The sequence below is a fragment of the Agrobacterium sp. S7/73 genome, assembly GCF_019355535.1.
In the GTDB taxonomy this organism is placed as follows: domain Bacteria; phylum Pseudomonadota; class Alphaproteobacteria; order Rhizobiales; family Rhizobiaceae; genus Agrobacterium; species Agrobacterium tumefaciens.
Genome location: NZ_CP072136.1, coordinates 2,015,112 through 2,069,291, shown reverse-complemented (window position 1 = coordinate 2,069,291; position 54,180 = coordinate 2,015,112). Strand labels below are relative to the sequence as shown.

At 61.0% G+C, this 54,180-nt stretch carries 62 protein-coding genes (2 of these 62 running past the window's edge); 46 read left to right on the top strand and 16 right to left on the bottom strand.

The annotated features are described in order from the left end of the window. From J5276_RS10250 to J5276_RS10230, 5 genes are all read left to right on the top strand, one after another. Positions 1–271, top strand: partial view of a cation:proton antiporter gene (locus tag J5276_RS10250; protein ID WP_112155248.1) — the 3' portion only. 116 nt of this gene lie to the left of the window's left edge; the window shows 271 of its 387 coding nt (coding positions 117–387); its start codon lies off the left edge, out of view; it ends in the stop codon at positions 269–271. Next, positions 268–600 (top strand): monovalent cation/H(+) antiporter subunit G, encoded by a 333-nt coding sequence (gene mnhG / locus J5276_RS10245; protein WP_112155249.1) that lies wholly within the window; start codon positions 268–270, stop codon positions 598–600. Before J5276_RS10250 ends, mnhG begins: the two co-directional genes overlap by 4 nt. A 431-nt stretch (positions 601–1,031) precedes the next feature. Continuing rightward, positions 1,032–1,460, top strand: coding sequence for a MucR family transcriptional regulator Ros (gene ros, locus J5276_RS10240; protein ID WP_003512037.1), 429 nt, complete (start codon positions 1,032–1,034; stop codon positions 1,458–1,460). Positions 1,461–1,850: 390 nt separating this feature from the next. Then, positions 1,851–2,273, top strand: a complete 423-nt coding sequence (locus tag J5276_RS10235; protein WP_065688118.1) for a helix-turn-helix domain-containing protein — start codon at positions 1,851–1,853, stop codon at positions 2,271–2,273. Beyond that, the gene (locus J5276_RS10230; protein ID WP_112155250.1) at positions 2,266–3,123 is read left to right on the top strand and encodes a DUF6456 domain-containing protein; all 858 of its coding nucleotides are present in this window, start codon (positions 2,266–2,268) and stop codon (positions 3,121–3,123) included. Before J5276_RS10235 ends, J5276_RS10230 begins: the two co-directional genes overlap by 8 nt. Before the next feature lie 4 nt (positions 3,124–3,127). Here the strand turns inward: J5276_RS10230 and J5276_RS10225 are convergent, their stop codons facing one another. Together J5276_RS10225 and J5276_RS10220 are read right to left on the bottom strand one after the other, a co-directional pair. Beyond that, entirely contained in the window at positions 3,128–3,544 is a 417-nt protein-coding gene (locus J5276_RS10225) for a SufE family protein (RefSeq protein ID WP_025592801.1), read from the bottom strand. A gap of 195 nt (positions 3,545–3,739) precedes the next feature. After that, a complete protein-coding gene (locus tag J5276_RS10220) occupies positions 3,740–4,165 on the bottom strand; it encodes a DUF5330 domain-containing protein (RefSeq protein ID WP_025592804.1) in 426 nt (141 codons plus the stop codon). 485 nt (positions 4,166–4,650) lie between these two features. Between J5276_RS10220 and J5276_RS10215 the strand changes: the two genes are divergently transcribed. The 3 genes from J5276_RS10215 to J5276_RS10205 all read left to right on the top strand — a co-directional run bounded on the left by J5276_RS10215 (position 4,651) and on the right by J5276_RS10205 (position 7,541). Beyond that, positions 4,651–6,180, top strand: coding sequence for a HAMP domain-containing sensor histidine kinase (locus J5276_RS10215; RefSeq protein WP_003512044.1), 1,530 nt, complete (start codon positions 4,651–4,653; stop codon positions 6,178–6,180). After that, the gene (locus J5276_RS10210; protein ID WP_162632932.1) at positions 6,152–7,075 is read left to right on the top strand and encodes a peptidoglycan-binding domain-containing protein; all 924 of its coding nucleotides are present in this window, start codon (positions 6,152–6,154) and stop codon (positions 7,073–7,075) included. Before J5276_RS10215 ends, J5276_RS10210 begins: the two co-directional genes overlap by 29 nt. 112 nt (positions 7,076–7,187) lie before the next feature. Beyond that, positions 7,188–7,541 (top strand): DUF1491 family protein, encoded by a 354-nt coding sequence (locus tag J5276_RS10205; protein ID WP_003512046.1) that lies wholly within the window; start codon positions 7,188–7,190, stop codon positions 7,539–7,541. A 58-nt stretch (positions 7,542–7,599) separates the two neighbouring features. Here the strand turns inward: J5276_RS10205 and J5276_RS10200 are convergent, their stop codons facing one another. After that, positions 7,600–8,508, bottom strand: a complete 909-nt coding sequence (locus J5276_RS10200) for a DUF2336 domain-containing protein (protein ID WP_003512047.1) — start codon at positions 8,506–8,508, stop codon at positions 7,600–7,602. A gap of 555 nt (positions 8,509–9,063) precedes the next feature. On the opposite strand from J5276_RS10200, the gene J5276_RS10195 reads away from it, so the two are divergent. Then, on the top strand, positions 9,064–9,252 hold the full coding sequence (locus J5276_RS10195) for a hypothetical protein (RefSeq protein ID WP_112155252.1): 189 nt from the start codon (positions 9,064–9,066) through the stop codon (positions 9,250–9,252). 20 nt (positions 9,253–9,272) lie between these two features. Here J5276_RS10195 and J5276_RS10190 read toward each other — a convergent pair whose 3' ends face one another. Further along, a complete protein-coding gene (locus tag J5276_RS10190) occupies positions 9,273–9,821 on the bottom strand; it encodes a DUF1254 domain-containing protein (RefSeq protein ID WP_112155253.1) in 549 nt (182 codons plus the stop codon). Further along, positions 9,814–10,401, bottom strand: coding sequence for a DUF1214 domain-containing protein (locus J5276_RS10185; RefSeq protein ID WP_003512054.1), 588 nt, complete (start codon positions 10,399–10,401; stop codon positions 9,814–9,816). Before J5276_RS10185 ends, J5276_RS10190 begins: the two co-directional genes overlap by 8 nt. 108 nt (positions 10,402–10,509) lie before the next feature. Between J5276_RS10185 and J5276_RS10180 the strand changes: the two genes are divergently transcribed. Beyond that, on the top strand, positions 10,510–11,898 hold the full coding sequence (locus J5276_RS10180; protein ID WP_112178763.1) for a M20 family metallopeptidase: 1,389 nt from the start codon (positions 10,510–10,512) through the stop codon (positions 11,896–11,898). Here J5276_RS10180 and J5276_RS10175 read toward each other — a convergent pair. Next, positions 11,895–12,503, bottom strand: coding sequence for a LysE/ArgO family amino acid transporter (locus J5276_RS10175; protein WP_003512058.1), 609 nt, complete (start codon positions 12,501–12,503; stop codon positions 11,895–11,897). The genes J5276_RS10180 and J5276_RS10175 overlap by 4 nt on opposite strands. A 296-nt stretch (positions 12,504–12,799) precedes the next feature. Between J5276_RS10175 and J5276_RS10170 the strand changes: the two genes are divergently transcribed. Beyond that, entirely contained in the window at positions 12,800–13,699 is a 900-nt protein-coding gene (locus J5276_RS10170; protein ID WP_112155255.1) for a LysR family transcriptional regulator ArgP, read from the top strand. A gap of 6 nt (positions 13,700–13,705) precedes the next feature. Here J5276_RS10170 and J5276_RS10165 read toward each other — a convergent pair whose 3' ends face one another. Together J5276_RS10165 and J5276_RS10160 are read right to left on the bottom strand one after the other, a co-directional pair. Beyond that, the gene (locus J5276_RS10165; protein ID WP_112155256.1) at positions 13,706–14,164 is read right to left on the bottom strand and encodes a VOC family protein; all 459 of its coding nucleotides are present in this window, start codon (positions 14,162–14,164) and stop codon (positions 13,706–13,708) included. Positions 14,165–14,345: 181 nt separating this feature from the next. Continuing rightward, the gene (locus J5276_RS10160; protein WP_013635720.1) at positions 14,346–16,541 is read right to left on the bottom strand and encodes a transglycosylase domain-containing protein; all 2,196 of its coding nucleotides are present in this window, start codon (positions 16,539–16,541) and stop codon (positions 14,346–14,348) included. A gap of 255 nt (positions 16,542–16,796) precedes the next feature. On the opposite strand from J5276_RS10160, the gene J5276_RS10155 reads away from it, so the two are divergent. The 4 genes from J5276_RS10155 (at position 16,797) to cueR (ending at position 19,456) form a co-directional block, all read left to right on the top strand. After that, positions 16,797–17,276: a YcgN family cysteine cluster protein gene (locus J5276_RS10155; protein WP_019564095.1), complete on the top strand. Its 480-nt coding sequence runs from the start codon at positions 16,797–16,799 to the stop codon at positions 17,274–17,276. Positions 17,277–17,426: 150 nt separating this feature from the next. Continuing rightward, a complete protein-coding gene (gene blaOXA, locus J5276_RS10150) occupies positions 17,427–18,248 on the top strand; it encodes a class D beta-lactamase (protein WP_019564094.1) in 822 nt (273 codons plus the stop codon). Between the two features lie 34 nt (positions 18,249–18,282). After that, entirely contained in the window at positions 18,283–18,891 is a 609-nt protein-coding gene (locus J5276_RS10145; protein ID WP_019564093.1) for a class I SAM-dependent methyltransferase, read from the top strand. A 139-nt stretch (positions 18,892–19,030) separates the two neighbouring features. After that, positions 19,031–19,456 carry a Cu(I)-responsive transcriptional regulator gene (gene cueR, locus J5276_RS10140; protein WP_003512071.1) on the top strand — a complete coding sequence of 142 codons (426 nt, stop codon included), beginning with the start codon at positions 19,031–19,033 and terminating at the stop codon, positions 19,454–19,456. 28 nt (positions 19,457–19,484) lie between these two features. Here the strand turns inward: cueR and J5276_RS10135 are convergent, their stop codons facing one another. Further along, positions 19,485–19,733 carry a hypothetical protein gene (locus tag J5276_RS10135; RefSeq protein WP_003512073.1) on the bottom strand — a complete coding sequence of 83 codons (249 nt, stop codon included), beginning with the start codon at positions 19,731–19,733 and terminating at the stop codon, positions 19,485–19,487. Positions 19,734–19,908: 175 nt separating this feature from the next. Between J5276_RS10135 and J5276_RS10130 the strand changes: the two genes are divergently transcribed. After that, on the top strand, positions 19,909–21,297 hold the full coding sequence (locus tag J5276_RS10130; RefSeq protein WP_162632941.1) for an MFS transporter: 1,389 nt from the start codon (positions 19,909–19,911) through the stop codon (positions 21,295–21,297). A 22-nt stretch (positions 21,298–21,319) separates the two neighbouring features. Here J5276_RS10130 and J5276_RS10125 read toward each other — a convergent pair whose 3' ends face one another. From J5276_RS10125 to J5276_RS10115, 3 genes are all read right to left on the bottom strand, one after another. Continuing rightward, positions 21,320–21,493 (bottom strand): hypothetical protein, encoded by a 174-nt coding sequence (locus J5276_RS10125; RefSeq protein ID WP_003512077.1) that lies wholly within the window; start codon positions 21,491–21,493, stop codon positions 21,320–21,322. A gap of 57 nt (positions 21,494–21,550) precedes the next feature. After that, a complete protein-coding gene (locus tag J5276_RS10120) occupies positions 21,551–23,269 on the bottom strand; it encodes a glycoside hydrolase family 32 protein (protein ID WP_112155257.1) in 1,719 nt (572 codons plus the stop codon). 63 nt (positions 23,270–23,332) lie between these two features. After that, positions 23,333–24,403, bottom strand: a complete 1,071-nt coding sequence (locus tag J5276_RS10115) for a sensor histidine kinase (protein ID WP_233283638.1) — start codon at positions 24,401–24,403, stop codon at positions 23,333–23,335. A 177-nt stretch (positions 24,404–24,580) separates the two neighbouring features. Here J5276_RS10115 and J5276_RS10110 point away from each other — a divergent pair, with 177 nt between their 5' ends. Continuing rightward, complete coding sequence (locus J5276_RS10110) at positions 24,581–26,041, top strand: YdiU family protein (RefSeq protein WP_112155306.1); 1,461 nt, start codon at positions 24,581–24,583, stop codon at positions 26,039–26,041. A 137-nt stretch (positions 26,042–26,178) separates the two neighbouring features. Here the strand turns inward: J5276_RS10110 and J5276_RS10105 are convergent, their stop codons facing one another. Further along, positions 26,179–27,279, bottom strand: a complete 1,101-nt coding sequence (locus J5276_RS10105; RefSeq protein ID WP_003512083.1) for a saccharopine dehydrogenase family protein — start codon at positions 27,277–27,279, stop codon at positions 26,179–26,181. Positions 27,280–27,426: 147 nt separating this feature from the next. On the opposite strand from J5276_RS10105, the gene J5276_RS10100 reads away from it, so the two are divergent. Then, positions 27,427–27,858: an Lrp/AsnC family transcriptional regulator gene (locus tag J5276_RS10100; protein WP_003512084.1), complete on the top strand. Its 432-nt coding sequence runs from the start codon at positions 27,427–27,429 to the stop codon at positions 27,856–27,858. Positions 27,859–27,962: 104 nt separating this feature from the next. Here the strand turns inward: J5276_RS10100 and J5276_RS10095 are convergent, their stop codons facing one another. After that, positions 27,963–28,334, bottom strand: coding sequence for a helix-turn-helix domain-containing protein (locus J5276_RS10095; RefSeq protein ID WP_065704945.1), 372 nt, complete (start codon positions 28,332–28,334; stop codon positions 27,963–27,965). A gap of 143 nt (positions 28,335–28,477) precedes the next feature. Here J5276_RS10095 and J5276_RS10090 point away from each other — a divergent pair, with 143 nt between their 5' ends. Beyond that, entirely contained in the window at positions 28,478–29,317 is an 840-nt protein-coding gene (locus J5276_RS10090) for an SDR family oxidoreductase (protein ID WP_112155259.1), read from the top strand. Positions 29,318–29,343: 26 nt separating this feature from the next. Here J5276_RS10090 and J5276_RS10085 read toward each other — a convergent pair whose 3' ends face one another. Next, positions 29,344–30,984, bottom strand: coding sequence for an alpha/beta-hydrolase family protein (locus J5276_RS10085; protein ID WP_065704941.1), 1,641 nt, complete (start codon positions 30,982–30,984; stop codon positions 29,344–29,346). Between the two features lie 253 nt (positions 30,985–31,237). Between J5276_RS10085 and J5276_RS10080 the strand changes: the two genes are divergently transcribed. The 11 genes from J5276_RS10080 to J5276_RS10030 all read left to right on the top strand — a co-directional run bounded on the left by J5276_RS10080 (position 31,238) and on the right by J5276_RS10030 (position 39,687). Then, positions 31,238–31,765 carry a hypothetical protein gene (locus J5276_RS10080; RefSeq protein ID WP_112155260.1) on the top strand — a complete coding sequence of 176 codons (528 nt, stop codon included), beginning with the start codon at positions 31,238–31,240 and terminating at the stop codon, positions 31,763–31,765. Continuing rightward, positions 31,762–33,021, top strand: a complete 1,260-nt coding sequence (locus J5276_RS10075) for a DNA-packaging protein (protein ID WP_162632930.1) — start codon at positions 31,762–31,764, stop codon at positions 33,019–33,021. Before J5276_RS10080 ends, J5276_RS10075 begins: the two co-directional genes overlap by 4 nt. Positions 33,022–33,471: 450 nt before the next feature. Beyond that, positions 33,472–34,110 (top strand): hypothetical protein, encoded by a 639-nt coding sequence (locus J5276_RS10070; RefSeq protein ID WP_112155308.1) that lies wholly within the window; start codon positions 33,472–33,474, stop codon positions 34,108–34,110. Positions 34,111–34,153: 43 nt separating this feature from the next. Then, positions 34,154–34,477 carry a Dabb family protein gene (locus J5276_RS10065; RefSeq protein WP_003512096.1) on the top strand — a complete coding sequence of 108 codons (324 nt, stop codon included), beginning with the start codon at positions 34,154–34,156 and terminating at the stop codon, positions 34,475–34,477. A gap of 185 nt (positions 34,478–34,662) precedes the next feature. Then, positions 34,663–35,829 (top strand): phage portal protein, encoded by a 1,167-nt coding sequence (locus J5276_RS10060; RefSeq protein WP_112155261.1) that lies wholly within the window; start codon positions 34,663–34,665, stop codon positions 35,827–35,829. A gap of 187 nt (positions 35,830–36,016) precedes the next feature. After that, positions 36,017–36,337 (top strand): DUF6107 family protein, encoded by a 321-nt coding sequence (locus tag J5276_RS10055; RefSeq protein WP_003512100.1) that lies wholly within the window; start codon positions 36,017–36,019, stop codon positions 36,335–36,337. A gap of 40 nt (positions 36,338–36,377) precedes the next feature. Then, positions 36,378–36,968 (top strand): HK97 family phage prohead protease, encoded by a 591-nt coding sequence (locus tag J5276_RS10050; RefSeq protein ID WP_112155263.1) that lies wholly within the window; start codon positions 36,378–36,380, stop codon positions 36,966–36,968. A gap of 37 nt (positions 36,969–37,005) precedes the next feature. Beyond that, complete coding sequence (locus J5276_RS10045) at positions 37,006–38,274, top strand: phage major capsid protein (protein ID WP_112155264.1); 1,269 nt, start codon at positions 37,006–37,008, stop codon at positions 38,272–38,274. Positions 38,275–38,386: 112 nt separating this feature from the next. Next, positions 38,387–38,956 carry a head-tail connector protein gene (locus tag J5276_RS10040; RefSeq protein WP_013635737.1) on the top strand — a complete coding sequence of 190 codons (570 nt, stop codon included), beginning with the start codon at positions 38,387–38,389 and terminating at the stop codon, positions 38,954–38,956. Between the two features lie 3 nt (positions 38,957–38,959). After that, positions 38,960–39,295 (top strand): phage head closure protein, encoded by a 336-nt coding sequence (locus J5276_RS10035; protein WP_112155265.1) that lies wholly within the window; start codon positions 38,960–38,962, stop codon positions 39,293–39,295. Then, positions 39,292–39,687 (top strand): DUF3168 domain-containing protein, encoded by a 396-nt coding sequence (locus tag J5276_RS10030; RefSeq protein ID WP_112155266.1) that lies wholly within the window; start codon positions 39,292–39,294, stop codon positions 39,685–39,687. The genes J5276_RS10035 and J5276_RS10030 overlap by 4 nt, the downstream gene beginning before the upstream one ends. 7 nt (positions 39,688–39,694) lie before the next feature. Here J5276_RS10030 and J5276_RS10025 read toward each other — a convergent pair whose 3' ends face one another. Further along, a complete protein-coding gene (locus J5276_RS10025) occupies positions 39,695–40,894 on the bottom strand; it encodes an MFS transporter (RefSeq protein WP_162632929.1) in 1,200 nt (399 codons plus the stop codon). Between the two features lie 107 nt (positions 40,895–41,001). Here J5276_RS10025 and J5276_RS10020 point away from each other — a divergent pair, with 107 nt between their 5' ends. The 16 genes from J5276_RS10020 to J5276_RS09945 form a co-directional block, all read left to right on the top strand. Next, the gene (locus J5276_RS10020) at positions 41,002–41,409 is read left to right on the top strand and encodes a phage major tail protein, TP901-1 family (protein ID WP_065704925.1); all 408 of its coding nucleotides are present in this window, start codon (positions 41,002–41,004) and stop codon (positions 41,407–41,409) included. After that, a complete protein-coding gene (locus J5276_RS10015; protein WP_111783216.1) occupies positions 41,409–41,765 on the top strand; it encodes a gene transfer agent family protein in 357 nt (118 codons plus the stop codon). The genes J5276_RS10020 and J5276_RS10015 overlap by 1 nt, the downstream gene beginning before the upstream one ends. After that, positions 41,762–41,983, top strand: a complete 222-nt coding sequence (locus J5276_RS10010; RefSeq protein ID WP_013635743.1) for a rcc01693 family protein — start codon at positions 41,762–41,764, stop codon at positions 41,981–41,983. The genes J5276_RS10015 and J5276_RS10010 overlap by 4 nt, the downstream gene beginning before the upstream one ends. 97 nt (positions 41,984–42,080) lie before the next feature. Then, positions 42,081–42,662 carry a phage tail tape measure protein gene (locus J5276_RS10005; RefSeq protein ID WP_112155267.1) on the top strand — a complete coding sequence of 194 codons (582 nt, stop codon included), beginning with the start codon at positions 42,081–42,083 and terminating at the stop codon, positions 42,660–42,662. Positions 42,663–42,752: 90 nt separating this feature from the next. Continuing rightward, entirely contained in the window at positions 42,753–43,391 is a 639-nt protein-coding gene (locus tag J5276_RS10000) for a TIGR02217 family protein (RefSeq protein ID WP_038490375.1), read from the top strand. Further along, positions 43,388–44,272 carry a DUF2163 domain-containing protein gene (locus J5276_RS09995; RefSeq protein ID WP_112178758.1) on the top strand — a complete coding sequence of 295 codons (885 nt, stop codon included), beginning with the start codon at positions 43,388–43,390 and terminating at the stop codon, positions 44,270–44,272. Before J5276_RS10000 ends, J5276_RS09995 begins: the two co-directional genes overlap by 4 nt. Next, entirely contained in the window at positions 44,269–44,703 is a 435-nt protein-coding gene (locus tag J5276_RS09990) for an NlpC/P60 family protein (RefSeq protein WP_112155269.1), read from the top strand. The genes J5276_RS09995 and J5276_RS09990 overlap by 4 nt, the downstream gene beginning before the upstream one ends. A 17-nt stretch (positions 44,704–44,720) precedes the next feature. Then, positions 44,721–48,524, top strand: coding sequence for a glycoside hydrolase/phage tail family protein (locus J5276_RS09985; RefSeq protein WP_112200504.1), 3,804 nt, complete (start codon positions 44,721–44,723; stop codon positions 48,522–48,524). A 34-nt stretch (positions 48,525–48,558) separates the two neighbouring features. Further along, positions 48,559–48,765 carry a hypothetical protein gene (locus tag J5276_RS09980; RefSeq protein WP_003512133.1) on the top strand — a complete coding sequence of 69 codons (207 nt, stop codon included), beginning with the start codon at positions 48,559–48,561 and terminating at the stop codon, positions 48,763–48,765. A 139-nt stretch (positions 48,766–48,904) separates the two neighbouring features. Next, positions 48,905–49,159, top strand: a complete 255-nt coding sequence (locus tag J5276_RS09975) for a hypothetical protein (protein ID WP_003497070.1) — start codon at positions 48,905–48,907, stop codon at positions 49,157–49,159. Positions 49,160–49,255: 96 nt separating this feature from the next. After that, complete coding sequence (locus J5276_RS09970) at positions 49,256–49,927, top strand: response regulator transcription factor (protein ID WP_003512135.1); 672 nt, start codon at positions 49,256–49,258, stop codon at positions 49,925–49,927. Beyond that, on the top strand, positions 49,917–51,317 hold the full coding sequence (locus J5276_RS09965) for a HAMP domain-containing sensor histidine kinase (protein WP_003512137.1): 1,401 nt from the start codon (positions 49,917–49,919) through the stop codon (positions 51,315–51,317). The genes J5276_RS09970 and J5276_RS09965 overlap by 11 nt, the downstream gene beginning before the upstream one ends. 107 nt (positions 51,318–51,424) lie before the next feature. Continuing rightward, positions 51,425–51,853 carry a hypothetical protein gene (locus tag J5276_RS09960; protein WP_112155310.1) on the top strand — a complete coding sequence of 143 codons (429 nt, stop codon included), beginning with the start codon at positions 51,425–51,427 and terminating at the stop codon, positions 51,851–51,853. A 143-nt stretch (positions 51,854–51,996) separates the two neighbouring features. Continuing rightward, positions 51,997–53,151: a c-type cytochrome biogenesis protein CcmI gene (ccmI, locus tag J5276_RS09955; protein ID WP_162632940.1), complete on the top strand. Its 1,155-nt coding sequence runs from the start codon at positions 51,997–51,999 to the stop codon at positions 53,149–53,151. Next, entirely contained in the window at positions 53,148–53,660 is a 513-nt protein-coding gene (ccmE, locus tag J5276_RS09950) for a cytochrome c maturation protein CcmE (RefSeq protein ID WP_003512141.1), read from the top strand. The genes ccmI and ccmE overlap by 4 nt, the downstream gene beginning before the upstream one ends. After that, positions 53,657–54,180: the 5' portion of a heme lyase CcmF/NrfE family subunit gene (locus tag J5276_RS09945; RefSeq protein ID WP_111796152.1), read on the top strand. Its footprint extends 1,471 nt past the window's final position; the window shows 524 of its 1,995 coding nt (coding positions 1–524); its start codon is at positions 53,657–53,659; its stop codon lies off the right edge, out of view. Before ccmE ends, J5276_RS09945 begins: the two co-directional genes overlap by 4 nt.

Below are 54,180 nucleotides of genomic sequence, written 5' to 3'. Positions count from 1 at the left end.
CGTCGCGCTCGACATGCTGGTCGGTATCGCCATCGGCTTCATTGCGGTTATCGCCATCCGCACCGGCGTCGATCTTTATGTCGATATCGCCATTGCGCTCGGACTGGTGGGTTTTCTCGCAACGGTGGCTTTTGCCCGCTTCGTCCTGTCGCGCGGTGCAGATGACAGGCGCAGGACAAAGGCTGTTCTCGACGGTGAGCGGGCATCGGAAGTTGTTGAAAAGCCTGAAAAACAAGTATCCAGGCGTGGAAAAAGAAGGGGCGGTCGATGATGGGCTGGATCGTGGCTATTCTGGTTGCGGCACTGACGGTCTCAGGTGGCGCCTTCTCGCTGATTGCGGCAATCGGGCTTAATCGCCTGCCGGATGTCTACACCCGCATGCATGCGGCTTCCAAGGCGGGAACGGTGGGCTCAGGCCTGTTGCTGCTGGCTGTCGGCATTCATTCCACGGAAATATCGACGCTGGCACGGGCACTTGCCGGTTTCTTTTTCTTTGTTCTGACAGCACCGGTCTCCGCACATCTTCTTGCAATGGCTGCACACAAGGCAGGTTATCCACTTGCTGATAAATCGGTAGTTGATGACCTAAAGAAAATTTGAAGTTGAATTACCCCCTAATAATGGGGGGTCTTCGTTTTGCATTACTACTTGGCATAGTATTTTATTACCCGTGATTTTTTGTATTCCAATTAGACTGTTTTGAACTGAAAAAATCATAATAGGAATTTGACTTTTGCTGTTTTGATGCTATCCAAATTAAGTGTAAAATTGCTTATTGCGATTTGCATCTAGCCTCTTCATGGTCGGCATAGGCATTTTATTAATGTCTAATCTATGGTTGATCAGACCTTTGTTGGCCATGTCGCGGGCTACAAGTTGAATCTCGGATCAATTCGTTTCCGGTTTCGCTTGAAATCTAGGGGTAGATTTCACGTTGGTTTCAACAGGGCGAAGGAGGGGCACCGGGTAACTTCACATCGCTCGATGCGGCGTTCATCCGTGTCTGGAGATAAATAACAGGAGATACTTAAATGACGGAAACTGCATACGGTAACGCCCAGGATCTGCTGGTCGAACTGACGGCGGATATTGTGGCTGCCTATGTTAGCAACCACGTCGTTCCGGTAACTGAGCTTCCCGGCCTTATTTCGGATGTTCATACGGCACTCAGCGGAACATCGGCACCGGCATCGGTGGCGGTCAATGTTGAAAAGCAGAAGCCTGCTGTGTCGGTTCGCAAGTCGGTTCAGGACGATCATATCGTCTGTTTGGAATGTGGTGGCTCGTTCAAGTCGCTCAAACGCCACCTGACGACGCATCACAGCATGACGCCGGAAGAATATCGCGAAAAATGGGATCTGCCGGTCGATTATCCGATGGTTGCTCCCGCCTATGCCGAAGCCCGTTCGCGGCTCGCCAAGGAAATGGGTCTCGGTCAGCGCCGCAAGGCGAACCGTTGATTTTCTAAGACGGATTGTGTCGCGGCTGTATTTTCTCCCCGTCCGGGGAAAGATGGCCCGAAGCGCCGGATAAAGGGGACCTTGGCAGCATATTGCTGGCCTTGCCCCTTAACTCGCCGCCGTGACCTTTTCCCTTAGCAGGAGATGGCGGCAGGGTGCGCATGCCCGCTCCATACTCATCTTGCACCTAGTGTTATATCCGGCTGGTCCTTAGACCGGCTTTTTTATTGCCGCGCGCAATTTCGACAGAGGAAAAAAATCCTTGTCTAGGCGTCACCTTTATTCAAAAACAGAGCGAAATCAATCGCGTGTTTTTCGACGCCAAATTTGCCCTTCCCCGCGTCCATCCTCAGGTGTATGAATTAATTCCTATTCGTAAAGGAGTTGCATATGCCTTCGGACATATCGTCTTTGCCTGCCCCCTTTCGGCCCTGTGTGCAGGTTGCCGATAGCAATTTCCGCCGTTTTCCGCCTTCTGCCGGGCGGGATGAGATTTCCCGGATTTGCCGGCTGGTCCGGCAACTGGCCGGTGAAATGGTGCAATTGACCGGCGATCGTGTGGCTGCGCGCCGGGACAGGCGGCGCACCGAATGCCATATCCGCCAGATCGCCATGTATGTGTGCCATGTGCAGCTCGGTATTCCCATGTCGGATATCGGCCCCTGTTTCGGCAGGGACAGAACGACAGTCGGCCATGCCTGCCAGGTGGTTGAGGATCGTCGCGACGAACCCGCCTTTGACGAGTTCGTCGCCACACTGGAGCGGCTTTCCGGCAGCATTTTCAACGTGATGAAAGGTGTTCGGGATGAGTGAGACAAAAAGCGCTCCATCGATACTTCCCGATCCTGTCCTGTTGCGGCTCCTGCGCTGCATTGCTGCGGGCACGGCTGAGATATCGGAGGATCGCGGCGATATGGTATTGCAGCGACCGGAGGCCGGGAACGGCAGGACAGGGCGTCCGGCGTTGCGGTTTCCGTCCGCCACGGTGCAGCTCGCCCTCTCTTCGGGGCTGATCGAAAGACGCGAAAACACGTTCTCCGCCGCGCCGCCGCTCGCCTCCTATTTGAAGCGCGCTATAGCCAGGGATCGCGACGAGATTTTTCAGGAACAGCACTGGGATTTGCAGACGGTGGTTCTGGATGTCGGCAAGGACAGGCAGCCGGCCCGGCGCAACCTCAATAGCTCGCCACTGACAGGCCTTTCACGGCTGAAGGAAAAGGATGGCACGGCATTCTTCCCCAGCGACGCCTTGCAGGCTGGCGAACGCCTCGCCGCCGATTTTCACCGCGCGCAATTGAGCCCAAAGGTGACGGCAACTTGGGAACCGAAAATTGCAAGCCGCACGAAGGGGGAGGCGGGTGGCAAGCTCGATCTTACCGATGCGGCGATCTCCGCCCGGACGCGGTTTTCCCGTGCAGCCGATGCTATGGGGCCTGAACTTTCAGATGTCGCCATCGATATCTGCTGCTTTGAAAAGGGGCTGGAGGCCGTGGAGCGCGAGCGGCAATGGCCGGCGCGTTCGGCAAAACTGCTGCTGCGGGCCGCTCTGCTATCGCTTGCCCGGCATTATGCGCCGCAAGCGCAACGCAGCAGAAGGACAAGCCACCATTGGGGCGACGAAGATTATCGCCCGCCGATGGCGCCAACGATGGCAACAGAATGAAGGCTCAGGCGGTCAGAAGTCTCGCTTCCTCGCGGATACGTTTGACCATGGAACGCAGGCCATTGGCGCGCTGCGAGGACAAATGTTCCACCAGCCCGATCTTGTCGAACACCTCAATGGCGTCCAGACCGGCGATTTCGGAAGCTTTTTTACCGGAATAGACGGCAAGAACGATGGCGACGAGGCCGCGCACGATATGCGCATCGGAATCGCCCTCGAAGGTCATGAGAGGATCTTCAGCACCATCGCTGTGGCTGACGAGCCAGACCTGGCTTGCGCAGCCCTGCACCTTGTTCTCAGGCGTGCGCTTGTCTTCCGCAAGGTCGGGAAGCGCCTTGCCGAGTTCGATGACGTAACGATAGCGATCCTCCCAGTCGTCGAGGAAGGCGAAATCGTCAAGGATCGTATCGAGAGAGGCCATGTTGCGCGCCGTACCGTTCGTTATTGCCATGCTTTGCTACGATATAGGGCAAGTGCGGACGGTTTTGAACCATGCGGACCATGAAAAAGCCCACGGAAACAGGTTTCCGTGGGCAAGTTTGGCAGGCAGTCACGCAGGCGGACATATCCGGCTGCAGAGGAGGGGCGGCGCGGCGTCAAGCGGCGGCGCGAAATATCAGGGGGTAGGGCGCTTCTGCGGGAGGGGAATGATGGTGCCGGTCTTCAGCATGTCGGCATTCCCAGGGAATTCGACGCTGATCGCCGGTGCTGCGGCCAGTTTTTCGCTCTCGCTGGCGAGTTCGGCTGCGGGTGCCGTTTTATCACCGGATGCAAGCTGCGCGTCGAGCAATTCATAGGCGACCTTGGCGCCTTCCTTTGCCCGTTCACCGAGCGCGTGGAAGGTTTCGGCGCCCTTGACGCAGACGTCGGGTTTTTCGATGCAGATGGCGCTGACATAACGATAGGCCTCACCGGCTGCCGAAACGGCGCTGGGAATATCGAATGCCGAAGGTTCCTTGGTCGGATCGTTGCTGCTACCGAAATAGGACAGCGCGACCAGCACCAGCGAAAACCAGAATGTTCCTTTGATCAGAAACCACATTGTCAGACTACCCTGCCAGATGATCTTTGTTTTGAAGCCCCGCCCTTTTTGGGTCATCGGCCTTTGTCCCGTTTTTCGGGCTTGGAGAGAAGCTACAGGCGACCGGCGAACAGCCAATTGCAAAAAGCCGCGCAATTTAATTCAAATTGTATCTATTCTCCTCGCATCGGGACCGGCTCCAGCAATTCCGTCGCATTTTAACAGTCCATGTTAAGCATAATTGCGACAGATGCCGTCTGTTCCGGGCAAAAGTGGTCACCCGTGCTGCCACAAAGGTTAACGCGATGGCAAAAATAAAGCGAAATCCGTCGCTTACCCGTCATTAACCATGATTGGCAAAGCTTGGTTGAAATGCTCCGTAATGGGACTGCGGCGCATTTCGCGGCTGTTTGGTGCCGTTCTTTTTATCCATTCCTTAAGTCGCGGGCTTCTATTGTCGGAGCCGTTAGATCCGTCTCAGGGATTCAGGTTTGGTATTGCGTAATATGAGAAAAAAAGCGGTCGCATTGGTCGACCATGCCGCAGGCAGATGGCTTGCGCGTATGGAGGAGGACGCCGAAAGGCGCGCCGGCACCGTTGCGCGCCTGCGCCGCCTGTTTGCCTTCAGCGCCGTCGGCTTTCTGGTCGTTCCCGCCCTGTTCAGCCTCGTCTTCAGCCCCGCCATCGCGCTGCCCATCGGCGCCGCTCTGGTGCTGGCGCTCTATCTGGCCGCAGCCGCCCTGTTGATCGCCTTTTCGCGTCCTGCCCGTGGCGCAGCGTCCCTGTCCGCTCAAGCCGGCGACGATGACCTCGTTGCGGCATCGCAGGTGCCCGGCCTCGTACTCACCATCAATGAAAACGGCCTCGTCGAGCGCGTCTCTGGCCGCGACCTTGAAACGTTTCCAGCCGATCTTCAGGCCTGCAAGGGCCATGTCTTTGCCGAATATGTCTATGTTTCTGATCGCATCGAGCTGATGCAGGCTTTCGACCTTCTGCGGCAGGGCGAGGAAAAGTCCAGCGTGGAACTGCGGTTCGAAACCGGTGCGAAATCGCGCCAGGCGCAGTTCATTCACGCGCGTATGGAAATGACGGCGATCCGCAATGCGGCCGGCAGGCTGCGCCGCGTCGTCGCCCAGCTCTCCGACGTTACCGAGATGGAGCTTCTGCGCCGCGATGTCGCCCGCAAGGCGGCGGAGGCGGAATCGGCCAACGACGCCAAGTCGCGGTTCCTCGCTGCCGTCAGCCACGAGCTGCGCACCCCGCTCAACGCCGTCCTCGGCTTTTCCGACATTCTGGCGGGCGAATATTTCGGCCGGCTGGAAAACGACCGCCAGCGGGAATATGTCGGCTTGATCCGCCAGTCCGGCGCGCATCTCCTGTCGGTGGTCAACACCATGCTGGATATGAGCAAGCTGGAAGCGGGCCGTTACGAGCTAATGATGGAAAGCTTCCCGATCGGCGAAACCATCTCGTCCTGCGAGGCCATGCTCGGCTTGCAGGCGAAGGAAAAAGGTCTGACATTGACCAGCCGCATCCAGCGCGGTATCGGCGAAATCTCCGCCGACCAGCGCGCCATCCGCCAGGTTCTCATTAATCTGGCCGGTAACGCCATCAAGTTCACCGATGCCGGCGGTGTAGTGTCGATCGATGCTGCGCGTGAAGGCAGGATGCTGAAACTGACGGTCAGCGATACCGGCATCGGCATCGCATCCGACAAGATTGAACTCTTGGGCCAGCCTTTCATGCAGGTCCAGAATGAATATACCCGTCGCTATGAGGGCACGGGTCTGGGATTGTCCCTGGTCAAGGGTCTGGTAGCACTGCATGGCGGCACTTTCGCCATCACCAGCCAGCCCGGCGCGGGAACGGTCGTAACGATCATGTTGCCTGCCGACGGTTCCGGCATGGCAGGTGGCGAAAACGCTGAAACCGAATGCATGGTGGAGTTTCCGCCGCGCATCAAACGGCTCGGCGAAATGGCCGCGATTATGAAGAAGGATGGTGACGATGGCCCCGCGAAAGCGAAAATCGCCTAAGAAAACAACGGCCCAGATTGGCGCCGGGATTGTTTCCTTGGTGGTTTCGGCCATCGGGCGCGAACTCCTGCGCCGTCCGAAACTGGTGGGCGGCTCAGGCGCCTTCGTGGTCGTTTTCGGTTTTGTCGCCGCAAACGCGCTCTGGTACCAGCCGGGCGTTCATCCGTCTCCTTTTCTGCGTACCCGCGATGCGGCAAACCCGAACGGCATTGCCGGTTATCGCGCGGCAGAGCCGCTCGGCACGCAGGGCCATGTTACGACCTTCCGCATAGAACGCCCCAGCGAAACCGAAACGGCACAGCAACCGGCGGCCGCAACGGCGACGCCTGCGACATCGGTTGCGGCGGAAACCCAGAAGCCGCAGCAGATCGTTGCCGATATTCAGGCCGAACTTAAAAAACGCGGGCTTTACGAAGGCGAGGCGGACGGCAAGATGGGACCGCGCACGGCTGCCGCCATCATGTTCTTCGAAGAAACACTCGGCATGGAACAGACCGGCGAACCGACGACACGGGTGCTGGCGGCGCTCAGGATCGACGGCGCAACCGTCGCCGCAATCCCGAAGGATCGGCCTTCCGACGCCAACACCGGCGGCGGCGTTGAGATCGACCCGGTCGCGGCCGCAATCCGCAAGGCTGAAGCGCCTCGTCCCAAGGCCGAACCGGTCTCCTTGAACAGCGCTGCCGCCGCTTCAAAGCCGGTGAGCCGCGATCTGATTGCAAAGATCCAGCAGGGACTGATCAATATCGCCTATGCCGATGTGAAGGTGGACGGTGTGGCCGGCGAGCAGACCCGCAACGCCATCCGCCATTTCGAAAAACACTACCGCCTGCCGGAGACCGGTGAACCGAGCGAAGCCGTGCTGAAGAAGCTGAAATCGATCGGGGCGCTTTAGGGGACTGGGTCTCAACTCTCTCCATTCTTGTGACAAGCGCAGGAACGAGGAAAGAAGAGAGCGTAACAACACGGACAGGCAGCGGCCTGGCGCCTCCATCGAAAGCACCCCAATGCGCCTCAAATCCGAAATCTTCGTATCAGCCCTTATCCGCCGCGTGTTTTCCGCTGGTGGCTTTGCCGCTGTCGAAAAGAAGGGTGCGGAAGAGGCCGGTGCGATCTTCATCCGCCAGCGCCTTCGTGATGGCCGCGAAAACCTCTATGGACCCGCGCCGCAGAGTTTTGCCGAGGACGAGGAAGTCCGGGCCGAACGCCGTTTCGAGACGCGTCTTGCTGGTGTGGAGGGGGAGGAAAGTGCTGCTCTTCTCGAAAGGGAGCGGCGCTTCGACAGCGATCTATGGGTCGTCGAGATCGAAACGGACGAGATCGGCACTCTCCTGACGCTGGTGGACCAACCGAAGATTTAAAGCGTGCAGCAGCTTTGCGCCCGGAATTGCTCCGGGCGAGGGGTGGCCGCCTTAACCCTCACGTCCCCGTTCTGTGAATGACAGGTGCGCTGTGGTTCGGTCGTTCGCGGCCGTGGGTGTAGCTGTCGGCGCGCCGCCAGCTTTCCACCCGCTCTTCGCATTCAATGATTTCGAGGCGGTCGAGCATGGCCTCGGCGCGGCTCATATCGCCTTCGGCGGCGGCAAGATGCGGATAGAAGCATTGCAATATGAAGGCGGCTTCGGAAAATTCCATGCCAAGCCCGATGAGGGTGGTGGCGAGCTGCGTGCCTGATATGTCGAGCATGATGCGCTCCGACAGCCAGTAGCTGGACGACAGCGAATCCGCCAGCGTCACCGCAAACTGCCGCGCATCACGCTCGCGCGCGAACCGCACGAGCAGCGCTTCCTGCACGTCACTCAGGCGGCGCAGGCCAAGAACGTCGCTTTCCGGGCGGCTGAGCTGATGCGCCATCCGTTTGATGCGCTGGCGCATTTCCTCTTCCACGGCGGTGGATTTGATCTGCGCGTCTGCCGGCTGCGCAATGGCGGGCTCCGGCATGGCGGGAGGCGTCGCGTCATCGGGTCGCTTCAGGTCTTCCATGTGCCGCAGGCCGACAAGCGCGTCGATGACGGTCGGCGACAGGTCCTCGCGCCGCACGATGGCGCGCGCATGGGCGGCCCCTTGCGTGCGGGCAATGGTGATCAGCGTGTCGTCATCAAGGCACTTCGACGAAATCAGGAAGGGGGCGGCAATGGAAATCGGCTGGCAGGCGATGAAGAAGGCAACCGCCGAAGGCACGTTTGGATGCTGGGAAAGCGCTGCAATGGCTTCCCGCTTGGCCTCTTCGGTGGAAGCGTTGAAAAGCGGCATGAAAAGCTCGGCAAACTGCCGAAGGTCCGTTTTTGACGGATGGGGAACAGTCTCAAAATTCGTGACAGTGGCCATTAGCACCACATCTTTCTTCCTCACGGCTCTTGGCCTCTCAAGTTCTCGAAACCGGTCGGTCAACGCACTACCCAACAAAAACGCAAACACAATATCGGTTCAAATTAGAGCAAATCCGTTGACACCCTGTTAACTATGGGGGGTGGCAAGCGTTATTGTGCGTTTATCAACAAGGAAATTTTAAAACCTTCGTGACGGACAAAACGTCATGGAACCTTGCCGTCTCGCCTTTGTTTTCAACGGGTGCAGCTTTATGAAGGATAAGTTGGCGCCCGGCGATTAGGGTTAACGGATCATTAACCTCTGTCTGTTTCTAATTTCATGGGCAGTATTAGGATTCCATGTTATTCTGATTGATAGAATAATTTCGAAAATGGCATGCCGAAGCCTTGATATGCGCACGACACCTTGCAAAATCGCCATCGATTTTTGGGTCGTGCGAAAACCAGCCTGTGGGCTGGATTATGCGCAATGTGATGGTGATGAAATTCCCGACGCAAGACGAGGCTTGCGCGGTTCCCATGGGCAACATTGACTCCCGAAGAGGAGACGAGCATGGCAGTTATTATTCCAATCGCCGAAGCCCGACGAAACCTGCGCCCGGCCGGAATGTCCGGCAAGGTTATGGGCCCGGCAAAGGTCGTGCTGTTTACCGGCGTGCGTTATGAAAAACGCGATACGGAACCGGCTGGCAAGGATGCGCGCAAGCGCAAGCCCGCACCGGAAACCGTCTTCAAATCCTGATTACGCTTGGTTGACCGGCGCTATTTCCAGGGTGTCGGCTGGCATTTCGCTTCGTTCAGGAACCGTTCCGCTTCTTCCCCGAAGCTCGGCTGCGGCACCATGGTCCGCAACACCACATACCCTTCCGTCTGATCCGATTCCGCCAGAATGGCCTGTGAGAGCGATGGCGGCTGCGCCTTGCGAATGGCCGCGATCTGCACCGAATCCGCCACCAGAATATCCATCACCCCGCCTGCGGACGTGCGGTCGTTCATGCTGAACACCTCGTTCGACGCCTTGTCGTAAACCGCGACCGACCAGAAGGGCACCGCGCCGATGGCCGTCAGCCTGACGGGCTTTTCCTCGATATTGAAGGTGCAGACGGCAACCCGCATGAAGGGATCGCCGCTTCCCAGTGTCTTTTTCTCCGTCGTTTCTTCGAGAAGATGAAACTGATGCGGCTTACCGTCCGCCAAGGCGCGGGTATAGGCGTCGCGATTGCTGAAATGCGGTATCGCCAGAAGAATGACGACATGCAGCACGGCGGCGGCGACAAGGCCGGTGAGGATGGCGAGCAGGGTCCTAAGCATTGCCACACCCCAGCTTGCGGATTTGCGGCATGGCGATGTCGATAAGGCCGGAACTGCCGGCAACCGGCGTGTCGAGCAGCGTCATGACCAGCTTGAATGTCTGCCCCTGCGGCACGGCCAGCCAGTTATAGGTCTGGGCATCGGGTGCAATGGTGATGTCGATGCCGCCATCGGCGCTGCGCAGCAGCGTCCGCGAATTGAGCGCAAACGGTCGTCCGGCATCTTCCGCCAGAACATTGCCCTGCTGGTCGGCGGTATAGAGCGTCCAGAACCGCGAGGGCGGCACGGCGCCCGCCAGCTGGTAACGGCATTCGCCGGTCAGGCGCTGGCCGTCGCTGTCGACGGAGGCGGTGAAGGCCAGCCCCTCGGCCGTTCCATAAAGCAGCTTGCCGGCATCGGCGCGGTGCGACTTGGCGTAGGGATCGGCCTCGATCGTCTGCGCTTCCGGAAAGGCATCCCATGAGCCGATGCGGATCGAGCCGAAGCCGGATGTCGCCTCAAGTGCTGCCAGCGTCGCGGCAATGCCGCCGCCAAAGGCGATCAATAGGGCGATGCCGACAAGGAATGGAACTCGAAACACGCTGTTTTCCCGTTTTTGAACAGGTCGAGGACTATCACTGATTCCCTGTTTGGAAAATGGTACGCCTTGTTTAGTCTTGATGGAAATGACCAGAAGAGGGATTCCACCATGTCGCGACAAGCCGCCATCGACCACGCCACCCGCTTTTTCGACGATGGCAGGTTCGAGCAGGACTTGGCGCGGCGCGTTTCGCTGCGCACCGAAAGCCAGGATAAGGCGCGCGGTGCCGAGCTGGCGCTCTATCTGGAGCGCGAAATGCTGCCCGCTTTCACCGCCATGGGGTTTTCCTGCACGATCCTGCGCGACCCGGCGGCGGATTTGCCGTTTTTGATCGCCGAACGTTTCGAGGATGAAGATCTGCCGACCGTGCTGGGTTATGGCCACGGCGATGTGGTGCGTGGTCTTGATGACGGCTGGGCAGAAGGCCTTTCGCCTTTCGTGATGTCCGAGCGCAATGGCAGGTGGTACGGGCGCGGCACCGCCGACAACAAGGGGCAGCATTCGGTCAACATGGCGGCGCTGAAAGCGGTGCTGGAGACGCGTGGAAGACTTGGGTTCAACGCCAAATATCTGATCGAGATGGGCGAGGAGAGGGGTTCTCCCGGCTTGAGGGAAGTTTGCCGGGACTATAGCGAGCGGCTGAAAGCCGATCTTCTGATCGCCTCCGACGGCCCGCGCCTGAATGCGGAGCGGCCGACCGTTTTTCTCGGTGCGCGCGGCGGCATTACCTTCGATCTGGTGATCGAGGCGCGGGAAGGCGGCCATCATTCCGGCAATTGGGGCGGGGCGCTGTCCAATCCCGGCGTCCAGCTGGCGCATGCCATGGCAAGCCTCGTTGGCCCATCCGGGCAGATCCGCGTGCCCGAACTGGTGCCGGAAGAACTGCCGCAGGCCGTGCGTGACGCGCTTGCCGATTGCGAGATCGATGGCGGCGCGGATGGTCCGAAAATCGATCCTGACTGGGGCGAGCCCGGCCTTTCCACCGCCGAGCGTGTGTTCGGCTGGTGTGCGCTGGAGGTGCTGGCCTTCGAGACCGGCAATCCGCGCGCGCCGGTCAATGCCATTCCGCCACGGGCATGGGCGCGGCTGCAATTGCGCTTCGTTGTCGGCATCGATCCGGAAGCCGTGCTGCCCGCCATACGCCGCCATCTCGACCGGCAGGGGTTCAGCATGGTGCGGATCGTATCCGCCGGCGACGAGATTTTCCGCGCCACGCGGCTCGATCCGCAGGACCCATGGGTCGGCTTCACTCTGAGTTCCATGGCCCGCACGACGGGCAAGAAACCGGCACTTCTTCCCAATCTGGGTGGCTCGCTGCCCAACGATATCTTTGCCGAAATACTGAAACTGCGCACCATCTGGGTACCGCATTCTTATCCCGGCTGCTCGCAGCATGCGCCGAACGAACATCTGCCGAAAGAGATTGCCCGCGAGGCGCTTGCCATCATGGCCGGGCTTTACTGGGACCTCGGGGAGGGAGATACCCCTCCGCTTTAAGCGCCCATGACCAGCTTGAAGGCGATGGCCCACATGGTGAAGGCGATAACCCCTTCGAGGATGCGCCAGGCGGACGGCTTTTCGAAGATCGGGCGCAGCCAGCGCGCGCCGTAACCCAGCGAAAAGAAGAACAGCAGGGAGCCGGTGGCGGCTCCCGCCGCGAAGGTTTTTTCAAAGCCGGGAAATTGCGTGGAGATGGTGCCGAGCAACACGACGGTATCGAGATAGACATGCGGGTTGAGAAAGGTCAGCGCCAGGCAAATGGCAAGCGTCTGCCACAGGCTCGCCTCCCGCCTTTCCGCCACCGAAAGCACCTCCGACGAACGCAGGGCCGAATGTAGGCTTTTCGCGCCATACCAGATGAGAAACGCCGCACCGGCATACCGCATGATGGGATCGAGTGCCGGCATGACGGCGCTTATCCGCTGAAAACCGAAGACGCCGACGGTGATCAGCAGCGCATCGGAAATCGCGCAGGTGGCACAGACGGCAAAGACATGGGAGCGCGCCAGCCCCTGCTTTAGAACGAAAGCATTCTGCGCGCCGATGGCAACGATGAGGCTGAGACCCATCGTCAGGCCGGTGAAGAAGATCTGAATGTCCATGTGCTGGCTGCTGCCTTTTGTCTCTGCCTGTGCGGATGGATGATGCCACCGCTTCCAGACCGAATGCTTTGATATTTCCCTCACATGGTTTAATCAAATTAAACAAACTCAGTTCAAGTAAGTAGAACTAATGACGGGCAAAAACGATGCGACAGGGCGATTTCATGTGCCGGCACCTCGCCTGACCCTCATTCCTGTGACAAGGACAGGAATGAGGGAAGAGGAGAGTGCTACTGCTACTGCCCGGACGCTTCCCGCCAACCACGCCCATATCAATCTTTACAAGGAGGCCTTTGATGCTGGACTATCCTTCCATGCGCGCCGTAGCGCTCGTGGCCCAGACTGGCAGCTTTGAGAAGGCGGCACAGGTGCTGTGTGTCACGCCCTCGGCCGTTTCCCAGCGTATCAAGCAGCTGGAGGAGCGCCTCGGCGTGGTGCTGATCGTGCGCGGTAATCCTTGCGTGGCGACGGAAAAGGGCGAGTGGCTCTGCCGGCACATGGACCATGTCGGCATGCTGGAAACCGAACTGTTCCGGCAGCTTCCGGTTCTTTCGGAAGCGGGCGCGGCGGCAGAGCGTGTCACACTCAACATTGCCACCAATGCCGATAGTCTCGGCACATGGTTTCTCGACGCGGTTTCGAAATTCACCGGTGGCAGCGACTATCTCGTCAACATCGCGGTGGACGATCAGGACCATACGGTGGAATGGCTGCGCGGGGGCAGGGTGCTCGCAGCCGTCACCGCCCATGCCAAGCCTGTGCAGGGCTGCCGGGTCTTGGCTCTCGGTGTGCTCAGATATCACGCCACCGCCAGCCCGGCTTTCATGGCGCGCCATTTCTCCGATGGCGTCACGCCTGCCGCGCTTGCCCGCGCGCCGGGGCTCACCTTTAACCAGAAGGACAGGCTGCAGGCCAGCTGGATCAAAAAAGCGCTGGGTGAGGATATATCCTATCCCACCCACTGGCTGCCCTCGACCGACGGTTTCGTGAAGGCAAGTCTTGCCGGCATGGGCTGGGGCCTCAACCCGGTGCAGCTGGTGGGAGAGCACCTTGAGGCGGGGCGGCTTGTGGAAGTCGTTCCCGGCACACCGCTCGATATCCCGCTCTACTGGCAGGTCAATCGGCTCGCCGCTGAACGCCTCGGCACGCTCACCGCCCATGTGGTGGAAACAGCACGGGCGGCGCTTCTTTCCTGAGGCAGATCAAATAGTCTGCCATTCGCTCCAGTTCAACACGCGCGGAATCTGCGGTTTTGCTTCGCCGCCAAGAAACGCGATATATTCCAGCGAGTGGCCGTCGGGATCCTTGAAATAGACGCTGGCTGCCGGCATCCATGGAAAGACGACGGGCTCGTCGATCTCCTTTTCGCCGTCAAAACCGAGCGGCGTTACGCCGTTCCGGCGTAGATATTCCGGTGCGGCGAGAAGCTGATCAAAATCGACGCTGAAGGCGATGTGCAGTCTCATATTGATGGGTGCGGACTGGATGGACCATAGGCCAAGCATCGAATGCCCACGTTCGCCGGTCCAGAAGAACGCCACATTCCGTTCAGGGAATCGTTGTGCCAGCTCCAGACCGACAACATTACGATAAAACTCAACCGAGCGTTCCAGGTTCGAAACCGTCAAATGCGTCTCGAACAATGCTTTTACTTTCACCATTTCCTGTCCTCAATTGCCTTAGCGCTGCGCCTTTCGGGCATTCGCTTTCTTGCAACCGGACTGTGCAACCTCAACCATGATTGAGGTCAAGCACCAAATATGGATTTTTCTAAAGCCGAGTGCAGGCAGCAATCTGGAGGGAAAAACGCCTTCAGCATTATGAGCCAAGGTTGCCAAGCCGTCACCGCCGGGCCGCATCCCCCGGGCCATCCCGCAACGACGCATCCGCAACCTTTTGCGTCGTGACGGTCAAAGGCGCAGCTTCCTTCATCTTCTTGGCGATGGAACGGATGACGCGGGTTGCTTCGGCTGAGAGCGAGCGTGGGCGGGTGAGTGCCGGCATGGCGGGTGCAGCGGTGGCGGATGCGGCAGCGACCTGGGCCGAAGGCTGCGGGCGCGCGCCTGTCGGCAGCGGGTTCTGGATGCCGGGAATGGGGCGCAGCTCCATGCCTTGATGGGCGTAGTCCATAAGCCGCTTGAAGGTCATGGCGGGAAGCGCGCCGCCGGTCATGTTGTTCATCGGCGTGAAATCGTCGTTTCCGAACCAGACCGCCGTGGTGTAATTGCCGGTGAAGCCCACATACCAGGCGTCGCGGTAAGCCTGCGACGTGCCGGTCTTGCCGCCGGAAACGATGCCGTTTTCAAGCGCGCCGCGCCGGGCCGTTCCCATCACGGGAATGGTGACAAGCATCTGGTTCATCTTCGAATTGGCCTCTTCGGAAAGCACCCGCTTGGCGGGTTCCTCGTCACGGCCGAAATCGTAGAGAACCTTGCCCTCGTAATCCAGCACCTGCTCGATGCCGTGGCGGCGCGATTGCATGCCATCGGCCGGGAACACAGCATAGGCCGTAGCCTGATCGAGAACCGTCAGTTCCGATGTGCCGAGCGGAATGGTCTTGTCGCTGCGCAGCGGCGTGGCGACGCCCATCGCCTTGGCGGTGTCGACGATCACCTGCGTGCCGAGCACGTCTTTGGCGAGACGCACCGGCACGGTGTTGTAGGATTTGGCAAGCGCCACCTGCAACGTCACCTTGCCGGCGTAGGAGCGGCCATAATTCTGCGGCGACCAGCCGCGCCAGGTCACAGGCGCGTCGGAAATCAGCGTCTCCGGCTTCATGCCCTTTTCCATGGCGGCCGAGTAGGTATAGACCTTGAAGGAGGATCCCGGCTGGCGCAGCGCCGCCGTCGCGCGGTTGAACTGGCTTTCGCCGTAGTCACGCCCGCCGACCATGGCGCGCAACGCGCCGCCGTTTTCGATCATCACCATCGCGCCCTGCTTGACGCGGTAGCCCTCGCCATACTCGCGCAGCTCCATTTCCATCGCCTGCTCGGCTGCCTGTTGCAGCCCGGTATCGATGGTGGTGCGCACGACGACGGTATGGTCCTTGAACCTGCCCTGCGCCGCCAGTCGCTGTACCTCGTCAAACGCCCAGTCGAGGAAGTAATCCGGGGCCTTCACATCGGCGCGGTCAATGACGGTGGCCGGATTGCGCCGCGCGCCGATCACCTGACCCTCGGTCATCAGCCCGCTCTGCACCAGGTTGGAAAGCACGGTGTTGGCGCGCGCACGTGCGGCGGGCAGGTTGACATGCGGTGCGTATTTGGCCGGCGCCTTGAACAGGCCGGCGAGGATGGCGGATTCGGCAAGCGTGACATCGGTCAGGTTCTTGCCGAAGTAAAATTGCGCCGCCGCTGCTGCCCCGAACGTGCCGCCGCCCATATAGGCGCGGTCGAGATAAAGGCTGAGGATTTCCTTCTTCGACATGTTGGCCTCGAGCCACAGCGCGAGGAAGGCTTCCTTGATCTTGCGCTCAAGCGAGCGCTCATTGGTAAGGAACAGGTTCTTGGCAAGCTGCTGCGTCAGCGTCGAGCCGCCCTGCACCACGCCGCCGGCGCGGGCATTCTCGCTCATGGCGCGTGCAAGGCCAATGAAATCGATGCCGAAATGGTCGAAGAAACGCCTGTCTTCGGTGGCCAGAACCGCCTTGATGAAATGATCCGGCATCTGGTCGATCGGGACGGAATCCTCATGGATGATGCCGCGATGGCCGATGGTGTTGCCGTAACGGTCAAGGAAGGTCACGGCAAAATCACCGCGATAACGCCAGTCCTTCTTGGTCTCCTCAAAGGCGGGCATGGCAAGCGCCAGAAGCACGACACAGCCGGCCGTTCCGAAGGTCAGCGCGTCGCAGGTCAGGTTGACGAGAAGCTTCTTCCAGCCGCGCACATGCAGTTTGCGCGAGGCAATGGTGACGTCTTCCCAGAAATCCACCAGCCTTGCCGCAGCCGTCCACAGGCCGGAGTCGATAAAGCTATCGATTCTCAGCAGGATGTGCCGCTTTTTGCGACCGTTTTTATCGTCTTTTTCTTCCTGCACCTGGCGATGTTTTCCTGTTCAACGCAACGCGGATTGTCGATGTTTCTGCGCTTCATCCAATTCCGGACGCAAAACCATGACATGGTTCTGCTGGAATTGCTTGACGCGGCGGCCTCTCGCGGGTCAATGACCCATTGCCACTCGCCAAAATGCTAAAATATCGTACAAACCAGCCCTTGGCGATACGATATTAAGGATTAGGGATCGGTTAAACCTTGCCCTCCAAGAGATCAAAATGGAACGGAAATGTTAACGATGAATGACGCGCCGTTCTGGAAAACCAAATCACTGGAAGAGATGAGTGGCCAGGAATGGGAAAGCCTGTGCGACGGCTGCGGCCTGTGCTGTCTGAACAAGCTGGAAGATTGGGACACCGGCGAAGTGGTGTTCACGTCGGTCCGCTGTCAGCTGCTTGACGGTGAAAGCTGTCGGTGCTCCGACTATGAGAACCGCCGCGCAACCGTGCCGGACTGTATCCAGCTGGATTTGAAAAAGGTGCACGAAATCGGCTGGCTGCCGCCCACCTGCGCCTACGCGCTGGTGCGCGATGGCAAGGATCTGTACTGGTGGCACTATCTCGTCTCCGGCGACGTGAACACGGTGCATCAGGCCGGCATTTCCGCGCGCGGCCGCACCGTCAACGAGCTGGATGTGGAGGTTGACGATTTCGAGGATTATGTGGTGGACTGGCCGCTCACAGTGGGTGAGACGGCGGGCGAAAAAGAGAATAGCTGACGGAAGTCGCCAATTTTCGTGTTGGTCCTATTCCTGCCCCATCGTTTTCTTAAGGCATGTTTCGGAATAACGGCATGCCTGAAACAAGGGCCGCCGTTCATCCATTCCGGCATATGATCCGCAGAATGCGGACGAGGGACATCAAAACGCATGCGCTATCGGCTGCCCGCCATCGTTCTTTCGTGCATTGCCCTTCAGGGTATTCTGCCGCTTTCCGCCTCCGCCCAGCAATCGCAGGCTTTTGAATGCACGCTGGTCACCTCCATCGAGACCGGCGCTGTCATCAACCAGCAGGGCGCCTGCGATCAGCGCGTGGCGCCGGCCTCCACCTTCAAGGTGCCGTTGGCTCTGATCGGTTATGACGCCGGCATCCTGCTGGATAACAAGACCCCCGCATGGGACTGGAAACCCGGCACGGAAGCCCGCGCGCAAGACCGCAAGACGGTTGATCCGACCATATGGGAGCAGGATTCGGTGCTGTGGTATTCGCGCGAACTCACCCGCCGCCTCGGCCCGGAAAAATTCGCCGCCTATGTCAAACGTCTGGGTTACGGCAATGCCGATGTCTCGGGTGAGCCCGGCAAGAATAACGGTCTCACCCATTCCTGGCTCGGCGCTTCCCTGACCGTTTCCCCGGTCGAGCAGGTGGGCTTCATCCGCCGCCTTCTGGCCGGAAATCTGCCGGTTTCGCGCGACGCGCAGGCAAAGACGCGGGCGATCGTGCCGGTGTTCGATGCGCCGGAGAGCTGGAGCGTGCACGGCAAGACCGGCACGGGCTTCATGCGCGACGAAAAAGGCAACCCCGACCGAAGCCGCCCCTTCGGCTGGTTCGTTGGCTGGGCGGAGCGCGAAGGCCAGCACATCGTCTTCGCAAGGCTTCGCGTTGCCGACAAGCCGTCGAGTGAACCGCTCGGCCCCGCAGTTCGCGACGCCTTCCTGCGCGATATTGCCCGGCTGGCGGTGCACAGATGATTACACGGCTGGCCAGCCCCAAGGAAAAGCGGACATGGCGGACGCCTCCAACGATGTGATCAAGCTCTACACCGACCATGGGGCCGATTTCGACAGGCTGCGCGGTCGCTCCCTTGCCGAAAAACCCTGGCTGGATCGGTTCACGTCGCTTTTGCCGCAGGGCGGATCCATCCTCGATATCGGCTGCGGTTCAGGCGAGCCGATCGCCGGCTACTTCATCGGCAACGGATATGACGTGACCGGCATCGATACGTCATATCCCCTGATAGAAATTTGCCGCACCAGATTTCCGGAAAAGCGCTGGGTGGTCGCCGATATGCGTGAACTCGTGTTGAGTTGCCGCTTCGACGGGTTGATTGCCTGGCATAGTTTTTTCCATCTGAAGGCCGACGATCAGCGCCGCATGTTCGGTATTTTCCGGCAGCACGCCAATGACGGCGCCGCACTGATGTTCACGGCCGGGCCGGGACACGGGGAAGCGACGGGGACCCTTCAGGGAAAGCCGCTTTACCATGCCAGCCTCGCTCGCGAAGAATATGAAAGCCTGCTTGCCGCGCACGGGTTTCGACTTCTCGACCACATCGTCAACGATCCCGATTGCGGTGGGGCGACGATTTATCTCGCCAGACGTGTGGCGGCGTAACCATCGAATTCAGAGCCCTGCCAGGCACTCACGATTGTGCGTGCGATAAAAAATGTCCTTATCCCTTGACCTTCCCATGATGGGAATCCTTACATAGTAGCCATAAACTGGCGAAAGTCGCCCCGAGGGAAGTGGCATTATGAATATCGGACAGGCTTCGGATGCATCCGGCGTTTCCGCCAAGATGATCCGTTATTACGAACAGATCGGCCTCATCACCCCCGCCGCCCGCACCGGCAACAACTACCGGGTCTATGGCGAGCAGGACGTGCATAATCTCCGCTTTATCAAGCGGGCGCGCACGCTTGGCTTCTCGCTGGAGGAGACCGAAACGCTCCTGAAACTCTGGCAGGACAAGAGCCGCGAGAGTTCGGCGGTGAAGGACATTGCGCTCGGCCATATCGCCGATCTCGAGCAGAAGATTGCCGAGATGAAGGGCATGGTGAAGACGCTGTCCCACCTTGCCCATTGCTGCGGCGGCGACCACCGGCCGGATTGCCCGATCCTCGATGATCTAGCGGCAGGCGTCGAAAAGGCCGCCCACAAGCCTGCGAAGGCCCACTGACGGCCGCATCCCGCCCCGCCGCCAGTCCCTAAACCTCGTCGAACGCACCGCCTTCGCGCGAGGGATTGCGGTCGATCACGCGCTCTTCCGCGTCATCGGGAAGGGCCTCGTCGCTTTCCTGATAAGGGTCGTCCTCGCTCTCGGCCTCTTCTTCCTCGATTTCATGTTCGATGGACTGCGGAATTTCTCCCTTTGCCGGAAGGGCGTCGATATCGAGATCGAGCAGTTCCTCGTCCATGGCGTCTTCGTTGAGAGGTGTGATTTTCTTGCGGTCCATGGTGGTATCCTTTCTGTCTGGTCATTGCGCAAACGACCGGGGAGGCAGAGGGTTCCTGATGCCTGCAAGTTCGCTCGAGCGGAATAGGTGAAAAGGCGCCTTGACCTCAATGGTGCTTGAGGTTCTAGTTTGCCCGCCGTATCGCAAGAATGGAAAGGATACGGCTTTGACGAGTATGGAAATGACGGAGAAAAATAGCTGGTCGGAATTGCTTGGTGGGGCGAACCTCTCGCTTCTGACCGTCATTTCCTCCGGTATCGGCCTGCATGCCTTCAACCAGTTTGCAGTAGTCACGGCCCTGCCGGTCGCGGTGCGCGAGATTGGCGGCGCGGCCTTCTATAGCTGGGCCTACAGCCTCTATTTCGTCGGTTCCGTGGCAGGCGGTGTCATCGCCGTTCTGTTTCGCGAGCGTTTTGGCGCACGCAGCGTTCTATTCCTGTGCTGCCTTATCTTTTCCTTCGGCTCCGTCATGTCGGCACTCGCCGACAGCTTTTTATGGGTCGTCATCGGCCGGGCGTTGCAGGGACTTGCCGATGGCCTGATCGTGGCGGTGTGTTACAGCCTCATACCTGCCGGCTTTCGCTCGGCTCTACTGCCGAAGGTCTTTGCCATCGAGGCGGCCATCTGGGCGGTGGCGTCCTTCGTCGGGCCGCTCACCGGCGGGTTTGCCACGGAGCACATCTCCTGGCGCGCCACATTCCTGTTGTCTGCGCCGCTGATCGTGCTGCTGCTGGCCTATACGGCGATTGCGGTCTCGGCGGAACGGTCGGTCGCGACCTCGCGCAAGCCGATGGTGCCGCTGCTGCTTTGCCTCGTTGGCGCATTGGCTTTCTCCGCACCCTCCGCCTTTGAGGATGCCGGTCTGCGCATCATGTCGCTGCTGGTTGGTGCGGCACTGTTGTGGGCGTCGCTGAAGGCGGGCATCCGGCCTTCCACCGGCCTGTTCCCCAGGGATTCCTTCCGGTTGAAAACGGTACTTGGCAGCGGTTTCTGGGTGCTGTTCCTGATGTCCTATGCCCATGCACTCGGCAGCGTCTATCTCGCTTATGTCGCCATCAATCTCTGGCACCATGAGCCGACCTTCGCCGGTTTTATCGTCGTGACGATGCCGCTTGCCTGGAGCTTCGTGGCAATGCTGATCGGCAGCCTGCGTTCGGGCCGCCTGCGGCAGCTTTGCCTGCATTACGGACCCTACCAGATGGTGCCGGGCTGTGCGCTGCTCGGGCTTGGGCTGGCGACGGGGAACTGGCCGGAAATGCTGATCGGGCAGATATTGATCGGTTCAGCTTTCGGCATGTCCTGGGCAGGCATCAGCCAGGCAGCCATGGAAGCCGCGCCGGAAGAGGAACGCAAGATGACGGGCGCGCTGCTGCCTACGGTCGCGACGCTGGGTGCCGCGGCCGGTGCGGGCGCAAGCGGCACCGTCGCTGCCGCGAGCGATCTCGTTCTGCAGATCGATCGTGCGGATGTGACGATGCCGATGCTCTATCTCTATGGGCTGGGTGTCATCGTCTCGCTTCTGGCGATCCTGACAACCCGCGGCTTGCGAAGCGGACAGCGCTGACGCCTCTGCGGCGTGTGTGCGGTTAAGACTGCGTGGTGGCGATGGTGATCGCCGCCAGATAAACCACGAAAGCCATGATCGCGACTGCGCCAATAATGATGACGACACCCTTGCCCGCGCGTTTTTTCTCGGTCTTGTTTTCGTTGGCTTCTGTCGGAAACAGGATGGGATCGCGGGAATCGCTGATTTTTGTCATGCCGTTTCTCCTTTGAGCGGTTGCTGCTTATCAACAGCAGATCCGCCAAAAGGTTCCTCACGGACGCAGCGCCCAGCTGGTGGCGTGCACTACAGCCCCCGGCGCTGCCTTGAGAAGCGCTGAACGCACGGGCTCGAAACCCTCTATGCGTTTTGTGCCCACATACCGGCCCCGGTTGGCGAACACTTCGATGGATCCGTAGTCCAGAAAGACGCGGATGTGCGAGGCCCTTGCCCCTCTGGCGATGTAATGCGGCGAGGGGCCATCGCGCCCGTCCTCGTGGCGGATCCACAGGCCCGTTTCATCGGCGATGAGGCCCAGTGTGACCACGGGATGATCGAGCACCAACTCGAACGGTGCGCCGGGCGAAGCAAGCTCGATCAGCATCTCCACCGCACCGTTGATGAAGGTGACGCGCTCCCCGGCCGCCAGCCGCGTGCGATCGACAATATGGCTTCGCAGGCTTTCCGCCGCGCCGATTGGCGGGGTCAGTAGCTCGCCGTTCGAATAGTGGATCCGGCGCGGCAGCGTCATGGATGTCGGGAAATCGATCTCCGGATTGGCATCCGCCCAATTGGCGAGCCAGCCGATGCCGATGATGCTGTCGCCATCCAGAAACGCCTGGAAGGCGTAATTGTCGGTGCCGAAATCCAGCTCCTGCCCAAATTCCTTGGTGAAAATCTTGCCGTCGAACCAGCCGACATCGGCCATGGTCAGGTTCTTGCGGCCGGTTTCAGGGTCTTCGGAATGCATCAGCCCATAGACCAGAACCCAGCGCGTGGATCTGGCATTGGCGGGGCCGTCGAGCGGCAGAAGGCAGGGGCATTCAATGGCAGTGGTCTTGTAGCGCGTTTCCACCCAAAGCTTGCCCACATAGGTCCAGCCTGACGCCGCCGTCGGGTCCAGCGTCTCGTAAAGCAGGATGACGCCGCCACCGTCGCTCTGACTTCCGAGCAGCATTTTCCAAAGTCCATCCGGGCCGCGAAAGACGTAAGGATCGCGGAAGTCCGGCGTCAGCCCCTGTCCGTCCGGGCGATGGCCGAGAATGACTTCGGCCTGTCCGGCCATGATGAGATCGGAAGAAGTGGCGGTGAGCTGGATCTGCTGTTCGGGAATGCGATCCTGCACCTGCTCGGTGAAGAACACGCGGATGCCCGAACCTTCGACCAAAGGAATTGTCGAGCCGGAATAAGCGCCGCCGCGCTTGTCCGGCCGCGTCGTCAGGTCCTCGGAAGGGAAGAGGAAGATCGGCAGATGCCTCCAGCGCAGGTAATCGGAGGAAACCGCGTGGCCCCAATGCATGGTGTTCCAGCGCAGCCCGTGTGAATAATGCTGGTAGAACAGATGCGGCCGTCCTTCGAACCGGCCAAAGCCGTTCGGATCGTTCATCCAGCCGAAGGGCGGGCGGAAGTGGTAGCTGTCAGGCAGTTCCGGTGCGGCATTGTCCGGCTTGGTATGGACGACGGTTATGCCGGTTTCCAGCACGTCGGTGGCGGTGAACCAGTAGATGACGGAAACGGCGGTCGTGACAGTATCGTAGCTCAGTTCCACATGGCCGCCGCCGAAGACCTGATAGATTCTAAATCCGAACTCCTCCGTGTTGAGGCTTGAAACCTCAGCGAATTTTCCATTCGCATTGGAAAAGGAGACGGCGCCGGGTTCCGCCGGTTTTTTCGCCTTCAGCCATACATGGAAAGTGGCGTTAACAGGCAGATCGGTGTGCAGGATGCGGATTGCGCTTTCCGGCTCGGCGGCTACGGCTTCAACGACGGTCATTCCCGTTCCTTTCGTTGCGGCTACTTTGGTTCAGGAAACGCAACGAATGGGACGAAAGAAAGTTCAACCGCCAGAGGTTTCGCCGTCGCCAGCCTCGTATTTGCCATCCAGCTCGAACAGCAGCCCGTCTGGATGATAGAAGGTGCGGCCTTCGCCGGAGAAGTAAGCCGCAACGATCTGGTTGGTCAGCCGCGAGCCGAAACCCGTACGCGTCGGCGTCCTGACCGCAGGTCCGTCCGTCTCGCGCCAGCGCAGTTCGAAGCGGTCATCCTCGTCCAGCGTCCAAAAGATTTCGATTTTGCCGCTCTCGTTAGAAAGTGCGCCATATTTCATCGCGTTGGTGGCCAGTTCATAAATGGCCAGAGACAGGCCCAGCGCCTGTTGCGGCGCGATTTCCATGTCCGGTCCGGAAATCGTTACGCGGGCCTTGTCGTCGAGATGCGGATAAACGGACTCGCGGACAAGCGCGGAGATGCTGGCACCCTTTCCCGAAGCATGAATGAGGTTCTGGGCGTTGCCGAGTGCTGCGATACGTCTTTTGATGGTGTCGCGCGCATCCTCAAGCGTCTGCGAATGGCGCAGGGTGGCGCTGACGACCGCCGTGGTGATCGCCATCGTATTCTTGACCCGGTGGACGAGTTCGCGCCGCAGAAGATCCTCCCGGCTGCGGCTCTGCACCGCTCCGGTCGTGTCGACGGCTATGTCTATCAGCCCTGCGATCTTGCCCTGGTCGTCGTAAAGCGGGCTGTAGGAAAAGGTCCAGTAGGTGTCTTCGGGGTAGCCGTTGCGGTCCATGACGAGATGCATGTCCTCGGCGAACGTGCCCTTGCCGGAGAGTGCCTGATCAACGAAGGGTTTCACATCGTTCCAGACATCGGACCAGATGATGTGAAACGGCTTGCCGAGCGCACCCTCTTCCTTCAGCCCAAGAAACGGGCGGTAGGCGTCGTTGTAGACGATGTTGAGGTCAGGCCCCCAGAACAGACAGATTGCATGGCCTTGCTTGAGGATCATCTGCACGGTGGTTTTGAGTGATACCGGCCATGTCTCTATCGGCCCCGTGCTTGTCGACGCCCAGTCGAAGCGGCGGATGGCCTCGCCCATTTCACTGTCGTCATAGGGGAACTCTGGCACGAATTTATCCTGCTTGCATTGCGGCTCATTCATTGGATGTTTGTATGTTCAAATATACCTGTAGTTCAAATTGATTTTTCCAAACTCCGCTGCGGCTTCCCGTAATTGTGGCTATTCACCCCTCGCAACCGGGCGGAAAAAGGGCCATATCAGGTAAAAGCAGGGAGTTTACCCGTGATCACATTCGACAATTCCTATGCCCGCCTGCCGGAAAGGTTCAGCGCCGCCGTCTTGCCAACGCCGGTGAAGGCGCCACGCCTCATCGCCTTCAATCGGGCGCTGGCAGACGAGCTTCTTCTCGACGTCTCAGGCCTCGACGACGACAGGCTGGCGGCGATCTTTTCCGGCAATGTGGTACCGCAAGGGGCCGAGCCGCTGGCGATGGCCTATGCCGGCCACCAGTTCGGCGGTTTCGTGCCGCAGCTCGGCGATGGTCGTGCCATTCTTCTCGGTGAAGTCATCGACAAACACGGCAAACGTCGGGATATCCAGCTGAAGGGTTCCGGTCCGACGCCGTTTTCGCGAAGGGGCGACGGGCGCGCGGCACTCGGCCCGGTGCTACGCGAATATATCGTCTCCGAGGCAATGTTCGCGCTTGGCATTCCCGCGACAAGGGCGCTCGCCGCCGTCCTGTCCGGTGACAGGGTGCAGCGCGAGGTGGGTCTGCCGGGCGGGGTTTTCACCCGTGTTGCGGCAAGCCATATCAGGGTCGGCACCTTCCAGTTCTTCGCCGCGCGCGAGGATGATGAGGGGATCAGAAATCTCGCGGATTATGTGATTGACCGCCACTATCCCGAAGTGAAAAACGCGGACAATCCCTATCTCGCCCTGTTGCAGGGCATCGCCCAGAGGCAGTGCGAACTCATCGCCCGCTGGATGATGGTAGGCTTCATCCACGGCGTGATGAATACCGACAATATGGCGATCTCCGGCGAGACGATAGACTTCGGTCCATGCGCCTTCCTTGACGAATACAATTCGAACAAGGTGTTCTCCTCCATCGACGCACAGGGGCGCTACGCCTTCAACAATCAGCCGGGCATCGCCCAATGGAACATTGCAAGGCTGGCGGAATGCCTGTTGCCGCTGCTTGACCCTCAAGTGGAGAAAGCAGCCGAACTCGCAAACGCCGTGCTCGCCGATTTCGCCGCCGCGTTTCCCAAGCGCTGGCTTGCCGGCATGCGCGAAAAGCTTGGGCTGACGGGCGAAGAGGAGGGCGATATCGAGCTGGTGCAGGCGCTTCTTTCGCTGATGCAGGCATCGGAAGCCGATTATACGCTGACCTTCCGGCGTCTTTCTCACGCGGTAGAGCGCGATGCCGAGCCGTTTCGCGGCATGTTCATCGATATCGCGGCGGCGGATGCATGGCTGGCGCGCTGGCGGGAGCGGGCCGGGCGGGAAGAAGTTTCTGCCTCCGAGAGGTCGCGGGCGATGCTCGCCGTCAACCCGGCCATCATTCCCCGCAACCACCGCATCGAGGAACTGATCGAGGCGGCGGTGGAAGACGGCGATTTCGAACCGTTCCACGCCATGCTGGCGGCGATTGCCACGCCATTTGAGGAACGGCCGGACAATTTCGTCTACATGCAGCCGCCGATGAGCGATGAGAAGGTGTTTCGGACCTTTTGCGGGACGTGATTTGGGAGAGGCATTCCGCCGCTCGTCGTCATGCTCGGGCCTGCCCCGAGCATCTGCTACCTATCGATTTCGTGAGACGTTAGATCCTCGGGACAAGCCCGAGGATGACAGTGTCGGGGCCGATTGCTCCCCTTAACTCACCCAACCCGGGCCAGCGGCTCATGCGCGCCGTAATATCTTCCAAACCGGTTTTCCAGGAATTTCGGCAGGGCCACTTCTTCCTGCCGGACAAACCCCTTCTGCGGCAGGGCGCCTTCCGCAAGCAGGTCGAGAACGGTGCAGATACCGGCTGCGGTGGTGATCTGGATTGCGCTCATCATCCGGCCGGAAACGGGGCCGGCATAGACCTTGTTGGCATAGGTTTCCTGCAGGAACCGGCCGTTGCGGGTGCCGCAGACGGTAACGAAGACAATGACCACGTCCTGCATGGTGCCGGGCAGGGCGTTTTCGAACAGGTCCTTCAGCACATCGCGGCGGTTGCGCAGGTTGAGGTCGTTCAAAAGCGCCTTCATGATCGCGACATGGCCGGGATAACGGATGGTGCGGTAATTCATCGTCCGCACCTTGCCTTCCAGCGTCGCACATAGCGTGCCGAGGCCGCCCGAGGTGTTGAAGGCCTCATATGTCACGCCGTCGAGCGAGAACTCTTCGCGCTCTTCCAGCGCCGGAACGGCGGTGAGGCGGCCTTCGACGATGGCTTCGCAGGGTTCGATATACTCGTTGATCAGCCCGTCCGTGCTCCAGGTGAGGTTGTAATTCAGCGCATTGGACGGATATTGCGGCAGCGCGCCGACACGCATGCGCACGCTGTCCAGCTTGTCGAACCGGGCGGCAAGATCTGCGGCGACGATGGAGATGAAACCGGGGGCGAGGCCGCATTGTGGAATGAGCGCGGTCTCAGCCGTTTCCGCCAGTGCCTTGACCTTGCGGGTGGATTCGACGTCTTCAGTCAGATCGAGATAATGCGTGCCGACTGTAACCGCAGCTTCCGCAATGCCCGCCGTCAGGTGGAAGGGGGCAGCGGAAAGCACGGCGAACTTGCCTTTCAACAGCGCTTCCAGCGCCGGACGGTCGCCAATGTCGACGATTTCAGTGTCGACACGCTCATGCGCCGGCACATTCGTCAGCTGGTCTGCCGAGCGATCGGCAACCGTGATGCGATAATCGCCGGTGACAGCCAGCATCCAGGCGATGGCTGAACCGATATTGCCCGCGCCGATGACGACGATGTTTTTCATGTTTTTGTTCCCCGCAGTAAATTTATATGCCTCTGCGCACCTGATGCGCTTCATAGTCAGAATGCCAGCTTTTTTGGACGATTCGCAGCTTCACTATGTGCGGATAGCGGGTTAATATTGGACAATTAGACGACAGGATTGGTCATTATGACGATTGCCGACAAGGACCGGGCGCTGCTCGCCCTGCTTTCCGAAAACGCCCGCATGCCGGTGGCGGAACTGGCCCGCAAACTCGGCCTTTCGCGCACCACCGTGCAGGCTCGCATCGAGCGGCTCGAGGCCGAAGGGGTGATCGCCGGTTATGGCCTGAGACTTTCGGAAAGCTATCTTTCCGGGCTGGTGCGCGCCCATGTGCTGATCACCATCGGGCCAAAGGCGCTGCCCGGCGTGACGGCGGCGCTCACTGCCATCAAGGAGGTGACAACGCTGCATTCGGTCAGCGGCACTTTCGACCTGATCGCCATTCTGGCAGCACCTTCCATTCTCGACCTTGACCGGTTGATCGACAGGATCGGCGCGCTGGACGGCGTGGAACGCACGCTATCGTCGATCATTCTTTCCACGCGGATTTCGCGGTAGGCGTTGGAGGGTTTGGCAGGCGAAAGGCGGACGAGTGCGCGCAATGCTCTCGTCCCCCCTCATTCCTTTGACAAGCACAGAAATCAGGAAGGTGGGGGCTTGCCTTACCCTAACCCACCCCTCTCGTCATAAGCCTTCTGCGCCGCCAGCACCGCGTCCATATTGCCCTCCGCCCAGTGGGCCAGTGCCGCAACCGTGTCGGTCAGCGTGCGCCCGAGCGGCGTCAGGGAATATTCGACCGTGACCGGCACCGTCGGAAAGACCTGCCGCGAAATCAGGCCGTCGCGCTCGAGCTTTTTCAGCGTCTGAGACAGAACCTTCTGCGAAATGCCCTTGATTTCCCGCCGCAGCAGGTTGAAGCGCACCGCGTCCACCCGCAGCTTGTCGAGGATCAGCAGCGCCCATTTGTCAGCGATCCTGTCCAGCACCATGCGTGTGGGGCAGCGATCCTCGTAAACGTCATAGACATGTTCCATGGGTCTCATCCCGCTCTGAAAAGCCCGGGTCGGTTTCCTTGAGGATACCAGATAACCGGAAAGTGCTCTCTTTTCCTGATTTCGAATACGCAGTACGTATGTTTTCGAAACATGGTTTCTACTAGATACTACGGAGATTTGAGATGACTGGCAAGATACTCGTAATCGGTTCCACCGGCACCATCGGCACGCCGCTGGTAAAGGCGCTTCTGGCCAAGGGCGAAAGCGTGAAAGCGGCCTCGCGCACCGGCAAGGCAGCCGAAGGCGCGGAAGGGGTGCGCTTCGATTACACCGACGCCTCGACCTACACGGATGCCTTCGATGGCGTCGATCGTCTGTTTCTGATCCTGGCTGGCGGGCGTCTGGATGCAATCGACGCGCTGACGCCGGTTGTCGAGGAAGCTGCCCGCCGCAATGTGAAGATCGTGTTCCTCAGCGTCTTCGGCGTCGATGCCGACGATTCCATTCCCTATCGCCAGGTGGAACTGAAGATCATCGCTTCCGGCGCGCCTTACGTCATTCTGCGCCCCAACTGGTTTGCCGATAATTTCCACACCTACTGGAAGGCCGGCATCGAACACGGCCAGATCGCCGTTCCGGCAGGCGAAGGCAAGTCGAGCTTCATCGACGTGCGCGATATCGCCGACAGTGCAGCGTCAGCGCTGACCTCGACGGATTTCGACAATAAGGCGTTCAACCTGACCGGGCCGAAGGCTTTGAGTTACGGCGAGGCGGCCGCGATCATCTCGCAGGCCATCGGCAAGCCGGTCGGCTATAGCGCGGTTTCGGACGATGTTTTCATCGGCATTCTGACCGGCGCTGGCGTTCCGAAGGATTACGCCACCTTCCTCGCGTCGATCTTCTATCCGGTGCGCGAAGGCTGGACGTCGGCGGTCACCGGTGATGTCGAGACTTTGACCGGCCACGCACCGCGCTCGCTGGAAACCTATGTGGCCGACCATGTGGCCGCGCTGAAGGACTGACGCTCAGAAACGACACACCCGTCGCGTCACGCCGGATCGGTGGAGCCGCGGCGGGCCTTGAACAACATCTTGAGCCGCTGGATATCATCCGCATTCCAGCCCTGCGGTGCGGTTACCTCCATCCACGCATCGATATAGTGCTCCGGCGCGTAGACATGGCCGTAACCGATCGGCGCCGTGGTGGCGGCGGCAACATCAAGACCGAGCTGCAGCAGGGTCACGACGGGGAACCAGCGGAAGGATGTGGAGACGTCAGGGCCGTGATGAACCATCCATTGCGGTCGCCGGTAAAGCGATGCGGCCTCGAAGAAGGTGATCGGGTCGCTGGCATATTGCAGATAGACGATGCGCATCGGGCCCCACTTCGCATCAGGCATATGCGCAGTGGTATATTGGTTGGCGAAGCGGATGACCGAGGAATCGCGGAAACGCGGCAGCCATTCCGGCGTACCCGCCACGCGCCCATTGGTGGCCATGCGCCATGTGGGGCTGGAAAAGGGCGGACCGCTCCACAGCGCACCCTGGAACGGGTCCGAGAGCACGTCGTAAAGATCGGATGATTTCTGCGAGTTCAGCGAACCGAGGCTCAGCCCGTGCAGATAGAGTTTCGGGCGCGTCTCCTTCGGCAGGGTGGTCCAGTAACCGTAGACGGCCTGAAACAGCGCGCGCGCCGTTTCCACACCGTAATCTGGTTCGGTCAGAAGCGCGATCCAGCTGGAAAGATAGGAATATTGCACGGCAACGCTGGCGATATCGCCGTCATGCAGATATTCGACCGTATCAAGCGCTTCCGGATCGATCCAGCCGGTGCCGGTGGGAATGACGACCAGCAACACCTTGCGCTCGAACCCGCCAACCCGCTTCAGCTCTTCCAGCGCAAGTGCTGCCCTTTCCTCGGGCGTTGCCGCAGAATTCAGGCCTGCATAGACCCTGAGCGGTTCCCTGGCCGGGCGGTGGGTGAAGGCGGAAATCTCCTGTGCCTCCGGCCCGCCGGCCACGAATTCGCGGCCTCTGCGGCCAAGCGATTCCCATGTCATCAGGGAAGCGCTGCTGCCGGTTTTGAGCGCATCGGAAGGGCGCGGTACATCCGGCTCGATCAGCGCATCCACCTGTTTCAGCGAGGAATCGGCAAACTTCAGGCCGATATCGAAGATCAGACCGTTCAGCAGCATCCATGACAGCACGATGGCGGCGGCTATACCGAGCACATTGGCGAGCCGGCGCGGCAGGAAGTGACGGCTGCGCACCGAGAAGAATCGCCGGATGAGCTGGAAAAGCCGTCCAGCGCCGATGAGGAGGGCGGAGACCAGCACCGAAACGCCGCCGGTCTTGGTGGGGTGGGCGCTGGGCAACGGATCGAGCTCCATCAGGATACGGATGGAATTCTGCCAGTCTTTCGCCTGCCAAAGAAACGCGATCGCCGTTATCGCGCTGGCAAGGGCGATGAGAAAGCGGATGCTGCGCCGGTTATGGCGCGAGGGGTGGGGCAATTCCAGATAGGTCCATATGGCGGTGAGCGCCACGCCGATCAGATAACCGATGGCAAAGGAAAATCCGCACAGCACACCCTGCATCAGCCATGTGCGCGGCAGAAGAGACGGCGTGAGCGAAGCGCAGAACAGAATAGTGCCAAAGACGATGCCGGTTGCCGAAAGACCCGCAAACAACCGCCCAACCCATTGTTTCAACAACTTGACTTGCCCCTTTTTCCCGCCGTCTGGCACGAGTGTAGTATGCGGTGGGCGAGGGTGCAAACCCTGTTAGCAGGATAAAAATCACAATTATAGGAAAATAATCCTTTACAGCGTGACGGTGGTTTGATAGGTTTAGGTCACAGTCGGAGATTTGCGGCTGAGCGGCAAAGGTCGGTTTAGCCGATGCTTTTTCCGCGACACGTCATTTCTCTCGCAGGTCCACCTCATGGCAAATATCCGCAATTGCGATCTGGCGCTCCACGGCGTCTGGCAGGAAAGCTGCGCCTATGGCGGCGAGGGCAGGCTGGAGGCCGCACCCGAGATAAAATCGCGGGCCGACAAGCTGGCTGCCGAAGATGCGGCGCGCAATGGCAATCTGCGGCAATTGCTGAACGAGCTGACGGTGGAGATGCGCGAACAGTTCTGCATGTACCGCAACCTGCGGCAGACAAGCGAAGCGGCATTTTTATCAACGGTGGAGGATGCCTCGGGCAAACAGGCGCGCGCCGACGTGAAGGCCGCAACGGATCAGCTTTCGCTGATTGTGCGCACACTGGAACGGATCGATGCCCTGCAACGGGTGCTGGCAGAAGAGAGGCAGGCTCTTGCCGGCGAGGACGAAGCCGATACCGAAGATTACGAAATGGCGGTGGCGCATTTTCTCAAACGCATCGACGAACTGGCAGAACAGAAATGCCGCGCGAGGCTGGAGGCCGATCTGGCTCGTAGTCCATCTACAGAAGCTGACACATGACGGATGTTTCGAGCGAACCCCAACTGCAAAAGCAGGTCTTCACCCTTCTGCGCGACTGGCGTTTCATCGGTAACCTGCCGCAACAGCCGCCTGAGGGTGACTGGCGGACGTGGCTTCTGATCGGCGGGCGCGGATCCGGCAAGACGCGCGCCGGGGCCGAATGGGTGCACAGGATTGCGTCCGCCGGCAAGCAATCTGATTTGCGCATCGCGCTTGTTGCGGAAACCCTGGGGGATGCCCGTGAGGTGATGATCGACGGCATTTCCGGCATCTGCCGTATCGCTCGCCGTTGCCGCCCCGCCTTCGAGGTATCACGCCGCCGGCTCATTTGGCCAAACGGGGCCATGGCGCAGGTGTTTTCCTCGAAAGACCCAGAAAGCCTGCGCGGCCCGCAATTTCACATGGCTTGGGCCGATGAACTTGGAAAATGGAAATATCCGCAGGAAACCTGGGACATGCTGCAATTTGGCCTGCGTCTGGGTGAGGCCCCACGGCAATTGGTGACGACGACGCCACGGCCCATTCCGCTCCTGAAGGCGCTTCTCGCCGACCCTTCGAGCCGGGTGGCCAAAATGCCGACGGCGATGAATGCGCAAAATCTCTCACCGGGTTTCCTGAAAGCCATGCACGACCGTTACGGCGGCACGCGGCTGGGGCGTCAGGAAATCGGCGGCGAACTGATTGATGAGCGCGAAGGCGCGCTGTGGAAACGTGCCGATCTGGAAGCGATTGTGGAAACCGACCATGAGCCGCTGGCGCGGATCGTGGTGGCGGTAGACCCGCCCGCCGGTATCGGTGAAAATTCCTGCTGCGGCATCGTGGCGGCCGGGCTTGGCATATCAGGCAAGTTGGTCGTGCTTGCGGATTGTTCGGTGGAAGGTGAAACACCGGGCGGCTGGGCGCGGGCCGTTGTCGCTGCCGTTCGCCGTCATGAGGCGGACCGGGTGGTGGCGGAAGTCAATCAGGGCGGCGAGATGGTGCGGGCAATGTTGCAGAGCATAGACGCCAATCTGCCGCTGACCCTGGTGCGGGCAAGTCGGGGCAAGTTCACCCGCGCCGAGCCAGTGGCGGCACTGTACGAACAGGGCAGGGTAAGCCACGCCGCACGGTTTGAAAAACTAACCGACCAGATGGCGGATTTCGGACCCGACGGTCTTTCATCCGGACGCTCGCCCGACCGGCTGGATGCGCTGGTCTGGGCAATAACGGCGTTGACGACGAGTGTTGCGAGTGAGCCGAGGGTGCGCGGAATGTGATATCGGCGCTAATTGGCCCCATGAATGAGAGCCAATTGCCTATCTAGCCGACGCATATTGGTTCTTCTCCCCGGCGGGGAGAAGAAATCCGGGTCGCCGTCAACGCCCAAAATCGGACGTCTGGCAGATGCTACTTCTTCGGAGACTGCGCGGGTTTCGGCTGAGAACCGGTTTCGCGCATCTGGCGCCACTCGTTTTCAAGCCGGTCATAAACGGTCTGGGGGATTGTCGCTGTCATGGTGGCATTCCTCCTTGAATGGTCAACGCTGCGGAAGTGCGCGGTGAATGGAGTTAGCGCGCTAAGGTTCCGCAACTCAAGGAATTTTTTACCTCAAAACCCCGGTCAGCGGATTAAAATCGATTAGGATTTTTTCAAATCGATTTAGTTCTGACGGCCGTCATGTGGAAAAAACAAAGGGTGATATCGCCCACGATTTTCAGGAGCCGGCTGTGGCCTATGACGAGGCGCGATTCTTCGCGTCGGTGCGAATTTCCATCTACGGTGGTCGCCTGCGAGCTGCACAGCTTGACGGGACGAAGACGATCCTGGCCGGCTTCGGCAAGGCCCTGCCGGGCGGTGATCCCCGCTGGCTCGCCTACATGCTGGCCACCACTTTTCACGAGACGGCTGCGACCATGCAGCCGGTGCGCGAGACATTGGCGGCAAACGATGCCGAGGCGATCGCAAGGCTGGACCGGGCCTTTGCGGCAGGCAGGCTGCCCATGGTGCGCAAACCCTATTGGCGGCCAGACGCCCACGGCAAAAGCTGGCTCGGGCGCGGTTTCGTGCAACTGACGCATCGCCGCAATTACGAGGCCATGTCGCAGCTGACCGGTGTGGACCTTCTGGAGCGTCCCGAGCGCGCCATGGAACCGGATGTGGCAACCGCGATCCTGATCCACGGCATGGTATCCGGCAGCTTTACCGGCCGGAAGCTTGCCGATGTCTTCGAGGGCAAGCGTGAGGATTGGGAGGGCGCGCGCGCCATCATCAATGGCCGCGACCGGGCGCGGCTTGTCGGGGACTACGGCCGGGCATTTCATCGCGCCCTTTTGGCGGCGCGGATTGAACCGGCGCGGGCCAGATGATAACCCGTTAGCAAGCGCCGCAAGGGCCATATTCGAATTTTGCATGACAGGTGACACCGTGATCCGCCATATCGTTTTTTTCACCGTTCCCGAGGAAAACCGCGACGCCGTGCGCAAGGGGCTCTCCGGCCTCACCGCCATACCGCATTCGCTGAAGCTCGAAATCGGTGAGAATGTGAAGAAGGACCAATGGGGCAATTCGGTCGATTTCATCGTCTATGGCGAGTTCGAAAACGAGGCGGCGCTCGCGGCCTACAAAGCCGACCCCGCTTATGATCTTTCGACGCGTACGGTGAAGCCGCTGCGCGAGACGCGGGTTGCCGCTGATTTCAACAGCGATACGGCAGTGAAAGCGCCAATCCGGTAAGTTTCGTCAAGACTCGGGCCCTCGATCCTCATTCCTGTGCTTGTCACACGAAGCCAGCCGACGCGCGTCTGCGCGGCGAAAGAGTGCTTTCAGTCCAAAGACTTGGGCTGGCTGAATCCCTGTGACGAGCACAGGGATGAGTGCCTGGCGGGAAACTGAGCCCGCATTAAAACAAGGACAATTCCATGCGATTTCCGTTTTCCCTGCCGTGGCGGCGCCCGGCGGATGGCAGAGCCGTGCCTGAACGCAAGACAGCGGCGGGCGGCTTCATGGCGGTTGCGGCGCAGGGTGGGCAGGCATTCTGGTCCGGCCGCTCCTATGCCGCGCTCGCCCGCGAGGGCTTCATGAAAAACCCGGTAGCGCACCGCGCCGCCCGCATGGTGGCAGAAGCCTCCGCATCAGTGAGCTGGCTGCTTTACGATGGCGATGAGGAGATCGGCGATCATCCGCTGCTCGCACTTCTAGGCAAGCCCAGCGCGCATATGGGCGGGCCGGACTTTTTCGAGACGCTGTATGGCCATCTGATGTTGGCTGGCAACGCCTATATCGAGCCGCTAGTGGTCGGCGAACGACTGCGCGAGCTGCATCTTCTGCGGCCGGACAGGGTGAGCATCATCGAAGGCGAGGATGGCTGGCCCGTGGGTTACGATTATCGTGCCGAGGGCCGCGCCATCAGGCGCATTGCCTCTGAACGTGACGGGCTGGGGCTGCTGCACCTGAAGCTTTTTCATCCACTGGACGATCGGGCCGGGTTCGCGCCACTTGCTTCGGCGGGCGCGGCTCTCGATCTGCACAATGCCGCAAGCCAGTGGAACAAACGTCTGCTCGACAATTCCGCTCGCCCTTCCGGTGCACTGGTCTATCAGCCAAAGGAGGGTGGCAATCTCTCGACCGAGCAATATGAGCGGCTGAAGCGCGAGCTGGAGGAAGGTTATCAGGGCGCGATGAATGCAGGCCGGCCGCTTCTTCTGGAAGGCGGTCTCGACTGGAAGGCCATGGGGCTTTCGCCGCGCGATATGGATTTTCTGGAAGCACGCAACGGTGCGGCACGCGACATCGCGCTTGCACTTGGCGTGCCGCCGATGCTGATCGGCATTCCCGGTGACAATACCTATGCCAATTACCAGGAGGCAAACCGCGCTTTTTATCGGCTCACCGTGCTGCCGCTCGTCAACCGCACGGCGGCACGGCTCTGCGGCTGGCTATCGCCGATTTTCGGCTCCGGGCTGCGGCTGGAACCGGATCTTGACAGGATCGCCGGTCTTGCCGGTGAGCGGGACGCTCTGTGGACAAGGATCGGCGCAGCGTCGTTTTTGACCGACGAGGAAAAGCGGGAGGCGGTGGGGTATTAGCCACCGTGCTTGAGCCACCGGGCTGCGTCTTCGACCAATTTCTGAACCAGCGGAATCGTTTTGTGAGGTTCGCCGTTCAAGCGATTCTGAAGACTCGCGAAATGGCATTTTGAAACTGCACACCCGACCTGCGGGCGACGCGGCGCGTCTGTCCGATTTTTCACATCCTAAACCGGAATGATTACCCATGTCTGAATTCGCCAATGAAGGCGGCATCTGGGCCGCCCGCATCACCGGTGCCGTCGCAGGCGCGGGTGTGTCGCTCGTCTACCTCCTGCCGAAAAGCAAACGCGAGGCGGCGAGCCGTTTCGTGACCGGCGTCTCCTGCGGCATGATCTTCGGCGGCCCCGTGGGCCTGTGGATCGTGCAGCAACTCGAGATTGCCGGCGCGCTTTCCGGCCGGGAAATCATGGTGGCGGGCTCCGCCGCTGCCAGCATGGTGGCCTGGTGGGGGCTTGGCCTGCTGGTGCGCGTGGCCGACCGCTACAACGCCCGTCCGCGCGCTTAGCCTCGACGCGGCACCCCTTTTCACATCGTAGGAGTTTCCCATGCACGTCTATCGCGGGCCGCGCCCCGCCACGCGCAAATTCGCCAATCTGGAACTGCGCGGCATAGCTGGCGACGGCACGTTTTCCGGTTATGCCAGCGTCTTCGGCGAGGTCGATCTCGGCCGCGACGTGATCGAGCGCGGCGCTTTCCGCCGCTCCATCAAGGAACGCGGTGCGGGCGGTATCCGGATGCTCTACCAGCACGATCCGGCCGAGCCGATCGGCGCATGGCGTACCATCCGCGAGGATGAGCGCGGGCTTTACGTGGAAGGTGTTCTCGCCCCCGGCGTCGCCCGTTCGCGCGAGGTCCATTCGCTGATGAAGACAGGCGCGCTGGACGGGCTTTCGATCGGTTTTCGCACGGTACGTTTCAGCAAGGAGGGGCGCTCCGGCAAGGCGGCACGCTCTGGCGTCAGGCGCATTCTGGAGGCCGATCTCTGGGAAATCTCTGTGGTGACCTTTCCGATGCTGCCGTCCGCGCGGGTATCGGATGTCAAACACGCCCGCTTCTTCCGCGACCGCGAAACCGAGCTGGTGCGCACCATGCGCCGCGCGGCGCGTTCGCTTTTCGACACAGCCTTCAAACGCTGACTTCCTCCCAAACACTTCCGAAAACAAGGATGGCGACATGACAGACCAGATGACAAAACCGGCCGCAATGACGGTTGCGCCGCAGGTGAAGGCCGTGCCCGATACGATGACGGCGGCCTTCGACGAGTTCATGGAGGCCTTCGAGGCCTTCCGCGACACCAACGACCAGCGGCTTTCCGATATCGAACGCAAGATGGGGTCCGACGTCGTGACCTGCGACAAGCTCGACCGCATCGACAAGGCGCTCGATGACAACCGCAAGATCATGGACGATCTGGCGCTCAAGAAAGCGCGCCCGGCGCTCGGCCGCAAGCAGGCGCATTCCCTCGATACGGATGAGCACAAGGCCGCCTTCGAGGCCTATATCCGCCGGGGTGAGGAGGGCGCGCTGCGCGATCTGGAGGCCAAGGCCTTTGCCGGATCGACAGGCGTCGATGGTGGTTATCTGCTGCCCACCGAAACGGATGGCGAGATCGGCCGCCGCATGACGGCGATTTCACCGATCCGGTCGCTGGCGACCGTGCGGCAGGTTTCCACTGCCGTGCTGAAGAAGCCGTTTTCGCCGGGCGGATTTGCCACCGGCTGGGTTTCTGAAACGGCGGCTCGCCCCGAGACGACAACACCGAAGCTCTCCGAACTTTCCTTCCCGACCATGGAACTCTACGCCATGCCTGCCGCAACACAGGGGTTGCTGGATGATGCGGCCGTGGATATCGAGGCCTGGATCGCCTCGGAAGTGGACATTGCCTTTGCCGAACAGGAGGCAGCGGCGTTCATCGCCGGCGACGGCACCAACAAACCGAAGGGTTTCCTCTCCTATACGGCCGTCGCCAATGACAGCTGGAGCTGGGGCAATATCGGTTATGTCGCCACCGGTGTTGCGGGTGGCTTCGCCTCCGCGGGGCCAATGGATGTGCTGCTGGATGCCGTCTATGGACTGAAGGCAGGCCACCGCCAGAACGGCAACTTCGTGATGAACCGCAAGACGCAAGGGGCGCTGCGCCGCTTCAAGGATACCAGCGGCGCCTATCTCTGGCATCCGCCCGCTGCCGCCGGGCAGCCCGCCTCGCTGATGGGCTTTCCCGTGATGGAGGCCGAAGACATGCCGAATGTCGCGGCAAACAGCTTCGCCATCGCTTTCGGTGATTTCCGCGCCGGTTACCTCGTGGTGGACCGCACCGGCGTGCGCATCCTGCGCGATCCCTATTCGGCAAAACCCTATGTGCTGTTCTACACCACCAAGCGCGTGGGCGGCGGCGTGCAGAACTTCGAGGCGATCAAGCTGGTGAAGTTCGGGGTGAATTGACCACAATCTTCCCCGTCACCCCGGACCAAGTCGGGGGTGACGGCGTGCGGATGCTACATTTTCGCCAAACGCTTTCGGCCGGAATTCTTTCTGTCCCATATCCGGAGACCCCATGACCTATGCCCTCATTCATCCGCCACAGGCGGAGCCGCTGACGCTTGCCGAGGTGAAGGCGCATTTGCGTCTCGACGGCGGCGACGAGGATGCGCTGCTGGCTGCGCTGATCCGTACCGCCCGCGAGCATCTGGAACGTACGACGGGACTTTGCCTGATACGCCAGACCTGGCGGCTCTATCTCGACCGGTGGCCGCCGAGTGGCATGATTCTGATTGGTAAGGGACCGGTGCAAACCATCGAAACGATTCTGGTTTTTGACGGTCAAGGGCGCGCGGCCGACATCACAGCCGCCGACAGATTGCTTGACGGCGAGGCGCGCCCGGCGCGGCTGTGGCTGCGCGACCCGCCAGCCCCCGGACGGGTGATGAACGGCATCGAGATCGACTTCATTGCCGGTTACGGTGAGGCGGGAACCGATGTGCCCGATACGCTGAAACGCGCCATGCTGATGCATGTGGCCCAGATGTTCGCCTTCCGCGGAGCCGTTGCTCTGGAAAATCAACCCGCAGCGGTTCCGGCCGGTTACGAGCGGCTGGTGTCGCCGTTCTGCCGTGTGGGGCTCTGAGCCATGAACCTCGTTTTTCTCGACCCCGGCAAGCTTACGGCGCGGTTGGAGCTTGAGGTGCGCAGCGAGGTAACGGACGGGCAGGGTGGGGCCGTGGAAAGCTGGAGTTTCCTGCGTACGCTCTGGGCTGCCATCGAACCTGTTTCGAATGCCTCGCATGAGCGGGCCTCGGCTGAGGGCGTAACAATCACCCACCGCGTCTGGCTGGTCTGGCGCAGCGACATTGCCGCCGGCATGCGCTTTCGCAAGGGACGGCGCATTCTGGCGATCCGGGCCGTGATGGATCCGGACGAGACCCGCCGTTTCATCGTCTGCCGCTGTGAGGAGGAAAGCCCGTGAGTGCCGCAAATGTGCTTCTACAGGCGATTTTCGCAAAACTTTCCGGCGACGCTGCTCTGATGGCGCTTATCCCCGGCGGCATCGTCGACCGGCTTTTGCCGCGCGCCGTCCTGCCCTTGATCGTTATCGGCGAACTTGAAAGCCGCGATTACTCGACGGCGACGGAAAAGGCCGAAGAACATTTTCTGTCGCTGGACATCTGGAGCGATGCCAATGGCCGCAGGTGCGCGGGTGAGATTGCCGGGCGGGTGAAAACCCTGCTCGACGATGCCGCCCTTACGCTTGTCGGTATCTCGCTCGTCAATCTGCAGCTTCTCTCGAGCCGTTCGCGGCGCGAGCCGAAGACACGGAACTTCCTCGCAGAAATGCGTTTCAGGGCGGTAACGGAATAGGGTCGGTTCAGGAATTCTGTTTGCGCACGGTGCGCCAGAGCACGATCAGCAGCAGAAACGAAATGCTGATCAGCACGGCGGCGATGGTGAGCATGGCCGCCACCCCGCCGCGATCCAGCGCCAGCGTGAAAATGACGGGCGCCACGGCAATGGCAAGGTTCTGCGGCAGGGAGATACGCGCAGCCTGAAGGCCATATTGTTCCGGTGAAAATACTGCGAGCGGCAACACCGCGCGACTGACGGTGAGCACGCCCGCGCCAAAGCCGAAGAAAATGATGAAACCGATGAAAGCGGGCATGGCCGGGGCAAATACGAGCAACAGCACGAAGGATGCGAGCAGCATACCTAAGCCGATCATGCAGGTGACGAAGGGATTGCCGTGTTTTCCAAGCAGAAAATCCAGCCCGCGCGCCATGATCGCAAGCACGCTGCGCACGGCTGCCAGTTGCACGGCGAGCGATTGCGATGCGCCGGCATGGACCAGCAGCAGAGGCAGGAGCGGCGAAAAGCCAAAGGCTGTGAAGGCGCTAAGCGTCGTCATTGCCGCCAGAAGCAGAAAGGCGCGCCGCGTATCGACAGGCGATGTCGAGACAGCAGCGCCTTTCGAAGTGCCTGGAGTATTGCTCGTCCTTCGTCCGGGAAGGACAAAAACATAGAGTGGCAGAAGCACGAATATCTGCAGACAGGCATATACCAAAAGGGTGCCGCGCCAGCCCAGGTGCTGATCTGCGACGGTGGTGACGGGCAGGAAAACCGCTGCCGAAAGCCCGGTAAACACCATCAGAAGCGTCAGCGACCGGCCACTTTCCGCGCCGACACGTTCCACCACAGCCGTATGGGCCGCCGTCGTCAGGCCGCAGGTCGCGGCCAGACCCATCACGATCCAGCCGAGGACGTAGCTGATCACGCCGCCCGCAAAGGCGAGCACGACAAAACCCGCCGTGAAGAGCAACGAACCCGCCACAAGAACAGGGGCGGCACCACGGCGCACGAGCGTTCTTCCCAGAAGCGGGCCGCAGAGCGCGCTGATCGTCATCATGACGGTGAGACCGGCAAAAACGACCTCGTTTGCGATGGCCAGTTCCTGTCCGATGCGTGGCCCCAGTATGGCCAGCATGTCGAAACCGGTGCCCCAGCTGACGACCTGCCCAACCGCAAGCACGCCGATAAGGCGCGCGCGAGACGTGAAGGGGGTGGCATCAGACATGATGAAAATCGCGGGTGCGAGATGCGGGAATGCTTTTGGTAGCAGGCCAGTTGCGACCCGGCAACATCAAACGAGACGACATCAATCGAAACGAGAGGGAGAACACCATGGTGGCGCACAAGGGCAAGGACCTGCTGCTGAAGTTCAACAACGCCGGCTCCTATGTAACCGTGGCGGGGCTCAGAACCAAGCGTCTGGCCTTCAACGCGCAGGCGGTCGATATTACCGACGGCGAAAGCGCCGGGCGCTGGCGCGAGCTTCTGGCCGGCGCCGGCGTGCAGCGGGCATCGCTGACGGCGTCGGGCATCTTCAAGGATCAGGCAAGCGATGCACTGGTGCGTGGCGCATTTTTCGCCGGCTCCATTCCGGGCTGGCAGATCGTCATTCCTGACTTTGGCACGATCACCGGGCCGTTCCAGATCGTCGCGCTCGAATATTCCGGTCGCCACGATGGCGAAGTGCAATTCGAGACTGCGCTGGAATCGGCCGGTTTCCTCAATTTCGGAGCACTGTGATGCCGCAAGGGTTACGTTACGGGCGGGCGAACCGCCATCGCGGCGAGATCGAGGCGCTGATCGATGGCGAAAGGCGCGTTCTTTGCCTGACGCTCGGCGCTCTCGCCGAACTCGAAACCGCTTTTCAGGCCGATGATCTCACCGCGCTCGCCGAACGTTTCGCAGCCGGACGTATGAAGGCGACCGATATGATACGGGTGATCGGCGCAGGTCTGCGCGGCGCGGGCAACGTGTTTTCCGATGAGGACGTGGCCGCAGCCACGGTGGAAGGCGGCGTTGCCGGCCACGCCGCCATCGTCGCCGATCTCCTGACAGCCACCTTTGCCGGTTCGAGGGGCACACCGCCGGACCCTTGAGTGCCGCAGCAGGTGAGGTGGGCGATCTGACGCCGCGTCCTTTTCCCTGGGAGGCGGTAATACACACCGGTTTCCACCTGCTGCGGCTTTCCTCCGAAACCTTCTGGCGGCTGACGCCAAGGGAATTCTTTGCCATGACCGGCGGCATCCGCCCCGCTTTCCACACCCTCGACCGCCCGGCGATGGATGCGATGATGCGGCGGTTTCCGGATGGGTGAGTGTGGTTTGCTATTTTGGGGGACGTGCATCTTTCGTGAAAACGACCAGGCAATTCAAACATCTACGGTTCCGTTTTGAATCAGAAAGGCAAGCGTGATGGCAGGCGAAGGATCGATTGTGGACAGTCGCGAGGAAGCGGAAGCGCTCTCGGAGGTGATGGGTGATCTCGAACGGCGTTCCGAGCGGTTCGGGGCGGCGTTGACTTCTGCCATGCAGGCTGCGGCGACGGGCGGCAAGGGGTTGGATGAAGTGTTGCGCGGGCTTGGCGAACGGCTCTCCGGCATTGCGCTTTCCGCCGGGCTGAAGCCGCTTGAGAACATGATCGGCAATGCCGTGGGCGGGCTTTTGAATGGCGGCGGTTCGCTGTTTGCCTTTGCCGATGGCGGGGTGCCGGGACGCAGTATCACGCCCTTTGCCGATGGCGGTGTGGTCGCAAGCCCGGCCTTCTTCCCGATGGGCGGCGGGCTTGGCCTGATGGGCGAAGCGGGTGCCGAGGCGATCCTGCCGCTGAAGCGTGGTTCGGATGGGGCGCTCGGTGTTGCCGCACCGGCGGGTGGCGGCGGCGCGCAGATCGTTTTCAATGTGACGGCGACGGACGCGGCGAGCTTCAGAAAAAGTGAAGGCCAGATCGCCGCCATGCTGGCGCGCAGCGTCGGGCGTGGCCAGCGCGGCCTGTGACGGATTGGACCTCCTCCCTGCAAGACCTCTGTGTCGAGCGTGATCCTTCCATCTTTCCCAGACTATCAAAACGAATCCAGGAACAACGACATGGCGGCATTTCATGAAGTGCGGTTTCCGCTCAGGCTGGCGCTTGGCGTAAGCGGCGGGCCGGTAAGGAGAACCGATATCGTCAACCTTTCCAATGGGCGGGAGAACCGCAACCAGCGTTGGAAGAATGCCAGACGCGCCTATGACGCAGGATCGGGCATTCGCTCCGTTGCCGATCTTTACGAGGTGCTGTCCTTTTTCGAGGCGCGGCGCGGTGAACTCCATGGCTTTCGGTTTCGCGACCCGGTGGATTTCAAATCATGTCCGCCGGGCCAGACACCTGCTGCAAGCGACCAGAAGATTGGCACCGGTGACGGCACGACGACGGCTTTTCAGCTGGTGAAGACCTATGCCGATGCGGGCGGTTCCTTCACCCGGCGGGTGGCGAAGCCGGTCGAGGCTTCGGTCATCATCTCAGTCGATGGGGTGAAAGCCGTTTTGTCGGATTTTTCGGTCGACCACGCGACCGGTACGGTGACGTTTCGCGCCGGTAAGGCGCCGCCTGCCGGTGCCGCAATCCGGGCCGGTTTCGAATTCGACGTGCCGGTGCGATTTGCAATCGACCGCATCGACGTGAACCTTACCGCCTTCGAGGCGGGCCGCATTCCCTCCATTCCATTGATGGAAATCCTGCCATGAAGACCATTCCTGCCGCTTTGGCCGAACATCTGGCGGGAGAGGCCACGACCACCTGCCATTGCTGGAAAGTGACGCTGAAGGACGGCGAGGTCATCGGTTTTACCGACCATGACGAGACCCTTTCCTTCGCCGGTACCGCCTATCTGGCCGCAAGCGGCTTTGGTGCGAGTGACAGCGACAGCGAGGCCGGACTTGGCGCGAGTGCGGGCGAAGTGACGGGCGGCTTTGCCAGTGAGGCGATTTCCGAAAGCGATCTGGCCGCCGGACGTTTCGATGGTGCGCAGGTGGCGCTCTACCTCGTCAATTGGCAGGCGCCGGAACAGCATGTGCTGCTGAACATGCGCGAAATCGGCGAGGTGACACGGGCGGGCGGAGCGTTTCGTGCCGAGCTGCGCAGCATCGCCCATCGTCTTTCCCAGCCGCAGGGCAGGGTCTATGGGCGGCGCTGCGATGCCGCCCTTGGTGATCGGCGATGCGGCGTCGATCTCAAGCGATTTACCGGCACCGGCAGCGTTGCGGGCACGGACGCGGCGGGCAACCTGCTGGTGACAGGGCTGGACGCTTTCGCCGATGGTTTCTTCAGCCGTGGGAAATTGCAGTTTCTGAGCGGCCAACTTGCCGGCAAGGGTTTCGATCTCGACAGCCACGAGAAACGCGATGGCGGCACGCTTCTGTCCTTTTGGCTCGCTCCGGAGCAACCGCCGCAGCCGGGTGATGTTTTTTCCGTCATCGCCGGTTGCGACAAGAGTTTTGCGACCTGCAAGGCGAAATTCGCCAATTACCTGAACTTTCGTGGCTTTCCGCATCTGCCGGGGGCGGATTTCGCCTATTCCTACGCCAGCGGCGGCCAGACCCATGACGGCGGGGCGCTGTTTCCATGAGCAGTACCTCAGAAAAAGTGCTGGCGCTCGCGCAAGGCTGGATCGGCACGCCCTACCGGCATCAGGCGTCGTTGCAAGGCGTTGGCTGCGATTGCCTCGGCCTTGTCAGGGGCATCTGGCGCTCGCTTTACGGCGAGGAACCGGAACTGCCGCCGCCCTACGCACCAGATTGGGCCGAGCGGGGCGGCGAGGACCGGCTGCTGGAGGCAGCCACACGTTATTTTTCGGCGGTGCCTGATATGGAAGAGGCGATGCCGGGCGACCTGCTGCTGTTCCGCTGGCGGGCCGATGCAGCGGCGAAACATCTCGGCATTCTCGCCGGGCCACAGCATTTCATCCATGCCTATGAACAGGCGGCAGTGGTGCGCTCGGCGCTGGTGCCCGGCTGGAAGCGACGTATTGCCGGCGTCTTCCGTTTTCCCGAACCCTGACATTTTTCGAGGCGACCATGGCGACCATTCTCTTTCAGGCGGCGGGTGCAGCACTCGGCGGCGTTTTCGGCCCCGTGGGTGCCATCATCGGCCGCGCGGCTGGCGCGCTGGCAGGCCATGCCGTCGACCGCGCGCTGCTTTCGAACGGGCGGACGGTGTCCGGCGCCCGGCTTTCCACAGCGCGTATTCCGGGTGCGGACGAAGGCGCGGCCATCAACCGGCTTTACGGCACGGCGAGGATCGGCGGCACGCTGATCTGGGCGACGCGCTTTGAGGAAAGCGTCGAGGTGACGCGTCGCGGCGGCAAGGGCAATCGCGGCCCGAAGGTCGAGACCTTTCGCTACTTCGCCAATCTCGCCGTCGGGCTGTGCGAGGGCGAGGCGGCCATGGTGCGGCGCGTCTGGGCCGATGGGCGGGAACTGGACCTGAGCGCCATCGAGATGCGCTTTTATCCCGGCAGCGAGACGCAATTACCGGATCCGCTGATCGAGGCAAAACAGGGCGCAGGCAATGCACCCGCCTTTCGCGGGTTGGCCTATGTGGTGTTCGAACGCCTGCCGCTTGACAGCTATGGCAACCGCATTCCGCTGATGCAGTTCGAGGCGGTGCGACCGGTCGGCCGGCTGGAAAAAGCCATCCGTGCCATCACCGTCATTCCCGGTGCGACGGAACACGGTTACGCCACGGCGCAGGTTTCGGAACGCACCGGCATGGGTGAAAGCCGCATCATGAACCGCAATTGCCTGACGGCCTTGACCGACTGGCAGGCCGCGATCGACGAATTGCAGGCGCTGTGCCCCAATCTGCAAAGCGTGGCGCTGGTGGTGAGCTGGTTCGGCACCGACATGCGCGCGGGCGAATGCCGCATTCTGCCGGGTGTGGAAGTGGCGGGTCGCGACAGGGAAAGTGCAGCATGGTCCGTCGCCGGTGTTTCGCGCGGGCAAGCGCATCTCGTCAGCCATCACGGCGGCGGCCCGGCCTATGGTGGCACGCCGGATGATCAAAGCGTTGTGCAGGCGATAGCCGACCTCAAGGCGCGTGGTCTGAAGGTCTGCCTTTATCCATTCGTGATGATGGATGTGCCAGCCGGCAACGGCCTGCCGGACCCCTACGGCAAAGGCGAGCAGGACGCCTATGGCTGGCGCGGACGCATCACCTGTTTTCCGGCACCGGGCCTGGCAGGTTCGCCCGACCGCAGTGCAGGCACGCGCACGGAGATTTCCACCTTCTGCAACCGCACTGAGGGGTATCGCCGCATGGTGCTGCATTATGCGGCGCTGGTGGCGCAGGCGGGTGGGGTGGATGCCTTCCTGATCGGCTCGGAGCTGCGCGGGCTGACAAGCCTGCGCGACCATAACGACGCCTTTCCTTTCGTGGAGGAACTAGTGCGGCTGGCGGCGGATGTGCGCGCCGTTGTCGGGTCGGCAACGAAACTGACCTATGGCGCGGACTGGAGCGAATATTTCGGATATCAGCCGGCGGACGGTTCCGGCGACGTGTTCTTCAATCTCGATCCGCTGTGGGCAAGCCCTGATATCGATGCCATCGGCATCGACAATTACATGCCGCTTTCCGACTGGCGCGACGAGGATGCTGCAAACGGCAATCCTGATGGTATGAGCGGCCCGGACGATGCTAACGCCCTCCGTTATGCCATCACGGCGGGCGAGGGTTTCGACTGGTATTACGCCAGCGATGCCGACCGCGCGGCGCGGCGACGCAAGCCCATCACTGATGGTCTCAGGGGCAAGCCGTGGGTATTCCGCTACAAGGACCTGCGAAGCTGGTGGCAGAATGCCCATTTTGACCAAGTGCGCGGTGCAGAGAAATTGACGCCAACCGCATGGGTGCCAGGGTCGAAACCGATCTGGTTCACCGAACTCGGCTGCCCGGCGGTGGACAAGAGTGCGACGCGCCCGAATGTCTTTCCCGATCCGAAATCGGCGGAAAACGCTTATCCCTATTTTTCCCGCAGAAGCCGCGCCGACAGCCAGCAGCGACGGTTTCTGGAGGCGCATCTCGACCATTGGAGGGGGAAGGGAGATGCGGCGATGGTGGATCCGAACCGCGTCTATATGTGGACCTGGGATGCGCGGCCGTTCCCCGCCTTTCCGCAGAACGGCGCGGCCTGGAGCGATGGGGCCAACTGGCGTACCGGCCATTGGCTAAACGGCCGGCTTGGGACTGCCACACTTGCCGATACCATCGCCGCGATCCTGACGGACCATGGATTTTCCGGCTTCGACGTCTCTGCCGTCAGTGGCGATCTGACGGGATATGTGCAGGGCGACGTGACCTCGGCCCGCAACCTCCTGGAGCCGTTGATGTCGGCGTTTCAGGTGGATGTGGCCGAGGACGGCGGAACCCTGCGCTTCCGCTCTCGCAATACGGCGGTTCTGCCAGTGCGTGACGCTGCCGTGCTGGCCGATCTGGACGACGAACCGCTGTGGTCGGAAAATCGCGGCCATGACAGCGATTTCGCCGCAGAGGCCGTGCTGACCTCGTTCAATCCGGCGCTGGACTACGAGCAGGCGAGCGTGCGTTCGCGCCGTATCGACAATGCCGGCAGCCGCGTCATGCGGCTCGACCTTAGCGCAGCACTCCCGGCGGAAACAGCGGAAGTCGCAGCTGAGGCCCTGTTGCGTGACAACAGGCAGGCGCGGCGCACGCTGCGTTTTGCGTTGCCGCCCGCAGATATCGCTCTGGAACCCGGCGATTGCATCCGTCTCCCGCAGAATGTGTTTTCGGAGGCTCCGGCAGGGAGGTTCCTGGTTAGCCGGATTGAGGACGGTACTGTACGGCAGGTGGAGGCGCGCGCCTTTTCCGTCGCATCCGCTGCTTTTTCGGGCGCTGTGGATGAGCGTCGTGTTGGCGGGGCAAAGGGCGCGGAAGGCTTTGCCCCGGAGGTGCTGTTTCTCGACCTGCCGCGCCATGACGGCACAGCGTCTGAAAATTCGGCGCGGATTGCCGTTTTTGCACGGCCATGGCGGCCAATCGTCGTTTCGTCCTCCGCCGGCACGGAGGGCTACCGGCAGCGCGCCGTGCTTGACCGGCCCGCGATGATCGGCACGTTGGCCATGCCGCTAACATCAGGCCCCTCCGGCCGTTTCGACAGGCAAAACACCATCCTGATCGATCTGCCATCCGGCGAGCTTTCCTCGGCCACGGAGCTTTCGGTGCTGAACGGCGAGAACCGCATGGCGGTGAGGGCCGCAAACGGTGTTTGGGAGATCATCGCTTTCGCGCGCGCAGAGGAAATTGCGCCCGCGCGCTGGCGGCTTTCCGCTTTGTTGCGTGGGCTTGGCGGCACTGAAGATGCGTTGGCCATTGGCGCGCCGGTGGGCGCCCCTGTCGTGGTGCTGGACGCGGCGGTGCAGCCGCTCGGTCTTGCCGCGACCGAACGCGGACGGCGGCTGAACTGGATCGCCGAGGCTGCGGGAATGGCGGGCGCCCCCGCCGGTCCTTTTGTCTTCGAGGGTGGCTTACGGGCTGAAACGCCGCTTGCGCCGGTGCATCTTGCGGCCGAGCGGCGCAGGGACGGCATTTTGCTGCGCTGGGTGCGCCGAGGCCGGATGGAGGACGATGGCTGGGACGCGAGCGAGATACCGCTGGAAGAGCCGTTCGAGCGTTACCGCGTGGAGGTGCTGGATCGCGAGGCCGTTCGACGCACGGCAGAGGTCTCCGAACCCTTCTGGCTGTACCCCAAAGCGGACGAACTCACAGATTTCCCGACCTTGCGGGATCACATTTCCGTGCGTGTCCGTCAGCTCGGCCGTGCGGTGCCTCTGGGAGTGGCGGCGCACGCCGTTCTCCCACTCTGACAACCACCTGAAAAACAACGCAAAGGACGAGATTATGGAGAGTACCAAGGCATGGTATCAATCGCGCACGATCTGGGGCGCCCTGGTTGCGGTTTTCGCACCGCTTTTCAGCGTCGCTGGTCTTGATCTTCCCGCCGGCCTGCACGGCGAGCTGGCGGAGGGACTGGTGACCGTTGCGGGCGGAATTGGCGGCCTCGTCGCACTTTACGGCCGCCTTTCGGCAACCCGTGCCATCCGCTGACGCCACTTGCGCCCATACCGTCCCCGCCGTGCGTCGTGGCGTCGGGGGCGGCATTCATTTGCCATTCAGACGCTTTGCGCTACATATTCGGTCACAATACGGTTCGAGACGCAGCCGATTTTTTTGGAAGATTTGTGCAATGGCATCACCTCTCATCATCGCGACGCTTGCAGCCGGGCTTTCCGGTTTCACGGCGCCCGAGGCTGATTTGCAGGGCCATTACATTCTGGCTGCAAGCGATTGCGGCGCGGCCGTTGCCCGCGTGGTGCGCGAAACCGGTGGTCAGCTTCTTTCGGTCTATCCCTCCGGTGACGGTCAGTCCTGTGTAGTTACCGTTCTCGTCCAGGGTAATGGCGAGCGCCCGCGCAAGGTAACGATGCGCGTGCCGATGTAGCCTTGCCCGCATCGCCGAAATATCGGAAAACAATCCGACACAGTTAGCATGACCGGCGACGCGGGCGCGGGCCGGGACGTAAGGAAAGGGCGGATAATGCGTATTCTCGTGGTTGAGGACGATGCCAATCTCAATCGTCAGCTGACCGACGCGCTGAAAGAAGCCGGTTATGTTGTCGATCAGGCATTTGACGGCGAGGAAGGCCATTATCTCGGCGATACCGAACCCTATGACGCGATCGTTCTCGATATCGGCCTGCCGCAGATGGACGGCATCACCGTCGTCGAGAAATGGCGCGCGGCGGGCAAGGCCATGCCGGTCCTCATTCTCACCGCCCGTGACCGCTGGAGCGACAAGGTGGCGGGCATCGATGCCGGTGCCGACGATTACGTGACCAAGCCCTTCCATGTGGAAGAAGTTCTTGCCCGCGTGCGTGCGCTCATCCGCCGCGCCGCTGGCCACGCTTCCTCCGAACTCGTCTGCGGACCGGTCAAGCTCGATACCAAATCCTCCAAGGCAACGGTCAACGGCGTGACGCTGAAGCTCACCTCGCATGAGTTCCGCCTGCTTTCCTATCTCATGCATCACATGGGCGAGGTCGTCTCGCGCACGGAGCTGGTCGAACATATGTACGATCAGGATTTCGACAGGGATTCCAACACGATCGAGGTGTTTGTCGGACGTTTGCGCAAGAAGCTCGGGGTTGATCTGATCGAGACCATCCGTGGCCTCGGTTACCGGATGCAAGCGCCGGCAGATGCGAAGTAGCTCTCTTACCGCCCGCGTTCTTCTTCTCGCCTCCGCCTGGTCGGCGCTGGCGCTGGTGGTCATTGCCGTCGTGATCTCGACGCTCTACCGGCAGGGCGTGGAGCGCAGCTTCACCGATCTTCTGCGGGCGCAGCTTTATAACGTCATTAATTCCGTGACGATTTCGAACGAGAATACGCTGGCCGGCAGCCCGCAGCTCGGCGATCTCCGGTTCTCGCAGCCTGATACCGGCTGGTACTGGGTGGTGGAGCCGCTCGGCAATTTCCAGACGGCACCGCTGGTCTCCTCTTCGCTCGGCGTCGCGTCCTTGCCGGTGCCGAGCATTATCGATGCTCCCTTCGATAACAGATACGAGCGTTTTTATGCCGTGACCGACGAGGCGGGCAACAAGGTGCGGGTGGCGGAAACGGAAGTCGTGCTGGATGGTGAAGGCCGTGCGGCGCGTTTCCGCGTTTCCGGCAACCTCAACGTCGTTGAAGACGATGTGCGCAATTTCTCCAACAGCCTTTATCTGGCGCTCGCCGTCTTCGGTGTCGGCAGTCTGGTCGTCAATGGCCTTGCGATTCTCTACAGTCTGCGGCCGCTCGATCAGGCCCGTCTGGCGCTCGGCAAGATCAGGGGCGGGGAGGCGGAAAGCCTCGAAGGCGAATTCCCGCGCGAAATCCAGCCATTGGCGAACGAAGTCAATGCGCTGATCGACAGCAACCGGCGCATCGTCGAGCGCGCCCGCATGCAGGTCGGCAATCTCGCACATTCGCTGAAAACGCCGATTGCCGTGCTTCTGAACGAGGCCCGCACGCTGGAGCCGCAGCATGGCGATCTGGTGCGCGCGCAGGCTGACGCCATGCAGGCGCAGGTGCAATCCTATCTTTCGCGCGCCCGCATCGCCGCCCAGCGCGGCTCGATCCTTGCCCGTGTGGAAGCGGAGCCGGCGCTGGAACGGCTGGTGCGCGTCATGCGCCGCCTCAACCCCGACAAGCAGTTCGAGCTGAATTTCGAGCATCCGGGGGCAGTGCTGGGCATGGAACAGCAGGATCTGGAGGAGATCGTCGGCAATCTTCTCGAGAATGCCGCGCGTTTTGCACAGACCAAAGTCGTCGTCACGCTTGCGACCGGCACTCACCCGTCCTCCGACCCCGAAATGGGCCGGCGCTCATGGGTGGAGTTGATCGTGGAGGATGACGGGCCGGGGCTGGAGCCCGGGCAGATAAGTGAAGCGATGAAGCGCGGCAGGCGGCTGGACGAAAGCCGTCCGGGCACCGGCCTCGGATTGTCGATCGTTTCCGAAGTGGTGTCTGAGTACCATGGCCACTTTTCCCTCTCGCGCAGCGGGATAGGTGGCCTGAAAGCCGATCTGATTTTGCCTGGCCTCTCGAAAGAGCTTGCGTGAGGCAAGAAAAAAGGCAAGAAATTCAATGCCGATATATAACGCGCGGTGCGGTAAGGAAAAGAGGACAGGGTTTGGTTGACGTGTATGATGGCTGCCGCTCCGTGACGATGCGTTCGCTGGTGTCACGCCCGACACTTCTCTCGATCCTGTGCGTATCGATGCTGAGCGCCTGCACCACCACGGGCACCCGTTCGGCCGGTGGCAGCCTGTTCGGCGGTTCGGCACAACCTTCAACGCCGTTCCTTGCCAACATGCAGGGCGGCATTGTCGGACGAAGCGGTCTGCAGCTCGAAAAGGGCGACCGCACCAAAGCGCTCGAGGCCGAATATCGCGCACTGGAAACCGCCCCGGTCGGTACGCCGGTGACATGGACCGGCGACGATGCCAGCGGCCAGGTGGTTGCCAATGCGCCCTATCAGGTGGGCAACCAGAATTGCCGGCAATATTCCCACACGCTGACTGTCGATGAAAAGGAAACCCGGGTTCGCGGTGCGGCCTGTCGCAATGCCGATGGCAGCTGGTCTCCTTTGACGTAAATCAAGGTCATGGACCTTTCCGAGTGACAGGAAGGGCTATAGCGGTGCAGCTGGACGCCGGGCGGTGCGGCGTGATGTCTCAAATTCGCGTCATCTCCGCGCTTCATGTTTCCATGTGCCGTGCATTCGAGTAATTGAGCCTTATGTTCTGGATTGTCGTTGCGATATTGACGGCGGCTGTCGCCATCGTCCTGATGTACCCGCTGATGCGGAAGACCGAGGTGTCGCAGACGCGCCGCGACGGCGAGGTTGCAGTCTATCGCGACCAGCTTGCCGAACTGGACCGCGAGCGTGCCGCCGGCCTGATCGGCGAGACGGAGGCGGAATATGCCCGCGCCGAAATCGGCCGCCGGCTGCTTGCCGCAGCCGATACCCGTCAAGACGCTGAAAGCAGCGCCCGGCCGCTGCGGCACAATCTCGCCGTAACCCTGATTACCGTTTTGCTGCCCGCACTTGGCCTCTGTCTTTACATCTGGAAGGGAAGTCCGGAAGTGCCGGACATGCCGCTCGATGCACGTCTGGAGCAACCCGGTAACGACATGAACCTTCTGGTCGCCCGGGCCGAGCGGCACCTGGCCGAAAACCCCGACGACGGTGCAGGCTGGGATATCCTGGCGCCGATCTATTTCAAGACGATGCGGCTTGGCGATGCCGAGCTTGCCTATCGCAACGCGCTTCGTCTGCAAGGGCCGAGCACAGAACGGCTGACGGGACTTGGCGAAACACTGGTGGCGAGCAATGACGGCATCGTCATCGAGGCTGCGCGTGAGGCCTTTGCCGAAGCCGAGCGGCTGAAACCCGGCAATCCACGCGCCCGCTTTTATCTGGCGCTGTCGCTGGAGCAGGCGGGCAAGGCGCAGGAGGCACGTGCGGCCTTTGCAGCACTGGCGGCGGATGCACCAGCCGGTGCGCCATGGTTGCCGCTGGTGCGGGAACATATCGCCAGAACCGGCGGCGAGGCAGCGCCCGGCCCGACCGCAGGCGACGTGGCGGCGGCGAAAGACATGACGCCCGCCGACCGGCAGGCGATGGTCGAGGGCATGGTGGCGAGCCTCGACGCCAAGCTCAAGGAAAATCCCGGTGATTTCGAAGGCTGGATGCGCCTCGTGCGCGCCTATTCCGTCTTGAACAATGCAGCGAAGGCGGGCGAGGCACTGAGAGCCGGTTTGCAGGTTTTCCCGCCTGAGGGCGAAGAGGGTAAGCAGCTTCTGGCGCTGGCGAAGGAATTGGGAGTTTCCGCCGGACCCGTTCGCATGGACGGGCAAGGGCGCGCGATGCCGCAGGGAGTGACGCAATGACCCGCAAACAGAAACGGCTCGCAATCATCGGCGGCGGCATGAGCTTCATCGTCGCGGCCGTGCTGCTCGTCATGTTCGCCTTCGGCCAGTCCATAGCCTATTTCTACATGCCGGCCGATCTGGAAAAGACGCCGGTCAATCCCGGCACCCGCATCCGCCTTGGTGGGCTGGTGGCGGAAGGCTCCGTCAAGCGCGGGGAGGGCCGCACGGTGAGCTTCACAGTGACTGACGGTGAAGCAAACGTGCCCGTCAGCTATACCGGCATTCTGCCCGATCTTTTCCGCGAGGGGCAGGGCGTGGTGACGGAAGGCGTTTTCGATGCCGCGACCCATGGCTTTGTTGCCGACAGCGTTCTGGCCAAGCATGACGAAAACTACATGCCGAAGGAAGTGGCCGACCGGCTGAAAGACAAGGGCCTGTGGCAGAACACCGGAGAGGGCGGGCAACCTTCCGGCGCAGCGCCTTCTCCTGCGGGGGCTTCAGCCGACAAGACCGGAGCGATAAAATGATCAATGAGATCGGCCACTACGTTCTGGTTCTGGCACTCGCCGTGGGGCTGATCGTCTCGACGCTGCCGGTGATCGGCGCGCGCCGCAACGACCGGGCGCTGATGGATATCGCCTCGCTCGGCTCCGTCGTGATGTTCGTGCTCGTGGCCTTGTCCTTTGCGGCGCTGACGCGGGCCTATGCGGTTTCGGATTTCTCCGTGCGCAACGTCTGGGAAAACTCCCATTCGCTGATGCCGATGCTCTACAAGTTGACCGGCGTCTGGGGCAACCATGAGGGCTCCATGCTGTTGTGGCTGCTGATCCTGGTATTTTTCAGCGCGCTCGTTGCCGTCTTTGGTCGCAACCTGCCGGAAACGCTGAAAGCCAATGTGCTGTCCGTGCAGGCATGGATTTCCGTCGCGTTCCTGCTGTTCATTCTGCTCACCTCCAATCCGTTCATGCGTCTGGAGCGGGTGCCGGCCGAAGGGCAGGACCTGAACCCTATCCTTCAGGACTTCGGCCTCGCCATACATCCGCCGCT

Excerpts from the sequence above, each read along its gene's own strand:
- mnhG (WP_112155249.1), top strand. The coding sequence starts at position 268 with ATGATGGGCTGGATCGTGGCTATTCTGGTTGCGGCACTGACGGTCTCA.
- ros (WP_003512037.1), top strand. The coding sequence starts at position 1,032 with ATGACGGAAACTGCATACGGTAACGCCCAGGATCTGCTGGTCGAACTG.
- J5276_RS10235 (WP_065688118.1), top strand. The coding sequence starts at position 1,851 with ATGCCTTCGGACATATCGTCTTTGCCTGCCCCCTTTCGGCCCTGTGTG.
- J5276_RS10230 (WP_112155250.1), top strand. The coding sequence starts at position 2,266 with ATGAGTGAGACAAAAAGCGCTCCATCGATACTTCCCGATCCTGTCCTG.
- J5276_RS10225 (WP_025592801.1), bottom strand. The coding sequence starts at position 3,544 with ATGGCCTCTCTCGATACGATCCTTGACGATTTCGCCTTCCTCGACGAC.
- J5276_RS10220 (WP_025592804.1), bottom strand. The coding sequence starts at position 4,165 with ATGTGGTTTCTGATCAAAGGAACATTCTGGTTTTCGCTGGTGCTGGTC.
- J5276_RS10215 (WP_003512044.1), top strand. The coding sequence starts at position 4,651 with ATGAGAAAAAAAGCGGTCGCATTGGTCGACCATGCCGCAGGCAGATGG.
- J5276_RS10210 (WP_162632932.1), top strand. The coding sequence starts at position 6,152 with ATGGCCCCGCGAAAGCGAAAATCGCCTAAGAAAACAACGGCCCAGATT.
- J5276_RS10205 (WP_003512046.1), top strand. The coding sequence starts at position 7,188 with ATGCGCCTCAAATCCGAAATCTTCGTATCAGCCCTTATCCGCCGCGTG.
- J5276_RS10200 (WP_003512047.1), bottom strand. The coding sequence starts at position 8,508 with ATGGCCACTGTCACGAATTTTGAGACTGTTCCCCATCCGTCAAAAACG.
- J5276_RS10195 (WP_112155252.1), top strand. The coding sequence starts at position 9,064 with ATGGCAGTTATTATTCCAATCGCCGAAGCCCGACGAAACCTGCGCCCG.
- J5276_RS10190 (WP_112155253.1), bottom strand. The coding sequence starts at position 9,821 with ATGCTTAGGACCCTGCTCGCCATCCTCACCGGCCTTGTCGCCGCCGCC.
- J5276_RS10180 (WP_112178763.1), top strand. The coding sequence starts at position 10,510 with ATGTCGCGACAAGCCGCCATCGACCACGCCACCCGCTTTTTCGACGAT.
- J5276_RS10175 (WP_003512058.1), bottom strand. The coding sequence starts at position 12,503 with ATGGACATTCAGATCTTCTTCACCGGCCTGACGATGGGTCTCAGCCTC.
- J5276_RS10170 (WP_112155255.1), top strand. The coding sequence starts at position 12,800 with ATGCTGGACTATCCTTCCATGCGCGCCGTAGCGCTCGTGGCCCAGACT.
- J5276_RS10165 (WP_112155256.1), bottom strand. The coding sequence starts at position 14,164 with ATGGTGAAAGTAAAAGCATTGTTCGAGACGCATTTGACGGTTTCGAAC.
- J5276_RS10155 (WP_019564095.1), top strand. The coding sequence starts at position 16,797 with ATGAATGACGCGCCGTTCTGGAAAACCAAATCACTGGAAGAGATGAGT.
- blaOXA (WP_019564094.1), top strand. The coding sequence starts at position 17,427 with ATGCGCTATCGGCTGCCCGCCATCGTTCTTTCGTGCATTGCCCTTCAG.
- J5276_RS10145 (WP_019564093.1), top strand. The coding sequence starts at position 18,283 with ATGGCGGACGCCTCCAACGATGTGATCAAGCTCTACACCGACCATGGG.
- cueR (WP_003512071.1), top strand. The coding sequence starts at position 19,031 with ATGAATATCGGACAGGCTTCGGATGCATCCGGCGTTTCCGCCAAGATG.
- J5276_RS10135 (WP_003512073.1), bottom strand. The coding sequence starts at position 19,733 with ATGGACCGCAAGAAAATCACACCTCTCAACGAAGACGCCATGGACGAG.
- J5276_RS10130 (WP_162632941.1), top strand. The coding sequence starts at position 19,909 with ATGGAAATGACGGAGAAAAATAGCTGGTCGGAATTGCTTGGTGGGGCG.
- J5276_RS10125 (WP_003512077.1), bottom strand. The coding sequence starts at position 21,493 with ATGACAAAAATCAGCGATTCCCGCGATCCCATCCTGTTTCCGACAGAA.
- J5276_RS10120 (WP_112155257.1), bottom strand. The coding sequence starts at position 23,269 with ATGACCGTCGTTGAAGCCGTAGCCGCCGAGCCGGAAAGCGCAATCCGC.
- J5276_RS10105 (WP_003512083.1), bottom strand. The coding sequence starts at position 27,279 with ATGAAAAACATCGTCGTCATCGGCGCGGGCAATATCGGTTCAGCCATC.
- J5276_RS10100 (WP_003512084.1), top strand. The coding sequence starts at position 27,427 with ATGACGATTGCCGACAAGGACCGGGCGCTGCTCGCCCTGCTTTCCGAA.
- J5276_RS10095 (WP_065704945.1), bottom strand. The coding sequence starts at position 28,334 with ATGGAACATGTCTATGACGTTTACGAGGATCGCTGCCCCACACGCATG.
- J5276_RS10090 (WP_112155259.1), top strand. The coding sequence starts at position 28,478 with ATGACTGGCAAGATACTCGTAATCGGTTCCACCGGCACCATCGGCACG.
- J5276_RS10080 (WP_112155260.1), top strand. The coding sequence starts at position 31,238 with ATGGCAAATATCCGCAATTGCGATCTGGCGCTCCACGGCGTCTGGCAG.
- J5276_RS10075 (WP_162632930.1), top strand. The coding sequence starts at position 31,762 with ATGACGGATGTTTCGAGCGAACCCCAACTGCAAAAGCAGGTCTTCACC.
- J5276_RS10065 (WP_003512096.1), top strand. The coding sequence starts at position 34,154 with ATGACAGGTGACACCGTGATCCGCCATATCGTTTTTTTCACCGTTCCC.
- J5276_RS10060 (WP_112155261.1), top strand. The coding sequence starts at position 34,663 with ATGCGATTTCCGTTTTCCCTGCCGTGGCGGCGCCCGGCGGATGGCAGA.
- J5276_RS10055 (WP_003512100.1), top strand. The coding sequence starts at position 36,017 with ATGTCTGAATTCGCCAATGAAGGCGGCATCTGGGCCGCCCGCATCACC.
- J5276_RS10050 (WP_112155263.1), top strand. The coding sequence starts at position 36,378 with ATGCACGTCTATCGCGGGCCGCGCCCCGCCACGCGCAAATTCGCCAAT.
- J5276_RS10045 (WP_112155264.1), top strand. The coding sequence starts at position 37,006 with ATGACAGACCAGATGACAAAACCGGCCGCAATGACGGTTGCGCCGCAG.
- J5276_RS10040 (WP_013635737.1), top strand. The coding sequence starts at position 38,387 with ATGACCTATGCCCTCATTCATCCGCCACAGGCGGAGCCGCTGACGCTT.
- J5276_RS10035 (WP_112155265.1), top strand. The coding sequence starts at position 38,960 with ATGAACCTCGTTTTTCTCGACCCCGGCAAGCTTACGGCGCGGTTGGAG.
- J5276_RS10025 (WP_162632929.1), bottom strand. The coding sequence starts at position 40,894 with ATGTCTGATGCCACCCCCTTCACGTCTCGCGCGCGCCTTATCGGCGTG.
- J5276_RS10020 (WP_065704925.1), top strand. The coding sequence starts at position 41,002 with ATGGTGGCGCACAAGGGCAAGGACCTGCTGCTGAAGTTCAACAACGCC.
- J5276_RS10015 (WP_111783216.1), top strand. The coding sequence starts at position 41,409 with ATGCCGCAAGGGTTACGTTACGGGCGGGCGAACCGCCATCGCGGCGAG.
- J5276_RS10005 (WP_112155267.1), top strand. The coding sequence starts at position 42,081 with ATGGCAGGCGAAGGATCGATTGTGGACAGTCGCGAGGAAGCGGAAGCG.
- J5276_RS10000 (WP_038490375.1), top strand. The coding sequence starts at position 42,753 with ATGGCGGCATTTCATGAAGTGCGGTTTCCGCTCAGGCTGGCGCTTGGC.
- J5276_RS09995 (WP_112178758.1), top strand. The coding sequence starts at position 43,388 with ATGAAGACCATTCCTGCCGCTTTGGCCGAACATCTGGCGGGAGAGGCC.
- J5276_RS09990 (WP_112155269.1), top strand. The coding sequence starts at position 44,269 with ATGAGCAGTACCTCAGAAAAAGTGCTGGCGCTCGCGCAAGGCTGGATC.
- J5276_RS09985 (WP_112200504.1), top strand. The coding sequence starts at position 44,721 with ATGGCGACCATTCTCTTTCAGGCGGCGGGTGCAGCACTCGGCGGCGTT.
- J5276_RS09980 (WP_003512133.1), top strand. The coding sequence starts at position 48,559 with ATGGAGAGTACCAAGGCATGGTATCAATCGCGCACGATCTGGGGCGCC.
- J5276_RS09975 (WP_003497070.1), top strand. The coding sequence starts at position 48,905 with ATGGCATCACCTCTCATCATCGCGACGCTTGCAGCCGGGCTTTCCGGT.
- J5276_RS09970 (WP_003512135.1), top strand. The coding sequence starts at position 49,256 with ATGCGTATTCTCGTGGTTGAGGACGATGCCAATCTCAATCGTCAGCTG.
- J5276_RS09965 (WP_003512137.1), top strand. The coding sequence starts at position 49,917 with ATGCGAAGTAGCTCTCTTACCGCCCGCGTTCTTCTTCTCGCCTCCGCC.
- J5276_RS09960 (WP_112155310.1), top strand. The coding sequence starts at position 51,425 with ATGCGTTCGCTGGTGTCACGCCCGACACTTCTCTCGATCCTGTGCGTA.
- ccmI (WP_162632940.1), top strand. The coding sequence starts at position 51,997 with ATGTTCTGGATTGTCGTTGCGATATTGACGGCGGCTGTCGCCATCGTC.
- ccmE (WP_003512141.1), top strand. The coding sequence starts at position 53,148 with ATGACCCGCAAACAGAAACGGCTCGCAATCATCGGCGGCGGCATGAGC.